At 72.1% G+C, this 55,606-nt stretch carries 54 protein-coding genes and 2 pseudogenes (2 of these 56 cut by a window edge); 28 read left to right on the forward strand and 28 right to left on the reverse strand.

The window, feature by feature from the left end; genetic code table 11:
- Positions 1-326 carry the 5' portion of a hypothetical protein gene (locus ACH4KB_RS00245; RefSeq protein WP_398062121.1) on the reverse strand. The gene continues 184 nt to the left of window position 1, outside the view, so 326 of the gene's 510 nt are visible here — the first part of the coding sequence; its start codon is at positions 324-326; the stop codon falls past the left edge of the window.
- A 116-nt stretch (positions 327-442) separates the two neighbouring features.
- On the reverse strand, positions 443-928 hold the full coding sequence (locus tag ACH4KB_RS00250) for a peroxiredoxin (RefSeq protein WP_398062122.1): 486 nt from the start codon (positions 926-928) through the stop codon (positions 443-445).
- A gap of 228 nt (positions 929-1,156) precedes the next feature.
- On the opposite strand from ACH4KB_RS00250, the gene ACH4KB_RS00255 reads away from it, so the two are divergent.
- From ACH4KB_RS00255 to ACH4KB_RS00280, 6 genes and pseudogenes are all read left to right on the forward strand, one after another.
- A complete protein-coding gene (locus ACH4KB_RS00255) occupies positions 1,157-1,906 on the forward strand; it encodes an alpha/beta fold hydrolase (protein WP_398062124.1) in 750 nt (249 codons plus the stop codon).
- Positions 1,907-2,075: 169 nt separating this feature from the next.
- A pseudogene (locus tag ACH4KB_RS00260) lies at positions 2,076-3,825 on the forward strand (SpoIIE family protein phosphatase).
- A gap of 342 nt (positions 3,826-4,167) precedes the next feature.
- A complete protein-coding gene (locus tag ACH4KB_RS00265) occupies positions 4,168-5,562 on the forward strand; it encodes a nucleotide sugar dehydrogenase (RefSeq protein WP_398062126.1) in 1,395 nt (464 codons plus the stop codon).
- On the forward strand, positions 5,559-7,034 hold the full coding sequence (locus tag ACH4KB_RS00270) for a glycosyltransferase (RefSeq protein WP_398062128.1): 1,476 nt from the start codon (positions 5,559-5,561) through the stop codon (positions 7,032-7,034). The genes ACH4KB_RS00265 and ACH4KB_RS00270 overlap by 4 nt, the downstream gene beginning before the upstream one ends.
- 100 nt (positions 7,035-7,134) lie before the next feature.
- Positions 7,135-8,775 (forward strand): polysaccharide deacetylase family protein, encoded by a 1,641-nt coding sequence (locus ACH4KB_RS00275; protein ID WP_398062130.1) that lies wholly within the window; start codon positions 7,135-7,137, stop codon positions 8,773-8,775.
- A complete protein-coding gene (locus ACH4KB_RS00280; RefSeq protein WP_398062132.1) occupies positions 8,772-9,755 on the forward strand; it encodes a hypothetical protein in 984 nt (327 codons plus the stop codon). The genes ACH4KB_RS00275 and ACH4KB_RS00280 overlap by 4 nt, the downstream gene beginning before the upstream one ends.
- Here the strand turns inward: ACH4KB_RS00280 and ACH4KB_RS00285 are convergent.
- Together ACH4KB_RS00285 and ACH4KB_RS00290 are read right to left on the reverse strand one after the other, a co-directional pair.
- Complete coding sequence (locus tag ACH4KB_RS00285; protein WP_398062134.1) at positions 9,742-9,894, reverse strand: hypothetical protein; 153 nt, start codon at positions 9,892-9,894, stop codon at positions 9,742-9,744. The genes ACH4KB_RS00280 and ACH4KB_RS00285 overlap by 14 nt on opposite strands.
- 100 nt (positions 9,895-9,994) lie before the next feature.
- Positions 9,995-10,240 (reverse strand): hypothetical protein, encoded by a 246-nt coding sequence (locus tag ACH4KB_RS00290; RefSeq protein WP_398062136.1) that lies wholly within the window; start codon positions 10,238-10,240, stop codon positions 9,995-9,997.
- A 263-nt stretch (positions 10,241-10,503) separates the two neighbouring features.
- Between ACH4KB_RS00290 and ACH4KB_RS00295 the strand changes: the two genes are divergently transcribed.
- On the forward strand, positions 10,504-11,976 hold the full coding sequence (locus tag ACH4KB_RS00295; RefSeq protein ID WP_398062138.1) for a ParB/Srx family N-terminal domain-containing protein: 1,473 nt from the start codon (positions 10,504-10,506) through the stop codon (positions 11,974-11,976).
- Between the two features lie 39 nt (positions 11,977-12,015).
- Here ACH4KB_RS00295 and ACH4KB_RS00300 read toward each other — a convergent pair whose 3' ends face one another.
- The 4 genes from ACH4KB_RS00300 to ACH4KB_RS00315 form a co-directional block, all read right to left on the reverse strand.
- Positions 12,016-12,633, reverse strand: coding sequence for a hypothetical protein (locus tag ACH4KB_RS00300; protein WP_398062139.1), 618 nt, complete (start codon positions 12,631-12,633; stop codon positions 12,016-12,018).
- A 13-nt stretch (positions 12,634-12,646) separates the two neighbouring features.
- A complete protein-coding gene (locus tag ACH4KB_RS00305) occupies positions 12,647-13,918 on the reverse strand; it encodes an MAB_1171c family putative transporter (RefSeq protein ID WP_398062141.1) in 1,272 nt (423 codons plus the stop codon).
- A gap of 67 nt (positions 13,919-13,985) precedes the next feature.
- On the reverse strand, positions 13,986-14,573 hold the full coding sequence (locus ACH4KB_RS00310) for a toxin (RefSeq protein WP_398062143.1): 588 nt from the start codon (positions 14,571-14,573) through the stop codon (positions 13,986-13,988).
- A 64-nt stretch (positions 14,574-14,637) separates the two neighbouring features.
- Positions 14,638-15,183 carry a hypothetical protein gene (locus tag ACH4KB_RS00315; protein ID WP_398062144.1) on the reverse strand — a complete coding sequence of 182 codons (546 nt, stop codon included), beginning with the start codon at positions 15,181-15,183 and terminating at the stop codon, positions 14,638-14,640.
- A gap of 393 nt (positions 15,184-15,576) precedes the next feature.
- On the opposite strand from ACH4KB_RS00315, the gene ACH4KB_RS00320 reads away from it, so the two are divergent.
- The 5 genes from ACH4KB_RS00320 (at position 15,577) to ACH4KB_RS00340 (ending at position 19,244) form a co-directional block, all read left to right on the forward strand.
- Entirely contained in the window at positions 15,577-15,924 is a 348-nt protein-coding gene (locus ACH4KB_RS00320; RefSeq protein ID WP_214297737.1) for a MerR family transcriptional regulator, read from the forward strand.
- A gap of 340 nt (positions 15,925-16,264) precedes the next feature.
- On the forward strand, positions 16,265-16,468 hold the full coding sequence (locus tag ACH4KB_RS00325; RefSeq protein WP_015609674.1) for a cold-shock protein: 204 nt from the start codon (positions 16,265-16,267) through the stop codon (positions 16,466-16,468).
- A gap of 245 nt (positions 16,469-16,713) precedes the next feature.
- Positions 16,714-18,294 carry a DEAD/DEAH box helicase gene (locus ACH4KB_RS00330; protein WP_398062146.1) on the forward strand — a complete coding sequence of 527 codons (1,581 nt, stop codon included), beginning with the start codon at positions 16,714-16,716 and terminating at the stop codon, positions 18,292-18,294.
- Between the two features lie 323 nt (positions 18,295-18,617).
- The gene (locus ACH4KB_RS00335) at positions 18,618-18,980 is read left to right on the forward strand and encodes an SCO5918 family protein (protein WP_056702005.1); all 363 of its coding nucleotides are present in this window, start codon (positions 18,618-18,620) and stop codon (positions 18,978-18,980) included.
- Between the two features lie 51 nt (positions 18,981-19,031).
- The gene (locus tag ACH4KB_RS00340) at positions 19,032-19,244 is read left to right on the forward strand and encodes a hypothetical protein (protein WP_398062148.1); all 213 of its coding nucleotides are present in this window, start codon (positions 19,032-19,034) and stop codon (positions 19,242-19,244) included.
- A 63-nt stretch (positions 19,245-19,307) separates the two neighbouring features.
- On the opposite strand, the gene ACH4KB_RS00345 is transcribed toward ACH4KB_RS00340, so the two are convergent.
- The gene (locus ACH4KB_RS00345; protein ID WP_398062150.1) at positions 19,308-20,396 is read right to left on the reverse strand and encodes an acyltransferase family protein; all 1,089 of its coding nucleotides are present in this window, start codon (positions 20,394-20,396) and stop codon (positions 19,308-19,310) included.
- Positions 20,397-20,551: 155 nt separating this feature from the next.
- Here ACH4KB_RS00345 and ACH4KB_RS00350 point away from each other — a divergent pair, with 155 nt between their 5' ends.
- A complete protein-coding gene (locus ACH4KB_RS00350; protein ID WP_398062152.1) occupies positions 20,552-21,778 on the forward strand; it encodes a cation:proton antiporter in 1,227 nt (408 codons plus the stop codon).
- A gap of 95 nt (positions 21,779-21,873) precedes the next feature.
- The gene (locus ACH4KB_RS00355; protein ID WP_398062154.1) at positions 21,874-22,644 is read left to right on the forward strand and encodes a peptidoglycan recognition protein; all 771 of its coding nucleotides are present in this window, start codon (positions 21,874-21,876) and stop codon (positions 22,642-22,644) included.
- Between the two features lie 99 nt (positions 22,645-22,743).
- Here the strand turns inward: ACH4KB_RS00355 and ACH4KB_RS00360 are convergent, their stop codons facing one another.
- The 5 genes from ACH4KB_RS00360 to ACH4KB_RS00380 all read right to left on the reverse strand — a co-directional run bounded on the left by ACH4KB_RS00360 (position 22,744) and on the right by ACH4KB_RS00380 (position 27,616).
- Positions 22,744-23,109 carry a PH domain-containing protein gene (locus ACH4KB_RS00360; protein WP_007447979.1) on the reverse strand — a complete coding sequence of 122 codons (366 nt, stop codon included), beginning with the start codon at positions 23,107-23,109 and terminating at the stop codon, positions 22,744-22,746.
- Positions 23,110-23,308: 199 nt separating this feature from the next.
- On the reverse strand, positions 23,309-25,270 hold the full coding sequence (locus ACH4KB_RS00365) for an ABC transporter permease (RefSeq protein ID WP_398062156.1): 1,962 nt from the start codon (positions 25,268-25,270) through the stop codon (positions 23,309-23,311).
- A gap of 81 nt (positions 25,271-25,351) precedes the next feature.
- Positions 25,352-26,176, reverse strand: a complete 825-nt coding sequence (gene modA / locus ACH4KB_RS00370) for a molybdate ABC transporter substrate-binding protein (RefSeq protein ID WP_398062158.1) — start codon at positions 26,174-26,176, stop codon at positions 25,352-25,354.
- Between the two features lie 38 nt (positions 26,177-26,214).
- Positions 26,215-26,610, reverse strand: a complete 396-nt coding sequence (locus tag ACH4KB_RS00375) for a molybdopterin-binding protein (RefSeq protein ID WP_398062160.1) — start codon at positions 26,608-26,610, stop codon at positions 26,215-26,217.
- Positions 26,611-26,815: 205 nt separating this feature from the next.
- Positions 26,816-27,616, reverse strand: coding sequence for a VOC family protein (locus tag ACH4KB_RS00380; RefSeq protein WP_398062161.1), 801 nt, complete (start codon positions 27,614-27,616; stop codon positions 26,816-26,818).
- A 179-nt stretch (positions 27,617-27,795) separates the two neighbouring features.
- Between ACH4KB_RS00380 and ACH4KB_RS00385 the strand changes: the two genes are divergently transcribed.
- Complete coding sequence (locus ACH4KB_RS00385; protein WP_398062163.1) at positions 27,796-28,389, forward strand: GNAT family N-acetyltransferase; 594 nt, start codon at positions 27,796-27,798, stop codon at positions 28,387-28,389.
- An 18-nt stretch (positions 28,390-28,407) separates the two neighbouring features.
- Here the strand turns inward: ACH4KB_RS00385 and ACH4KB_RS00390 are convergent, their stop codons facing one another.
- The 9 genes from ACH4KB_RS00390 to ACH4KB_RS00430 form a co-directional block, all read right to left on the reverse strand.
- Complete coding sequence (locus ACH4KB_RS00390; RefSeq protein ID WP_398062165.1) at positions 28,408-28,611, reverse strand: hypothetical protein; 204 nt, start codon at positions 28,609-28,611, stop codon at positions 28,408-28,410.
- An 88-nt stretch (positions 28,612-28,699) separates the two neighbouring features.
- Positions 28,700-29,692, reverse strand: coding sequence for a TerC family protein (locus tag ACH4KB_RS00395; RefSeq protein ID WP_398062167.1), 993 nt, complete (start codon positions 29,690-29,692; stop codon positions 28,700-28,702).
- A gap of 24 nt (positions 29,693-29,716) precedes the next feature.
- The gene (locus ACH4KB_RS00400) at positions 29,717-30,544 is read right to left on the reverse strand and encodes an enoyl-CoA hydratase/isomerase family protein (RefSeq protein ID WP_398062168.1); all 828 of its coding nucleotides are present in this window, start codon (positions 30,542-30,544) and stop codon (positions 29,717-29,719) included.
- Positions 30,541-31,668 carry a cytochrome P450 gene (locus ACH4KB_RS00405; protein WP_398063302.1) on the reverse strand — a complete coding sequence of 376 codons (1,128 nt, stop codon included), beginning with the start codon at positions 31,666-31,668 and terminating at the stop codon, positions 30,541-30,543. The genes ACH4KB_RS00400 and ACH4KB_RS00405 overlap by 4 nt, the downstream gene beginning before the upstream one ends.
- 270 nt (positions 31,669-31,938) lie before the next feature.
- Positions 31,939-33,348, reverse strand: coding sequence for a cytochrome P450 (locus ACH4KB_RS00410; protein ID WP_398062169.1), 1,410 nt, complete (start codon positions 33,346-33,348; stop codon positions 31,939-31,941).
- Positions 33,349-33,413: 65 nt separating this feature from the next.
- Complete coding sequence (locus ACH4KB_RS00415; protein ID WP_398062170.1) at positions 33,414-34,004, reverse strand: GTP-binding protein; 591 nt, start codon at positions 34,002-34,004, stop codon at positions 33,414-33,416.
- Positions 33,979-34,353, reverse strand: a complete 375-nt coding sequence (locus tag ACH4KB_RS00420) for a DUF742 domain-containing protein (RefSeq protein WP_398062171.1) — start codon at positions 34,351-34,353, stop codon at positions 33,979-33,981. The genes ACH4KB_RS00415 and ACH4KB_RS00420 overlap by 26 nt, the downstream gene beginning before the upstream one ends.
- Complete coding sequence (locus ACH4KB_RS00425) at positions 34,350-34,754, reverse strand: roadblock/LC7 domain-containing protein (protein WP_007452160.1); 405 nt, start codon at positions 34,752-34,754, stop codon at positions 34,350-34,352. Before ACH4KB_RS00425 ends, ACH4KB_RS00420 begins: the two co-directional genes overlap by 4 nt.
- Positions 34,751-36,010 (reverse strand): ATP-binding protein, encoded by a 1,260-nt coding sequence (locus ACH4KB_RS00430; RefSeq protein WP_398062173.1) that lies wholly within the window; start codon positions 36,008-36,010, stop codon positions 34,751-34,753. The genes ACH4KB_RS00425 and ACH4KB_RS00430 overlap by 4 nt, the downstream gene beginning before the upstream one ends.
- A gap of 477 nt (positions 36,011-36,487) precedes the next feature.
- On the opposite strand from ACH4KB_RS00430, the gene ACH4KB_RS00435 reads away from it, so the two are divergent.
- Genes ACH4KB_RS00435 through ACH4KB_RS00445 form a run of 3 tightly spaced genes read left to right on the forward strand, consistent with a single transcriptional unit; the run spans position 36,488 to position 39,575 of the window.
- Positions 36,488-36,916, forward strand: coding sequence for a hypothetical protein (locus ACH4KB_RS00435; protein WP_398062175.1), 429 nt, complete (start codon positions 36,488-36,490; stop codon positions 36,914-36,916).
- A complete protein-coding gene (locus tag ACH4KB_RS00440; RefSeq protein ID WP_398062176.1) occupies positions 36,916-39,036 on the forward strand; it encodes a hypothetical protein in 2,121 nt (706 codons plus the stop codon). The genes ACH4KB_RS00435 and ACH4KB_RS00440 overlap by 1 nt, the downstream gene beginning before the upstream one ends.
- Positions 39,036-39,575 carry a hypothetical protein gene (locus ACH4KB_RS00445; RefSeq protein WP_398062178.1) on the forward strand — a complete coding sequence of 180 codons (540 nt, stop codon included), beginning with the start codon at positions 39,036-39,038 and terminating at the stop codon, positions 39,573-39,575. The genes ACH4KB_RS00440 and ACH4KB_RS00445 overlap by 1 nt, the downstream gene beginning before the upstream one ends.
- Positions 39,576-39,612: 37 nt before the next feature.
- Here the strand turns inward: ACH4KB_RS00445 and ACH4KB_RS00450 are convergent, their stop codons facing one another.
- A complete protein-coding gene (locus ACH4KB_RS00450; RefSeq protein WP_398062180.1) occupies positions 39,613-40,644 on the reverse strand; it encodes a LacI family DNA-binding transcriptional regulator in 1,032 nt (343 codons plus the stop codon).
- 148 nt (positions 40,645-40,792) lie between these two features.
- Between ACH4KB_RS00450 and ACH4KB_RS00455 the strand changes: the two genes are divergently transcribed.
- From ACH4KB_RS00455 to ACH4KB_RS00480, 6 genes and pseudogenes are all read left to right on the forward strand, one after another.
- A complete protein-coding gene (locus ACH4KB_RS00455) occupies positions 40,793-41,749 on the forward strand; it encodes a carbon-nitrogen hydrolase (RefSeq protein ID WP_398062182.1) in 957 nt (318 codons plus the stop codon).
- A 23-nt stretch (positions 41,750-41,772) separates the two neighbouring features.
- Positions 41,773-41,955: pseudogene (locus ACH4KB_RS00460) on the forward strand (hypothetical protein); the annotation flags it as partial.
- A 513-nt stretch (positions 41,956-42,468) separates the two neighbouring features.
- On the forward strand, positions 42,469-43,362 hold the full coding sequence (locus ACH4KB_RS00465) for an endonuclease/exonuclease/phosphatase family protein (protein ID WP_398063304.1): 894 nt from the start codon (positions 42,469-42,471) through the stop codon (positions 43,360-43,362).
- A gap of 160 nt (positions 43,363-43,522) precedes the next feature.
- Positions 43,523-44,278, forward strand: coding sequence for a two-component system response regulator CseB (cseB, locus tag ACH4KB_RS00470; protein ID WP_398062184.1), 756 nt, complete (start codon positions 43,523-43,525; stop codon positions 44,276-44,278).
- 16 nt (positions 44,279-44,294) lie between these two features.
- On the forward strand, positions 44,295-45,551 hold the full coding sequence (locus ACH4KB_RS00475; protein ID WP_398062186.1) for an ATP-binding protein: 1,257 nt from the start codon (positions 44,295-44,297) through the stop codon (positions 45,549-45,551).
- Positions 45,552-45,712: 161 nt separating this feature from the next.
- Entirely contained in the window at positions 45,713-46,807 is a 1,095-nt protein-coding gene (locus ACH4KB_RS00480) for a D-alanyl-D-alanine carboxypeptidase family protein (RefSeq protein WP_398062188.1), read from the forward strand.
- Between the two features lie 78 nt (positions 46,808-46,885).
- On the opposite strand, the gene ACH4KB_RS00485 is transcribed toward ACH4KB_RS00480, so the two are convergent.
- Positions 46,886-48,013 carry an NADH:flavin oxidoreductase gene (locus tag ACH4KB_RS00485; RefSeq protein ID WP_398063306.1) on the reverse strand — a complete coding sequence of 376 codons (1,128 nt, stop codon included), beginning with the start codon at positions 48,011-48,013 and terminating at the stop codon, positions 46,886-46,888.
- Positions 48,014-48,398: 385 nt separating this feature from the next.
- Between ACH4KB_RS00485 and ACH4KB_RS00490 the strand changes: the two genes are divergently transcribed.
- Positions 48,399-48,611 (forward strand): DUF4287 domain-containing protein, encoded by a 213-nt coding sequence (locus ACH4KB_RS00490; protein WP_398062190.1) that lies wholly within the window; start codon positions 48,399-48,401, stop codon positions 48,609-48,611.
- A gap of 149 nt (positions 48,612-48,760) precedes the next feature.
- Positions 48,761-49,534 carry a polysaccharide deacetylase family protein gene (locus ACH4KB_RS00495; RefSeq protein ID WP_398062192.1) on the forward strand — a complete coding sequence of 258 codons (774 nt, stop codon included), beginning with the start codon at positions 48,761-48,763 and terminating at the stop codon, positions 49,532-49,534.
- Positions 49,535-49,589: 55 nt separating this feature from the next.
- On the opposite strand, the gene ACH4KB_RS00500 is transcribed toward ACH4KB_RS00495, so the two are convergent.
- Positions 49,590-50,246 carry a hypothetical protein gene (locus ACH4KB_RS00500; RefSeq protein ID WP_398062194.1) on the reverse strand — a complete coding sequence of 219 codons (657 nt, stop codon included), beginning with the start codon at positions 50,244-50,246 and terminating at the stop codon, positions 49,590-49,592.
- A 127-nt stretch (positions 50,247-50,373) separates the two neighbouring features.
- On the reverse strand, positions 50,374-53,571 hold the full coding sequence (locus tag ACH4KB_RS00505; protein ID WP_398062195.1) for an AfsR/SARP family transcriptional regulator: 3,198 nt from the start codon (positions 53,569-53,571) through the stop codon (positions 50,374-50,376).
- Between the two features lie 174 nt (positions 53,572-53,745).
- Between ACH4KB_RS00505 and ACH4KB_RS00510 the strand changes: the two genes are divergently transcribed.
- Both ACH4KB_RS00510 and ACH4KB_RS00515 read left to right on the forward strand, forming a co-directional pair.
- On the forward strand, positions 53,746-54,219 hold the full coding sequence (locus tag ACH4KB_RS00510) for a hypothetical protein (protein WP_398062197.1): 474 nt from the start codon (positions 53,746-53,748) through the stop codon (positions 54,217-54,219).
- Between the two features lie 167 nt (positions 54,220-54,386).
- On the forward strand, positions 54,387-55,046 hold the full coding sequence (locus ACH4KB_RS00515) for an SMI1/KNR4 family protein (protein ID WP_398062199.1): 660 nt from the start codon (positions 54,387-54,389) through the stop codon (positions 55,044-55,046).
- Between the two features lie 425 nt (positions 55,047-55,471).
- On the opposite strand, the gene ACH4KB_RS00520 is transcribed toward ACH4KB_RS00515, so the two are convergent.
- Positions 55,472-55,606, reverse strand: the end of a protein-coding gene (locus tag ACH4KB_RS00520) for an ArsR/SmtB family transcription factor (RefSeq protein ID WP_398062201.1). Its footprint extends 645 nt past the window's final position; 135 of the gene's 780 nt are visible here — the last part of the coding sequence; its start codon lies beyond the right edge, outside the window; the stop codon is at positions 55,472-55,474.

A 55,606-nucleotide genomic window follows, 5' to 3' on the forward strand; every position in this document is an offset into this window, starting at 1 on the left:
CCGATCAGGTCGGAGCCGCGCGGGGTGGCGGCCGTCTGGTCGCGCATCAGGGCCTTGCTGAGTTTCCAGGTGAGCCAGGCCGCGACCAGGCCGGCGACGACGCCGACGACCGTGGCCAGAAACGTCCCGGCGCCCGTCGAGCCGAGCACGATCGCTCCGCCGAAGCCGAGCATCGAGAGAAAGCCGGCGATCACCGGAAGCGACAGCAGCCCGTCGAAGAGGCCGTCGAGCACACCGTCGAAGAGCCCTTCGAGGATCCCGCCGAAGATCAGGGAGAGCGCGAGCAGCACGATTCCCGCAATGCCGAGACCGAGAAAGATGGTCACGCGATCACTCCCCTGTTCTTCCCGCTGCTGCCGACTTCCCCCGAACGTTTTCCGTCGATCTGGCTGGATGATCCCATACAGCACCTACTTCGGTCACTGCCGGATTCCGGCAATCTTTATGCGTCTTTGATGCCGGACAGACGGTCCGTGAGCGTGGTGAGCGACTGGAACGTCGCACCGAGCAGGGCCACGTGCTTCCAGCGCAGGACCCCGTCCGGGCCGATGAGGAAGACCGCCCGCCGCACCCCGATGCCCGGCGCGGAAACCCCGTACACCCTCGCGGTCTCCCGGCCCTCGTCGGCCAGCAGCGGCATGCGCAGCCCGAAGGAGCGGGCGAACGACTCGTGGCTGTCCACACCCTGTGGACTGATTCCCCAGACGTCGGCGTCGAGGCCCTCGAAGGCCTCCATGCCCGAGGAGTACGAGCACAACTGTTTCGTGCAGACGCTGGTGTTGTCCCCGGGGTAGAACGCCAGCACCACGGACCGGCCGCGGGCGGCCGACAGCCGGTAGTCGGCGCGCTCGAAGGCGTCGCCCGAAAGGACACCGCCCGGGAGGCTGAAGTCCGGTGCGGCGCTGCCGAGTTGAGGGCCTGATGCCATGGGAGGCTCCTTCGCTGTCGTATACGGGGATGGCGCCGAGGGCACGGATGGTTCCGCGATCGTGACCGTACAGTGGGGGGCGCCCCGGCCCCCGGGCGAGCCGGCGGCCCGCCGGCCCTCGACGGCGATCCCCCGATCCGGCGGTCCGCAGGCCCATCCGGAGCGGCCTCCGCGCCGAATACCGGGCGAGGGGGGCAGCACGCCCCGCACCCGCACCTGGAGGTACGCGTGGCCCAACGACCGCCGTCGGCAGCGGTTCTCGTTCTGCACGGGGGGCGCGAGAGCGGTACGGGCCCCCCGCCGTCGGGGCTGCTGAATCTCCCCGGTACCCGGATGCGCCCCTTCGTCCGTGCCGTCGCCCGGGCCGCCCGCGCGGCCGGTGACGACATCCTCGTGACGCGGGTGCGGTACGTCCACCGGGGCTGGAACGGCGCCCGCGCGGACCCCTTCCACGACGCCGTGGCCGCCCTCGACGCGCTGCGGGAGGAGGCGGGCGACGAGCTGCCGGTGGTGCTCCTGGGTCATTCCATGGGGGCGCGCGCCGCCCTCCGCGCCGCCGGACACCCCCTGGTGCGGGGTGTCGTCGGGCTCGCCCCCTGGTGTCCGCCCGGGGATCCGGTCACCCAGCTCGCGGGCCGCGACGTCGTCCTCGTCCACGGCAACCGGGACCGGGTGACCAGCCCCCAGGCCAGCCAGTCCTTCACCGCGCGGGCCCGACGCGCCGGAGCCCGAAGCTGCATGGTCACCGTCCGGGGCGGCGACCACGCCATGATCCGCCGGGCCGCCGCCTGGCACCGGCTCACCACCGCGCTGGTCACCGGACTGCTCGGTTCCGGCAGTCTGCCGGGCCCGGTGGGCGAGGCCCTCGCCCTGCCGCCCACCGCCGAGCCCACCGAGGGCACCCTCGACCTGGACGCCGATCTCGGCCCCGGCCCCGGCCCCGGCCCGTACCAGGACCGGGCGGGCGCGCCGCGCTGACCGGCCGCGCTGCGGATGCGGTACGGGAGCGGGCGACCGACGATGGAGGACCGGAAGCCGGGAACCGGGATCTGGAGCAGAGATGCGGGGTCCGGAGCAGCGATCCGGGGTCCGGAGCAGAGATGCGGGGTCCGGAGCAGAGGTCCGGGAGCCGACGATGGCGGGAGGCATGCTCTTGCAGGCCGACACGTGCGACGACGGGATGCCGTCGTCCTTCGACCCGGGGACCGTCGCGGCCCTGTTCGACGGGAACCCGGCCGCCGTCGCGGTCCTCGACCACGATCTCCGCTACACCTACGTCAACCCGGCCCTCGAACGGCTCAACGGCCTCCCCGCCGGCTCCCACCTCGGGCGGGTGTTCTCCCAGGTGCTGCCCGGGCTGCGCGGCCAGGCCTCCGCCCTGCGCGCGGTCCTGGCCGACGGAAAGCCCCGCGAGGAGACGCTGTACGGACGGGCCTGGGCAGCGGACGGAGCGGACGGAGCGGACGACGGGGACCAGCGGTTCTGGCGCGCCACGTACAGCCGACTGGACTCGGACGGGGCGGCCTGCGGTCTGATGGCGATCGTCGTCGAGATCACCGATCTCACCCGCCAGCGCGAGGAGCTGGAGGAGGCCCGCGGCCACATCACCCTCCTCAGCACCGCCGCCGTCCGGATCGGCACGACGCTCGACATGGACACCACCTGCCGTGAGCTGGTCGCGTTCGTGGTGCCCGACTTCGCCGACGTCGCGGCGGTCGACGTGTTCCCGGCCGAGGTGGGCCACTCCGTGCGCCGCCCGGAACCCGGCGTCGTACGGCTCCGGCGGGCCGCACTGCGGGGCGACGGCGAGCTCGACGAGCAGGTGCAGCGGTTCGGCCATCCCGGGGAGTACGTCGACTTCGCGGCGGACTCCGCGGTGACCCGCTGCCTCGCGGAGAACGAGCCGGTCCTCGACGACTGGGAGGACCACAGCAGCGGGCGCAGCGCCTTCACCGCGGACCGGATCACCGCCTCCCGGGCTCTCGGGCTGCGTGAGGCGCTGGTCGTCCCGCTCACCGCCCGCAGCCGGCCGCTCGGCACGCTCACCCTCGTCCGCGCGGAGGGATCGCCCCCCTTCAGCGACCAGGACGTGGCCGTCGCCCGTGAACTCGCCGTCCGGGCGGGCGTCGACCTCGACCACGCCCGCCGCTACGACCACGAGCACAGCATCGCCCGCGAACTCCAGCGCTCCCTGCTCTCCGAGCCCTGGGGCCCCCATCCGCACGTCGAGGTCGCCACCCGCTACCTCCCCGCCGACCGGGGCGTCCTGGTCGGCGGCGACTGGTTCGACGTCGTACCGCTCAAGGACGGCCGGCACCTCAAGGCGATGGGCGACGTGATGGGCCACGGGGTGGAGGCGGCCGTCGCCATGAGCCAGTACCGCTCGCTGCTGCGGCTGCTGGCTGGGGACGACCTGCACCCCCACCAGATCCTGGAGGAACTCGACGGCATGGTCGAGCGGTCGGGCCTGGACCGGGCGGCGACCTGTCTGCTCGCCGTCGTCGACCGGTTCGGCGGGATGTGCGAGGTGGCCAGCGCGGGCCATCTGCCCCCGGTCTTCATCGATCCGGGAGCCGCCGGGGCCCGGATCGTGCCGGTGCCGGTGGGGCCGCCGCTCGGCACCGGGTTCGGCGGGTACCAAACCGCGTCCGTGCCCTGCGGCCCGGGGACCGTGCTGTTCATGTACACCGACGGCCTGGTGGAGCGCCGGGGCGAGGACATCGACGTGTCCGTGGGGCGGCTGGCCTCGCTGACCCTCCCGCGCGGCGGGCATCTCGAGGACCTGCTGGACCAGGTGCTGGACCGGTTCGGTGACGACGCGGAGGACGACATCGCCGTCCTGGCCTCCCGGATCCGCGAGGACCCGCCCGGTGGTGCGGCCGACCCCTCCGGAGTGACGGAGTGACGGTCCGGCCTCCGGCGCCCGCCCCCCGTCGCCACAGCCGGGAGGGCCTCGGCGGTGATCGCGCACTGCGCACTTTCGCCGTCCTCTGCTCGTCCTGCTGAAGCATGAGGTCCCTCGCTGACCGGCTCGCTGCGCAGGTGTGGTTGCCACGGGTGGCCTCGCCATGGGCCATGCGGGCGAATCCGGTTCCGGAGCGTAGGCCGAAGGAGGACTCCGGCTCGCGTCACCGCCCGTTGTGCGGGGAGCTCGGAGCACGATCCCTCTCGTGCCCACGGACAGGAGCGCCGCGTGGACTTCCTGCCGTTCTCACACCTCGGGGATCACATTGGAACTTGTGCCTGCCCGCGAAGTGCCGGGCCGCACCACCGGTGCCGTCGTCACAGCACAGTCTTCACCGCAGACCGTCGTCATGCCTGCTCAGCAGGACGGTGCCGAAAAGCCGATCCCTCCGGTGCACCTGACGGCAGCCGGCCCCCGGGCCGTCCGCACCGTTGCGGTCGTCGGCCTCGGATACGTCGGTCTGCCCACCGCCCTTGCGCTCAGGGCGACCGGATCCCATGTCATCGGCATCGACATCAGTGCGGCCCGGCTGAGCGACATCCGTTCCCGCCGAGTGGATCTGCTACCGGACCAGTTGCGCCTGCTGGCGGAGGCGGGGGAGGACACCGGCTTCCGGCTGACGGACGACGTCGCGGCGATGGGAGCAGCGGACGCGGTCATCCTGTGCGTACCCACGCCGGTCGACCGCGACCAGGTCCCCGACCTCCGCATGCTGTCAGCGGCGTGTGCTGCGGCCGTACGGCACTCCGTCGCCGGACAGCTGCTCATCCTGACGTCCACCAGCTACGTCGGTACCACACGCGACTTGCTGATCGAGCCACTGAGGGCACGAGGACTGGACGCGGGCACCGAGGTGTTCGTGGCGTTCGCCCCGGAACGGATCGACCCCGGAAACGCGGCGCACGGACAGGAACGGACTCCCCGGGTCGTCGGCGGCGAGGGCCCGCTCAGCACCGAGCGGGCGGTGGCTCTGCTGTCCCGCACCGCTCCCTCCGTCCACTGCCTCGACAGTCCCGAGGCCGCCGAGATGACCAAGCTCTGGGAGAACACCTTCCGGGCCGTGAACATCGCACTGGCCAATGAACTCTCCGACAACTGCCGGGTGCTCGGGCTGGATCCGCGCCCGGTGATCGAGGCCGCCGCGACCAAGCCCTTCGGGTTCATGCCGTTCTACCCGGGCCCCGGAGTCGGTGGCCATTGCATCCCCTGCGATCCGCACTACCTGCTGTGGCAGCTGCGGGCCAGGAACGCCCGGTCGCCGCTTGTCGACGCGGCGATGCAAGCCATCGCGCAGCGCCCTCGCGTCGTGGTGCGCCAAGTCCTCGAGCGGCTCGCCACCGGCGGAGTCCCCTGCACGGGCGCGAAGATCCTCATCGTGGGCATCGCCTACAAGGAGGGCGTGGCGGACCTCAGGGGGAGCCCCGCTCTGGAGGTCCACGGACAACTGGCCTCGGCGGGAGCACGAGTGGGGTACCTGGACCCCCTGGTACCGGTCGCCCGGCTGGGCGGGACCCTGGTGGCGGGGGTGACCGATCCCGGGGCCGTCGACTGGGATCTAGTGGTCATCCACACCCTGCACCCGGGAACAGACCTCGGCTGGCTGCGCCCGGACACACCCGTCCTCGATGTCGGACACCGCAGGGCGACGATCACCGGGCCGGGGCGGTGAGAGCCGCGAACCGCACGGCCACCCGCCTCGAACCGGGCCCGGCAGCCGTCCCGTCCCCTCGGATCCGGCCACACGGCCGACCGGATGGCGGCGACCCGGCAGTCCGGCGCGGCCTGCGGCGGCTCCTCGTCGTGCTCTGCCTGTTCCCTCTGCTCCTGGTCCTCGCCCACGCTGCCCTGCGGCTCACCGAACCCAGTCTGCCGCTGGCCTACGGCTTCGTCGTGCTCGCGGGCACGATCGCCGTGTTCTACCTGGCCTACACCCGGTACGAGGACCCTTTCGAACACACCCTGCCCCTGCCTCGGCGGCCGGCCCGCGGCGGCGACTTCCCGCCGCTGCCCGCGGAGCCCGCCGTCACCTTCCTGCTCGCCGTCAAGGACGAGGTCGACGGCATCGAAGCCTGCGTGCGGTCCATGGTCTCCTCGGACTACGGCCGGCTCCGGGTGACCGTGGTGGACGACCGCTCCTCGGACGGCACGGCGGATGTGCTGCGGCGGCTGCGCGACGAACTCGGCATCACGGTCATCCACCTCGACCAGAACCTCGGCAAGAAGCACGCACTCGTGACGGCCTGCCGCGACGCCGACACCGAGATCATCGCCTTCACCGACTCCGACTGCGTACTCGCCCCCGACGCGCTGCGGCGTTGCGTGCAGGCACTCGTACGCAACCCGCCCCTGGGAGCCGTCAGCGGCCACTGCCGGGCGCTCAACACCCACACCGGTCTGCTCGCCCGGGTCCAGGACACCTGGTACGAAGGACAGTTCCGCGTGGCGAAGGCCGCGGAGGCGTCCTTCGGCTCGGTCTCCTGCGTCTCCGGGCCCCTGGCCGTGTTCCGCCGCGACGCCGTCTACAACTATCTGCCCGCCTGGGCCGACGACCGGTTCCTGGGAGCGCCCTTCCGGTTCGCCACGGACCGGCAGCTGACCGGTTACGTCCTGGGCCAGACGTGGAAAGGGCGGGCCCTCAAGGAGCGTTACGCGCACTCGCCCTTCGTCGCCGGACACGACTACCCCGAACGCCCGTGGCAGGTCGGCTACGTGCGCTCGGCCCGCGTGTGGACCGACGTACCGGCACGACTGGGGCCCCTGCTCCGCCAGCAGGTCCGCTGGAAGAAGAGCTTCATCCGCAACCTCTTCTTCACCGGCGGCTTCATGTGGCGGCGCGGCGCCGGTCCGGCCGCCCTCTTCTACGGACACGTGCTGTGGGTCCTCGCGGCCCCGGTCATGGCCTTCGTGCATCTGGTCCTGGCCCCGGCACAGGGCGCCTTCGCCCTCACCGCCCTGTACCTCCTCGGCGTCCTCCTCAAGGGCTGCGCCTGGGCCCTCGCCTACAAGATCGACCACCCAGACGACACCCGATGGCGCTACCGCCCGCTGATGAGCGTCTTCTCCGCCCTCGTCCTGGCCTGGCTGCTGCCCTGGGCGCTGTTCACGGTCCGCCGCGGGGTCTGGGCGAGGGGGACCTCGTGATCCGGGTGCTGCGCCGCCTTGCCGAGGCACTCACCGGCGTGCTGTTCCTTCTCGGCGTCACCCTCGTCTACGTCCTCGTGCTCTTCCGGGGGGAGTTCCCATGACCATGCTCCCGGCGTCCACGCACGGCCGGCCGAGCGGGCGGCGGGGCACGCGAACGCTTCTCGGGCTCCTCGCGCTGGTCCTCCTCGCCGTGCCCTTCTACGCGGTGTGGCGCTACGACACCTTCCGGGAAGCGGTCACCGCCCAGGAGGCCCCGCCCGGCCCGTCCGGCGCCCGCGGCGCGGCGCGCCCCGGTGCCTCCGCGGCGGCTCGCACCACTGCCCACGACGCCCCTGTCGTGCTGGCCTACCACGACATCGGGCGCGGTAGCCGCAGCCGGTACACCGTGACCCCGGAGGCCTTCGAGCAGCAAATCGCCTTTCTCGCGGCAGCCGGATACCGCAGCCTGAGCAGCGAGGAGTTCCTGGCTTTCCTGGAGAACGGCCGTACGCCCGCGCCGCGCTCGGTGTTCATCACCTTCGACGACGGCGCGCACGGTCTCTGGGTCCACGCCGACCGCATCCTGGCGAAGCACCGCATGAAGGCCGCGGCCTTCCTGATCACCCGGCTGGTCGGCAGCCACCGCCCGTACTACCTCTCCTGGGAGGAGATCGAGCGGATGGAGGCCACCGGCCGCTGGGACTTCGAGAACCACACCCGCGACCTGCACCACCGCGCCCCGGTGGACCGGCGGGGCCGCCTGGCGCCGGCGCTCAGCAACCGGCTGTGGCTGCCCGGCGAGGGGCGCCCGGAGACGGACGCCGAGTACCGCCGACGCATCGAGGCGGACCTGGACCGCTCGCTGCGGGACTTCCGGGCGCACGGACTTCCCCGGCCACGGATCTTCGCCCTCCCGTTCTCCGAGACGTCCACCGCTACGGCCGGCTCCGAAGACCCGTCCGCGACGGGAACGACCGTGGTGCAGGGGCCCGAGGCCGGCCAGCTCCTCACCGACATCCTGCGCAGCCGCTTCGCCGTCCGCATGACCAACAGTTCCAGCCGCCCGCTGCCCGCCGGGCGCAGGGCGGCGGCCGAGGGCCAGGTACAGCGACTGGAGGTGACCCGCCGGACCGATGTCGAGGAACTGCGGGCCGGTCTAGCGCGCTTCACGCCGGCGGACCCCGCTTCCCACCCGAAACCACTGGAGCGGCCCACCTCGTGGCGGCGGACCGACCGCACCGGTCACACCGGCCTGGGCGTGCTCACCGGACGCGGCCCCTTCCCCGGTCCCGTCGGCTACGCGTCGGCCGCCTACCTGCCCGTCGGTTCTGCCGACTGGAGCGGATACACGGTCCGCACCACCGTCGACCGGCTCAGCCAGGCCCGCAACAACATCGGCCTCGTCGTCCGCGACCGGAGCAAGGAGCCGGTCACCGTCGCCCTCAGCGGCAGGTTCGTGCGGGTCCTCGTCGGCATCGGCGACGACCGCAGGGAGATCGCCCGGCGCGCCTTGGACAGCGGCCCCGCGCACAGTGTGGAGGTCACCGTGGAACAGGACCGCACGGTCGTGGTCGTCGACGGCTCCGTCCGGATCGAACACAGGAACCCCGCGGTGAGAGGGGGCGACGCCACCGGGGGCATCGCTCTCAGCACCCACAACGGGGACGAGGCATCCCCCTACCCCCGCTTCACCTCGATGACTCTCGCTCCCGTGCCGGCCCGCGTCCAGGACAACCCGGCCCGGAAGAACGCGGAATGAGACCTTCCGAAGCCCCCCGCCCCACGCCCCGGCCCACCCGGCGGCTCATTCTCGGGGGCGGTCTGGCGGCCGCAGCGGCCACCGCTGCCGTGGTGGCACGCCCGGAGCGCCTCGCGCAGAAGGAACCGGCACCGCGGGCCGGTGCCACCATGGACGGCAAACCCGCGCACCCGCCACCACGCCCACCCCACCGCACGCGCCCTTTCCTCGCCGGGTTCTCCCGCAGGGGCCTGGTCACCAACGCATACGCTTTCCGGCATCCCGGAGCCGCCGACGCCACGACGCACCGCGACTGGACCGTCACCAGTGGCTCCCTCTTCGCCCGGTGGGGCAGTGGCTGGAGCGGAGTTCCCGACGGCCTGTCACCCGACCCCGCGTCCCGGCTGCGCACCGGCTCGGCCGTGCTGCGCGTGGTCAGCGCCCGGCATGACTTCCACGACGTCACGGTCGGTGCCCGGTTCCGCCTCCACCCGCCGGTGACGACCGGCCGGACACCTGCCGTCGACTGGGACGGAGGGCACCTCTGGCTCCGCTACCAGGGGCCGCAGGAGCTGTACGCCCTGAGCTTCTGCCGCCGGGACGGCGCCGTCACCCTCAAACGCAAAGCGCCGCCCCCCGGGGCGGCACAGGGCGCGGAAGGCGTCTACACCACACTCGCGCAGGCGATGCGCCCCCTGCGGTACGAGACGTGGCACCACATCGTGGCCCGGGCGACCACCACCGCGTCCGACACGGTCCAGCTGAGGCTCCGAGTCGACGGGCGCGAGGTTCTGCGGGCGGAGGACACCGCGCCGGGACGACTCGCGGGAGCCGGTGCGGTAGGGATCCGCGGGGACAACACGGAACTGCTCTTCCACGGCTTCACCGCCCTCGGGGCCGTCCGGCCGCTCGGCCGCCGTGGTGGCGGTGCGTCCCCTGCGGGGCCCGGACAGCGCGACGTCCGGGGACTCCGCACGGGAAGGGGCGTCAGCGCTCGATGAGGGCGAAGACTCCGCAGCCGAGGTACTCCCGCCTGTAGCGCGCCTGGCGTGCGGGCTCGGTGGTGAGTTCCTCCCGTGCCTCCGAACCACCAGCCAGGCCGCATGGGCCCTCGGCATCGGCGGCGTGGGACAGACCCACGGCCGCACCCTGTACGCCGCCCTCGGCCGCCACATCACCGCCACGGCCCGCACCACGATCCTCATCGCGCTCGGACGAGTGCGGGGCGCGCGGTCGCCGCTCAGGCCGCTTCCGGGTTTTCCCGGCGCCGGCCTCGCAGCTGACGCAGGACGAGGGCGGCCGAGGTGATCAGCGGCAGCAGCCCCGCCACCGCGTCGGCGGTGTTCAGCCTGTCGTGCGCGCCCTTGGCCCGGCCGACCTGCTTGGACGCCCTGATGACCGCGAGCGCGCTGCTGCCCAGGCTCAGCACGAGCCCGGCCTTGCTGCCGCGCAGGCCCCTGGCGGGTGCGGACCGGTTCTTCGCCATCGGAGGTACCTCCAGCCTGCGGGCCGTCCCGTTCGCGGACAGCCCTCCCCGTACACGTAACCGGGTGTCCGCCGCCCCCGCAAACGGGACGGTCCGCGCGGACGCCGCGCCGGCCCTGTCCCGCCGTGGCACCCCGGCGCCGTCCCTCGTTCACCCCACGTCCGCACGGGGGTCGTCGCGCCTTGCGATCGTCCCTGCGGAAGACCATCACGCGGGAGGGGACGTACATGAACGGATCCAGGGCGAGGGCACGGATGCCATGGATGCCACGGAGCGGGGCGCTGCTGCTGGCCGGGGCGCTGGCGGCGGGCACGGTCGTGGCCGGTGCGGGCACGGGAGCCGCTGCCGCGGACCCGTGCGCAGGGGGCGGGCCGCTGCCGCGCGTCTGCGCGCAGCCGGGGGAGCTGATCGACGTCCGGCTCGGCGAGCTGCACCCGACGCAGGCCGTACTCGGCTTCGACCAGGTCTTCTACAAGCTCGGCCGGTACGGCGGCGACCGCGACGAGGCGGCGGGCGGCGTCAACAAGCGGTTCGACGACTGGTGCGAGACCAACGGCCAGGAGGAGGCGGCCACGGCCGGCCCCGGCGCCCGGCTGGACGACCCGTCGAGCTTCACCTGCACCGTGCCGGTCGGGCAGGAGACGGCCGGGACGATCGAGGAGATGAAGACGGCCGTCGTCGGACCGGGCGGCAAGCTGTACCTCACCGACGGACACCACACGCTGACGTCCTTCCTGGAGGGCCCGGACGGCTCCGCCGACCTGCGCATCCGGCTCCGCGTCACCGACAACTTCAGCTCCCTGTCGACCCCGGCCTTCTGGCAGCGGATGACCGAGCGGAAGAAGGTGTGGCTGCGCGACGAGAACAACCGGCCGCTCGGCGTCGACCGGTTGCCGGACCGGCTCGGCATCACGCACTTCCGCGACGACCCGTACCGCAGCCTCGTCTACTTCACCCGGGACATCGGTTACGAGGTCCCGGACGGCGCCACGGAGTTCCTGGAGTTCTCCTGGGGGGCGTGGCTGCGCGGCGAGCACGACACGAGCGCGTACGACCTGGCGGCCCCGGGCCCGTACCTCGACCTGGTGAAGGGCGCCTCGAAGTCGATGGCCGCCCTGGCCGCCGACGCGGTCGTCGACGACGGGAAGACGGCCGCCCAGCTAGGCCGGATCGACGCGTGGAACGGCGGCAAGAAGGAGACCGGCGGGGAGTTCGCCAAGCTGGGCAGGCCGCTGAGCGACCCCAAGCCGGGCAAGCTCGCCGAGGCCCTCGACTACAAGGCCCGCGTCCTGCCCGCCCCCGCCTGCACCCGCACGGTCACCGGCCCCCGCAACGGCCCGCTGACCGTCGACAGCGGCGTCACCTGCCTGGACCGCGCCGCCCAGCGCGGCCCGGTCGTCGTCCGCCCCGGCGCGGCGCTCGTGGTCACCGGCTCCACGCTGGACGGCCCGCTCCACGCCGACCGGGCGGCGGCGGTCCACCTCTGCGGCTCGCGCGTCGAAGGCCCGGTCTCCGTGAGCCGCACCGCCGGTCCCGTACGGGTGGGGGGTCCGGGCTGCACCGCGAACACGGTCACCGGCCCCGTCGTGCTCACCGGCAACACCGGCGGCGTGCTGCTCGCCGCCAACACGGTCACCGGCCCGCTGGTGTGCTCCGGCAACCGGCCGGGCGTGGACGACACGGGCCGCGCCAATGAGGTGGGCGGACCGCGCACCGGGCAGTGCGCCGGGCTCTGACCGGGTGACGCCGGTCCGGGCGCCCTCGGACCTTCGGACTCAGACGAACACGTACGCCACCGTCGTCGCCGCACCCAGGCCCGCGCCCGCCACGGTCTGGGCGACGGTGTGATAGCCGAGGGCGACCCGGGACCAGCAGACCGCCGACGTCACCGTGTACGCGGCGATCCACCAGGGGGAGTGCACGACGGCGAGGAGGGAGACGGCCGCCGAGGCCACCGCCGAGTCGACCGAGATCTTCCACACCGTGTTGACGGCCAGCAGGCCGATCGTCATCACCCACAGCGCGAGCATCGCGACGAGGATGCCGGTGGGCGCGTTCCCCAGCACCATCACCACCGAGCCGGCGCCGATCGAGCCCAGGATCACGAAGAAGATCGGCGCCCGCTTGGTGCGGTCCACCACATGGCGGTCGCCCCAGGTGCCGCGCCCGCGCTCCCACTCGATGTACCCCGCCGGGATCAGCCCGGCGCAGAGCGCCCCGAGGAAGCCCCAGAGCAGCCCGGTCCAGTCGCCGCCCGCCGCCGCGAGGCCGATGGAGAGCATGCCCGCCAGCAGGACGTTGCGCGGCTGGAGGACGTCGGTGACGGTGCGCGCCACGGAGGCCGTGCGGGCGGAGGCGGTGGGGGCCCCCTCGCCGGTCGTGGTGCCGGTCATGCGTTCGTCTCCGTCATACGTTCGTCTCCGTCGTGCGGGTGGTTTCGGCCGTCGCGGCCGCGAGGACGGCGCGGGCACGCTCCTCGTCGACCGTCCGGTACGCGGCGGCGACCCGGACCAGCCGGGCCACCTCGCCGTCCTGGTCCGCCGCGTGCTGGGCGGCGACCGTCGCGGCCGCCCCGGCGGGCGCGCCGGAGTCCTTCGCGAGCAGGGCGGCCCGGATCCAGTAGGCGTCCGTGAGGGATTCGGTCCTGCGCGGGTCGTCCGTGTCGCGGGCGGCGGCCCTTCCGGCGGCGGCGAGCAGCCCGTCGGGCACGTAGTGGCGCAGCTTCTCGGCGGCGTCCGCGATGTCGGCGGCCCAGCGGTCCACCCGCAGGTCGGCCGGGGCGTTGAACCGGGTCAGCTCACGGGCCAGCGGGGCGGGCGGGTCGAACGGCTGGTCCGGGAACGCGGCCATCAGCTCGTACCAGAGGGCGTGCAGCCGGACCTGGGCCCGCCACAGCCGCGCCCGGCGGGCGCCGGCCGCGAAGGCGGGGACGGAAGCGCCGAGGGCGAAGAAGGCGAACAGCACCAGCTGCGCGGCCTCGGTGACCTGGTCGAACCGCAGGGCGAACGCCTCGCTCGGCTCGTCCACCACGCTGATCCACAGGAACAGGGTGCGGCTGACGGTGTAACCGACGCCGATGAACATCGCGAACGTCATCATCCCGAGCCCGATGCGCAGATGGCGGCGCCGGGTGTCGAGGGTGGCCAGCGCCCACTGGAAGGCGCACACGGCGGACGCGGCCCCGAGGTAGAGGTAGAAGACGCTCATGTAGAGCGTGGCGCCCCACTCCCCGGCGTGGTCGGAGACGAAGCGGTCCGAGGGCTCGGAGCGGTCGACGACGGTGAAGAAGAGGACGGTCAGCAGGATCAGCGTGGCGACGGAGGCCTTGGCCGCCAGCTTCTGGACGAGCCGCGCGAACCGTACGTGGCGGGGGACCGCGCCCGCTTCGGGGTAGCTGCCGTAGATGGCCACGATGTAGCTGAGGATGGCCAGAATTGCCACGGTGGCGGTGTAGTGCTTGATGAGGACGGCGAGGTCGGTGACGGCGCTGTTGTTCAGACCGATGCGCACCGCCTCGGTCTTCGTCCACAGGGCGATGGCGAATCCGGCGTAGCAGCCCCACAGGGCCCGCCGTCTGCGGTCCTCCTCGTCGCCCCACAGGGCAGCGGGCATACGCCACAGGGCAACGGCCGTCATCAGGCCGGCTATCAGGTAGCCGGCGAGATCGAGGGGGGTCACGGCGGTGTTCGTCCTCGGGTCGGGAGCGCGGGGCGGGGGGCCCGCGGGTGGGGGTCGGTGGCACGTGTCAGGCGTCGCCGGACCGTCTTCCGGGGAAGAGACCACGCCGTCGGTGGGCCACCGGGCGGGACAGGGAGTTGTCCAGCCGCCCCACCATGTCATCGGTGGTGAGATCCCGCGCCATCCGGGGGATCAGGGAGGCACCGAATTCGGCCATGCGTTCGTCATGGGTCGCGTACTGAGCGCGGGCCTGGACGGTGCCGCCGCCGGAGGCGAAGGACGCGGCGGCGGCCGGGGAGATCATCCGGGCGATCAGCGAGGTGTCGAAGACCGGGAGGAGCGTCCGGAGCTGTTCCGCGTCGAGCGTCGTCCCGTGGTCGAACCACTCGTGGCACAGCTCGTGCAGGATCACGTGCTGGGTCTGGTAGGCGGTCGGCCGGCGGCGGTAGAGGACGAGGCTGGTGCCGCCCGCCTTCAGGCGCAGTCCGCAGGCGGCGTTGACGCGGGCGAGGCGGTCCGGCATCTCGTGCAGCCGGATCGTGCGCCCGCTCGCCTCCTCCATGTTGGCGACGAGCTTGTCCACCGTGAAGGGAACCGGGATGGGCAGGTCGGCGAGCCCGGCCTCGCACTCTTTCCGCAGTTTCCGCAGGGACATGACCAAGACGCTACGCTGCCGGACCCGCCGGGCGGTGGTTCGAGGCGGAATCGTTGCCGCCGCTTTATCCCCGCCCCTCCGGTTGTCCCCGCCCCTCCGGCTCGTCCTTCTCCCGGACCGCGTCCTCCAGCAGGGACAGGGCGAACCGCAGCAGTTCCGGCGGGAGCCCGTCGTCGTCCAGGCCCCGGCCGGCCAGGCCGCTGATCTCCCCGGTGCGTCGCTTGGCCAGGAACTGGAGTCCGGCGACGACGTCGTCGACGACCTCGGACTCCTCCTTGAAGAAGCGCCAGTCCACGCCGAACCCCAGGCCGAGGGCCTTGAGGATGTCCTCGGACGGCTGGGTGACCTTGCCGGCCAGGATGTTGGAGAAGTAGCTGTGTGACAGCGCACCGCCGCGGTCGCGGACCAGCTCGGCGAAGACCCGGCCCGAGATCTTCTGGCCGGGGAAGGTCTTCTCGACCATGTACTCGACTTTTTCCCGCAGCGTGCCGAGGCGGGGAAGCTCGTCCGGACCGGGGGGTTCGACGGGTTCAGGACCGCGTTCGTCGCCGTCGTCCATGGCCATCCGGGCCTCCAGGATCACTTCGGAGTCGGAACTGAGCTTGCGCAAACACTCTACGTCACTGTTAACTCGAAAAAACACGGGCAGGGGACCACGAGGGGAGTCCCTTGCCCGTGAAGGATCCTGTGCCCCACGGCGCCCGGAGCGGGCTCCGGACAGGGGTGTAGCCCTTCACGACGGGGGATGCGTGAAGGGCTACGCGTGCATTATGGCCCCACGGTCCTCCCGGCGACAACTGACCGGTCGGTCAGCGATCCGTGGGGGTGGGTCCGCCGTGTCCTTCCCGGTGGTCCGAATCTGTTCCGGCCGCGATAGACATGGCCTTGCCGGGCGTTTAGGGTTTCTTGTGCAGTCACGTGAAACAGGTGTACGCAGCAGAGGCGCACCCCGCAGGCGTACGGCGCCCGGCTCCTCCGGTCGCGCGTGACGGAAGAGGTGCAGATGCCCCCGGAGACCCCCTCGCACGCCACCGACCGGCTCGACGACGACGATTACCCCGCCTACACGATGGGGCGAGCCGCGGAGATGATCGGTGCGACGCCGGGGTTCCTCCGGGCGATCGGCGAAGCCCGGCTGATCACCCCGCTGCGTTCCGAGGGCGGCCACCGCCGCTACTCCCGCTACCAGTTGCGCATCGCCGCCCGCGCCCGCGACCTGGTCGACGCCGGCACGCCCATCGAGGCCGCCTGCCGCATCGTCATCCTGGAGGACCAGCTGGAGGAGGCGCTGCGCCTCAACGAGGAGCTGCGCGGCCGGTCCGCCCGCTCCGGCGGTCCCGCCGGGCGCTGACGGGCGCCGCGCCGCGGGTCGCGCGGGGTGTCACGCGCCCCCGGGGGGATATCTGCATTCGTCAGCACAGAATTTCGCGCAATGCGCGATGAGGCTTTTCTCTTCACGGTCTGTTCCGACGCGGCCGGTGATATTAGGCACCCGCCTCTCCCGGCCTCATCGTGCTAGTGTTGATCTCAGTTGCAGTTGTGGTTCCCAAAAACTTCAAGTGTTCTTGCCGGTCGGATGTCGGCGGGCACACTTTTGTATTTCCGGTGTTCTTCCGGACGGGGTAATCATCGCGGCGACGTGGGGTCCGCACAGTGTGGGCCCGCGGGCTCTGCCCCTAAGGAGATATGACATGGCTACTGGCACCGTGAAGTGGTTCAACGCGGAAAAGGGCTTCGGCTTCATCGAGCAGGACGGCGGCGGCGCCGACGTCTTCGCTCACTACAGCAACATCGCCGCCTCCGGCTTCCGTGAGCTGCAGGAGGGCCAGAAGGTGAACTTCGACGTCACGCAGGGCCAGAAGGGCCCGCAGGCCGAGAACATCACCCCCGCCTGATCACTCAGGTAGTACTGCGCAGCTGGGGCCCGCACCTTGGGGTGCGGGCCCCGGCTCGTTGTCGTTTCCGGGGCCCGCTCTGCGCGCCCCTCGACGAAGCCGCGTCCGGTGCACTGTTTCCCGGCGGCCGGGCTTCGTTTTCTTTTGTCATTTCATCGGCTCGTTCTTGCGATTCTGGGTGCCGTTCACGGTCGCTTCCCGAAAAAGAATCCCTCGATACGTGCCCCATCGAGGAAAGGTTCTAGATGAACCGCGAACGCACACCCCGCTCGAACGACCGATTCTCCCGCACCCGCTCCGGCGGCGGTGCCCCCCGCTACTCCGGTGGCGGCGGCGAGCGCCGCGCCGCGGGCTTCGGCGGCGGACCCAAGCGCTCCGGCGGTTCCGGCGGCTCCGGCCGGTCCGGTGGCTACGGCCGCCGCTCCGCCTCCGGCGTCAAGGGCGAGTTCGCCCTGCCGGTGACCGTCACCCCGGCCCTCCCCGCCGCCGAGACCTTCGGCGAGCTGGAGATGCCCGCACCGCTGAAGGCGGCACTGGTCGCCGAGGGCATGACCGTGCCCTTCCCGATCCAGGCGGCCACCCTGCCGAACTCGCTGGCCGGCCGGGACGTCCTGGGCCGCGGCCGCACCGGCTCGGGCAAGACGCTCGCCTTCGGCCTCGCGCTGCTGGCCCGCACCGCCGGCCGCCGCGCCGACGCCAAGCGCCCGCTCGCCCTGGTCCTCGTTCCCACCCGGGAGCTGGCCCAGCAGGTCACCGACGCGCTCACCCCGTACGCCCGGTCGCTGAAGCTGCGCATCGCCACCGTGGTCGGCGGCATGTCCATCGGCCGCCAGGCCAGCGCGCTGCGCGGTGGCTCCGAGGTCGTCGTCGCGACGCCGGGCCGCCTCAAGGACCTGATCGAGCGCGGCGACTGCCGGCTGGACCGCGTCACCATCACCGTCCTCGACGAGGCCGACCAGATGGCCGACATGGGCTTCATGCCGCAGGTCACCGAGCTGCTCGACCAGGTGACCCCGGACGGGCAGCGGATGCTCTTCTCGGCCACCCTGGACCGCAACGTCGACCTGCTGGTGCGGACCTACCTGAAGGACCCGGTCGTGCACTCCGTCGACCCGTCCGCCGGTGCCGTCACGACGATGGAGCACCACGTCCTGTACGTCCAGGGCACGGACAAGTACGCCACCACGACCGAGATCGCGGCCCGCGACGGCCGGGTGATCATGTTCCTGGACACCAAGCACGCGGTGGACAAGCTCACCGACCACCTGCTGCACAGCGGGGTCCGGGCGGCGGCGCTGCACGGGGGCAAGTCCCAGCCGCAGCGCACCCGCACCCTGGAGCGCTTCAAGACCGGTCACGTCACGGTGCTGGTCGCCACCAACGTCGCGGCGCGCGGCATCCACGTCGACAACCTCGACCTGGTCGTCAACGTGGACCCGCCGAGCGACCACAAGGACTACCTGCACCGCGGCGGCCGTACCGCCCGCGCCGGGGAGTCCGGCAGCGTCGTCACGCTGGTGCTGCCGAACCAGCGCCGCGAGATGACCCGGCTGATGGCGGACGCCGGGATCACCCCGCAGATCGCCCAGGTCCGCTCCGGCGAGGCCGAGCTGAGCCGGATCACCGGTGCGCAGGCGCCCTCCGGCGTCCCGGTCGTCATCTCCGCCCCGGCCAAGGAGCGCGGCAGCAGCCGCGGCGGCGCGTTCATGGGCCGCGGCACCAAGCGCGGCGGCAGCGGGGCTCCGGCCCGGGGCCGTCGTCCCGGCGTGCCGACGCCCGAGGCCCGCGCGGCCGCGGCGCAGCGCCGGAACAACCGCGCCGCGTGATCCGTGCGGCCGGCGGTCCGCCGCCGGCCGCCCCGTACGCCCGGCGACCCCCCGCCGGCGCGTGCGCACCGGGCCCCTAGGGCGTGTCCGGCGGATCATGACCGGGGTCACGGCCCCTGGCACGGCGCCTCGCGGCGTTGCCGAAACGCCCGAATCGCTCCGCGATGAGGACGCTCCGGCGCCTTGCGATGCACCGCACCAGACGCCGCGCCCTTCCCGGCCCTGATCCACCGGGCACCCCCTAGGGCGTATCCGGGCTCCCTTACGTCCCCCCTCCGTGCACTCGACACGTCCCCCGTGCACTCGACCCCTGTTGAGGAACCATGCGCTGTGTCATCGCCCGCTTCCCCTTCGATCTGTTCAAGAACGAGGTGGAGGACTCGATGAAGGGCATCAAGCCCGAACCCGTCACCGGTGACGCGGTGGTCATCAGCCGCCGGGTCTACCCCGTCAAGCAGGTGGGTGAGGTCATCACCCGCCAGGACCGCCGGGACTTCAGCTCCGCCGAGGTGGTCCGGGCGCTGTCCAAGCTCGGCTTCACCTGCCGCACCGCCGAGTCGGCCGTGCCGGCCCCAGCCCCCGCCCGTACCCCGCTGGAGACGGCCTCCGCGCTCCTGGGGACTCCGGCCGAGGCGCGGAGCGAGGCTCCCGGAGCGGTGTCCGCACCCCGGGCCGACGGGGTCTGAGACCTGTACTCCCGCCCCGCGACGCCGACTTCGGGCGTCGCGGGGCGTGCGATGATCGCCGCCATGATGAGGAAGCTGACGGTGTTGGGCGTGACTGTGGTGGCGTTCCTGCTGCCCGCCACCGCCGCGTACGCCGACGAGACGCACACCAACGCGCACAACGGCCCGCAGGTGGCCCTGATCTCGACGGGCCAGATCGACGATCCGCTGGAGGACGTGCTGGAACACCTCGCGGTCCTCGGCCACAACATCATCGTGGACTGAACCTCCCCGGGACCTCCCCGGGGCCTCCCTCGGATCGTCCCCTGCTCCCGGCCGTTCGGTGTCTCAGGACGCGCGGGCGGCCGGTGGTCTCTGCCGGGCCCACGTCATGCGCGGCTCCAGCAGCGGACGCAGCAGCCACCGGACCGGGGGCGTGCAGAGCAGGGTCATGATGACGACCGCGCCCAGGGTGACGGCGACCGTGCCCATCGTGGTGTCGAAGAACGGGTCGTCGTAGAAGCCGCCGTACCGCAGCCCCCGGACGACGAAGCCGTGGAGCAGGTACCCGTACAGCGTGCAGGTGCCGAGCGTGGTCATCCAGCCGCGGCCCCTGGGCACCCAGGCGAGGAAGCACGCGCCCAGCACGATCGCGGCCACGAACAGCAGGAGCGTGGCGGTCGGGCCCGTCCACTCGGAGACGCTGAGTTCCTCGGTGCTGTTCTTCCGGAAGAACCACGAGGTCGACGTCCGCGGCACCAGCCAGTACGCCAGCAGCATCCCGGCCACGAACACCGGCACCGAGGCGACCCGCACCCAGGTGGAGCGGAGAGCCGTGAAGTGCTCCGAGCGCAGCCGCAGGCCGAGTACGTAGAACGGCAGGAACTGCAGGATGCGCTGGATCTGGAGGCTCCCGTCGGCGGCCGGTGACACCGTCGCCAGGGCGGCGATGGCGAGGGAGACCAGCACGGGGAAGCGCACGGTCTGCCAGAGCGGGGTGGACAGCCGCCAGAGGAACAGGGCGGGCAGGAACCACAGCAGCCAGTAGGGCTCCAGCAGCGAGAGGGCGAAGTCCGGGTCGCGGGTCGCCCGGTGGAAGAGCGTGTAGAGGACTTCGAGCAGGACGTAGGGCACCAGCAGGCTGGTGACCAGTTTCCACACCCGGTCCGGCCGCAGTTCGAAGTTCCGCGAGAAATAGCCCGCTATCAGGATGAACACCGGCATGTGGAACGTGTAGACGAAGGTGTACGCCGCTTCCACGAGGCGGCCGGGGGGCAGGGGCTCCCACGCGTGTCCGACCGCCACCAGGACGATCGCCAGGTACTTCGCGTTGTCGAAGAAGTGGTCGCGGCCGCCGTCGGGCGGCGGCGTTCCGGTCGCCGGGGCGCCGGCAGCGGCGGTGGGGCGCGGCTGCTCGGAGGTGAGGGGGGAAGGCATCCTGACACCCTAGAACGCGGAGGCGTTCCCTCCGGTCCCCGTGGCATGTGTCACTTCCGGTCGGCCGGCCCGGGACGTCCACTGCCCGGACCGAGCCAGGTCCGACAGGGTGTCATAACGGGTGATTCCGGGGTGTTCCTTGCTATACACGAGCGATGGAGCACCCCGGGACCCTCGTCCTGATCATGGCCCTGGCGGTTCTCGCCCCGCTGCTCGGTTACGCGACCGGGCGGTGGCTGCCGGTCCCCGTCGTCATCTTCGAGATCGTGCTCGGTGTCCTGGCCGGGCCGGACGTGCTCGGCTGGGCCCACCACGACCGGGTCATCGACACCCTGGCCGACCTCGGGCTCTCGATGCTGATCTTCCTCGCGGGTTACGAGATCCGGTTCGCGGAGGTCCGCGGCCCCACCCTGCGCCGGGCCGGTGGGGCGTGGTTCCTCTCGTTCGCCGCCGGGCTCGGCGTCGCGCTGCTGCTCAGCGGGGCGGACCTGGCGAAGAGCCTGGTCATCGGCACCGCGCTGACCAGTACGGCGCTGGGCGCGGTGCTGCCGATCCTGCGGGACTCGGGGCGGCTGGAGGGACGGTTCGGGTCGGTGGTGATGGCATTCGGGTCGGTCGGGGAGTTCGGTCCGATCATCGCGATGGCCCTGCTGTTCAGCGGCCGGAGCCCGGGTGCGGCGGGGGCGGTGCTGGCCGTGTTCGCGGTCGTCACGGCGGGCGCGGTGTTCTGGGCGATGCGGCCCCGGCCGCCGTGGTTCGCCCGGCTCATCGCCGTGACCCTGCACTCCAGCGGCCAGTTCGCGGTCCGCTTCGTGATGCTGATGCTCGCCGGGATGCTGGGTCTCGCCCACGTCTTCGGCCTGGACACCCTGCTCGGCGCGTTCGCCGCCGGGATGCTGACCCGGCTCGTCCTCCAAGGGGCGGTGCCCGAGCGCAGCGGGGAGATCCTGGGGCGGATCGAGGCGATCGGTTTCGGCTTCCTCGTGCCGTTCTTCTACATCGTCACGGGCATCGACTTCGACCTCGCGGCGCTCCTGGACGGCGGGCGCCCGCTGCTGCTCCTGCCGGTCTTCCTGCTGCTGTTCCTGCTGGTGCGCGGGGTTCCGGCGTATCTGCTGGCCCCGCGCGACCTGACGGGGCGTGCCTCGCGGTCCGCGCTCGGGCTGTTCGCGTCCACCTGTCTGCCGCTGGTGGTCGCGATCACCGCGATCGGCCTCGACGAGAAGGTGATCGGGGCGGGCGAGGCCGCCGCCCTGGTCGCCGCCGCGATGGTGTCGGTGCTGGTGTTCCCGCTGCTCGCGTTCCGGCTGCTGGGCCGGGAGGAGGGCGACGGGGGCCGGGCCGTGCCGGGCCGGGCGGCGGAGACCGGTGAGGCCTGGTGAGGTCTCGTTCCGGATGAAGCTCCCCGACCGGTGACCTGTCACCCGAACGGCCCGCTCCCCTGCGAAGCCGGAGGCCGGACCGCAGGGTGGAGTACATGTGGTCCCGCCGAATCGTCCTGGGCGTTCTGGTCGTGCCCCTGGCCCTCCTCGTGTTCGGGGACGGCCCGGCGTCCCGCGCGCCGGGGTCGGAGCTGGCCTCCGGGCCCCGCCCGCCGCGCGGACTGCCGCAGCCGGCCGTCGTCAGCCGCCGGGAATGGCACGCGGACGAGGAGCTGGTCCGGGAGGGGCCCCACTACACGGGCGCGGCGCGGGCGGTGTTCGTCCACCACACCGGCAACCCCAACGACTACGACTGCGCGGACGCGCCCCGCCTGATCCGGGCCGTCCAGGGCGACCACATCCGGCAGGACGGCTGGGACGACATCGGCTACAACTTCCTCGTCGACCGCTGCGGAACCATCTACGAGGGCCGCGCCGGCGGGGTCGGCCGCTCGGTGCTCGGCGCCCACACCAAGGGGTTCAACACCGACACGGTCGGCATCGCGGCGATCGGGAACTTCGGCGCGGGCGCCGAGGTCCCGAAGCCGATGATGGACGCGATCGTGAAGCTGGCCGCCTGGAAACTGCGGCCCGGGGCGGATCCGCTGGGCACGGTCGACCTGGTCTCGACGAACGACGAGAGCCGCTTCGACGAGGGTCAGGTGGCCCGGCTGCACGTCATCTCCGGGCACCGCGACAGCTTCGAGACCCGCTGCCCCGGCGACGCGCTCTACGGGCTGCTGCCCGAGCTGCGGGAGCGCGCGGCGAAGCTGCGCGCCGCCGCCCCCGGGCACTCGGCGTCGGCCCGGCTGCGCCCGTACGTCTGAGCCCGTACGTCTGAGCCCGTACGTCTGAGCCTGTACGTCTGCGCCTGTACGTCTGCGCCTGTACGTCTGCGCCCGTACGTCCGACCTCTGACGGCTCGGCTACCGGGCGACGAACTGGGTCAGTATGGCCTGCACCTCGTAGATGTCGACGCCCTTGGTGAACGTCTTCTGGAGCGGGGTCGCGCTGCCCGAGATCCAGATCTTCAGCTCCGCGTCGAGATCGAACGTCCCGGCCGTCTCCACGGAGAAGTGCGTGATGCTGCGGTACGGGACGGAGTGGTACTCCGTCTTCTTGCCGGTGATGCCCTGCTTGTCGACGAGGATCAGCCGCCGGTCCGTGAACAGGATCGTGTCGCGGATCAGCAGGAACGCGGCGTGCACCTGCTCGCCCTGTCCGAGCAGCCGCGCGTAGTCCTGCTGGGCGGTGGCCGGATTGATCGTGTGGGCGTTGCCGAACAGTGCCATGAGGTCCCCGTTTCTCCGTGTTCTCCGCCGCGTGTTTGTTCTCCGCCGCGTGTCTCCCTGATCGCGTGTTTTTCTGTCGCGTCGTACTGGAGTACGTGTGCGGCGGGGTTCTGGTTCCCGGACGGGACCGGCCGACACCTTCCGCCGACACCTTCCGCCGACGCCTTCCCGCCGACGCCTTCCCGCCGACGCCTTCCGCCTACAGCGGGACGATCGTCGCCTCGGTGGCCTTCACGCTGGTCCAGACGGTGCTCCCGTCGGCGATGCCGAGCTCGGCGGCGGCCCCCGGGGTGATCTCCGCGACCAGGTCCGGGGCCTCGGCGGAGGTGATCAGCAGCCGCAGCCGGCTGCCGCCCGAGGTGATCTCACGGACGGTGCCGGGCCAGACGTTGCGGGGGGAGCCGGTGGGGCGTTCCCGGTGTACGGAGACGGCTTCCGGCGCGATGACCGCGAGGGCGTCCGTGCCCGCCGGGAGGGGTTCGGCGACCACGAGGTGTCCGCCGCCCGCCAGGGCCAGGCCGTCGGCGGTCGCGGTGCCGGGCCAGGCGTTGCGGCCCAGCATCCGGGCCACCCACGGCGAGCGCGGGTGCCGGGTGACCTCGGTGGGCGGCTCGTCCTGGAGGACCCGGCCGTCCTCCAGCACCAGGACCCGGTCGGCCAGCGAGACCGCCTCGACCGGGTCGTGGGTGACGATCAGGCAGACCCCGCCGAAGTCCGCGAGGTGCCGGCGCAGGGTGTGCCGCACCCGGGCCCGGGTGGTCTGGTCGAGGGCGGCGAGCGGTTCGTCCAGGAGCAGGAGGCGGGGGCGGGCCGCCAGTGCGCGGGCCAGGGCGACCCGCTGGGCCTGCCCGCCGGAGAGCTGGGCGGGCCTCCGGTGGGCGAGGTGGCCCACCCCGAGGCGGTCCAGCCAGTCCTGGGCCTCGCGCCGGGCCGCGGAGCGGGGGACGCCGTGGGCGCGGAGCCCGTACGCCGTGTTGGCCAGGGCGCTCAGGTGCGGGAAGAGCGCCCCGTCCTGGGGGACCCAGGCGACGCCCCGGCGGTGCGGGGGGAGTGCGGTGACGTCGCTGTCGCCGAGGCGCAGGGCGGCGTGCGCGCGGGGCGTGAGGCCGAGGAGGGCCCGCAGGAGCGTCGTCTTGCCCGCGCCGTTGGGGCCGACCACCGCGATGGTGGTGGAGCCCGGGGCGTCCAGCGTGAGGTGCGTGAAGCCGGTGACGTCGGCGTGCAGCGGCCAGAGCTCCGGCGCGGTCTTCGCCGGCGGGTCGGCGGCGGGCTCGGGGAGCGGGTCCGGGACGGTGGCCGCCGGTTCGTCCGGGCGGGCCGCCGCCGTCCGGCTCGCGGGGTTCCGGCGGTCGCCCGGGGTGCCGGTCCAGCGGCCCCGGAGCGCGATCAGGACGATCATCGCGATGGCCAGGAGCAGCAGGGACACCGAGGTGGCGGCCTCCGGCGAGTCCTGGAGCAGCAGATAGACCTGGAGCGGCAGGGTCTGCGTGGTGCCGGGGAGGTTCCCCGCGAAGGTGATGGTCGCGCCGAACTCGCCGAGCGCCCGCGCCCAGGTCAGGGCGGCTCCGGCGATCAGCCCGGGGGCGACCATCGGCAGCGTCACGGTGAGGAACACCCGGACCGGCGAGGCCCCCAGCGAGGCCGCGGTCTCCTCGTACCGGGGGCGCAGCCCGCCGAGCGCGCCCTCCAGCGAGATGACCAGGAACGGCATCGCGACGAACGTCGCCGCCAGCACGGCCCCCGAGGTGTGGAAGGGGAGCGTGACGCCGAAGGTGTCCTCCAGCCAGGGGCCGAGCAGCCCGCGCCGCCCGAACGCCAGCAGGAGGGCGACGCCGCCGACCGTGGGCGGCAGGACCATCGGCAGCAGCACCAGCGAGCGGACGAACGCCTTGCCGGGGAACGGCACCCGGGCCAGCAGCCAGGCCAGCGGCACCCCGAGCAGGAGCGAGAGACCGAGGGACCAGAGCGAGACCAGCAGGGAGAGCCGCAGGGCCTCGGTGGTGGCCTCGGCGGTGAGGTGGGCGCCGAGCTCGCCCCAGGAGGTGCGGACCAGGATCCCGGCGAGCGGCAGCATCAGGAACGCCACGGCCAGCAGGGCGGGCACCGTCAGCAGCAGGGGTGCGCGGGCTCCTGCGGTGCGGCGGCGGCCGGGACGTCTCATCGGTGACCTCGTAGGGCTCGGAGTGCGGTGCCCAGCGGGCCCGCCTGTCGGACGGTGCGGGGCTGCCGGGCCCGGGTGCGGTCACGGCTGCTGGAAGCCCGCACCCCGGAGGATCGTCTGCGCGGCGGGCGTGGAGAGCCAGGCGACGAACGCGGCGGCGGCCTCGCTGTGCTGCGACGTCTTCAGCGTGGCGGCCGGGTAGGAGGCGATGGCGTTCTGCCCGTCCGGGATGTCGATCGCGTCGACCTTGTCGGTGGCGGTCGCGGCATCGGTCCTGTAGACGAGCCCGGCGTCGGCCTCGCCGAGCGAGACCTTGGACAGGACCGCGCGGACGTTGGGCTCCTGGGAGACCGGCTTCACCTCGATGTTCTGCGCGTCGAGGATCTGCGCGCCGTAGCGGCCCACCGGCACCTCGGGGGCTGCCAGGACGACCTTCAGCTTCGGGTCGGCGAGGTCCTCCAGGCTCCCGACCTCCGCCGGGTTGCCCTCGCCGGTGGCGATGACGAGCCTGTTCTTGGCGATGATGGTCGGCTTCCCGGTGTCGCCGGAGAGGCCGTCCATCGTCCTCGTGTCGGCGGTGACCAGAGCGTCGGCGGGGGCGCCCTGCTTGACCTGGGCGGACAGTTCCTGGGAGCCGGCGAAGGAGAACGTCACCTTCGTGCCCGGGTTCTCCTTCTCGTACGCCGCCCCCGCCGCCTTGAAGACGTCCGTCAGGGAGGAGGCGGCCAGCACGGTCAGGTCGGCCTTCGGGGCGCCCGTCGCGGCTGCCGAGCCGCTGCCCTCGCCCCTGGCCGATCCGGAGTCGTCACCGCAGGCGGCGAGCGGGATCAGGAGGGCGGTGGTCAGGACGGCGGCGGCCGCGCGGCGGGGGCTGACCACACGACGGTGGCCGATCAGCGGGGACATGAGGGTCGGGCTCCTTGGATTCTCGTCGTCGGCCGGTCTCAGACGCGGTCGATGTGCACGCTGGTCGACTTCACCCGGGCGGTCGCCCGCATGCCGACCTCAAGGCCCAGCTCCTCCACCGCCTCCCGGGTCAGGAGCGAGACGAGCCGGTGCGGACCGGCCTGGATCTCGACCTGGGCCGCGACGTCGCCGAGTTTCACCGCGGTGACGATGCCCGGGAACGCGTTGCGGGCCGAGGTGTACGCGGCCTCGTCCTCGCCGCCCGTGCCCTGGCCGACCTCGATCGAGAAGGCGGCCAGCGCGCGGCCGTCGATCAGACGGCGGCCGGCCTCGTCGCGATGGGTCGCGACCCGGCCGGCGTCCGCCCAGCGGCGTGCGGTGTCGGGGCTGACCCCGAGAAGTCGTGCTGCCTGGCCGATTGTGTAGGACTGCATGTGCGCCACGCTAGGCCATGTGAGCTGGCGTTTGCCATTCTCTGGACGATGTTCCACCGCAGGTGCGGGAGGGCTTGGAGGAACGTACGGCTGTGGGTGCGGGGAGCGCGTACCGGCGAGCCCGGGTGCGCGTCGACCCCGCCGGGTGCGCGTACGGGCCGCGCCGGTTCGCCGGTCGCGGCCCGTACGGGGTGACGGCCCCGGGTCAGGTCACCGGGCTCGTCGTCGGCATCTCGCCCTCGGTGGTGGTCACGTCGACCACGGTGAACCAGGCGCCCTGCGGGTCGCTGAGCGTCGCGAACCGGCCGAACGGGCTGTCCTCCGGCCCGGACCGCAGCACCCCGCCGCGCTCGGTCGCCTTCGACACGGCGGCGTCGCAGTCCGGCACGGCGAAGTAGACGTTCAGGTACGCGGGTGCCTCCGGCGGGAAGTCGTCGCCCATCGCCATCCGGCCCAGGACCGTCTCCCCCTGGACGTCGAACAGGGAGAAGTCCATCGACGCGTCGTCGAACTTCCGCACGGTGTAGGGGAAGACCGAGGGGTAGAACGCGTCCGCCTTCTCGGGGTCCCGGGTGAAGACCTCACCCCAGCAGTACCCGCCGGGCGCGCCCATCTCCGTCTCGAACCCCTCGTGGCTGCCGGCCTGCCAGATGCCGAAGACGGCTCCGCCGGGGTCGCGGGCCAGGGCCATCGTCCCGAAGTCGTCGACCCGCATCGGCTCCATCAGCACCTCGCCGCCGCCGGCGCGGACCTTCTCCGCGGTGGCCGCCGCGTCCGGCGACGCGAGGTACAGGCACCACGCCGAGTGGCCCTCCGCGCCCGGCATCGGCGGGACGACGGCTGCCGCGGCCTTTCCGTCCGCGTACGCCTGCGTGTAGTCGCCGAACTCCGACGCACTCTCGCCGAACGTCCAGCCGAGTACGTCACCGTAGAAGCTCTTGGCGCCCTCGACGTCGGCGAACATGGCGTCCGCCCAGCATGGAGTGCCCTCGGGTTGTACAGCCATGGTGCCGGTCCTTCCCTGGAGTCCCTGTCGTCGGCCCCACCCGTACGGGCCCCTGCCCGCACCGGCAACGCTAGTCAGCCGGGGGCCGGTCCGCGCGTCGGACGATCCGCACACCATCTATGCACTAGTGCATAGATGGTGTGCGCTAGTGCGAAGGTGCGGGAGGGTAGGATCGGTCCATGTCCGCACTTCCTCCTCGGCCCGTGACGCTGACCGGGCAGCACGTCGAACTGGTCCCGCTGACCTTCGGCCACCTCGACGACCTCTTCGCGGCGGGCGGTGGGGACGAGGAGGTGTGGCGCTGGCAGGGCGGCCCTGCGCCCCGGACCCGCGAGGAGCTGCGCGAGCGCATGGCGGGGGTGCTGGGCGACGCGGGGTACGTGCCGTTCGCCGTCGTCCACCGTCCGAGCGGGCGGGCCGTCGGCTGGACCACGTATCTGGACGTGGCGGTGGCGGACGAGCGCCTGGAGATCGGCTGGACCTGGTACGGCCGGGCGCACTGGCGCTCGGCCGTGAACACCGAGACGAAGCTCCTGCTGCTGACGCACGCCTTCGAGGAGCTGGGCATGGGGCGCGTCCAGCTGAAGACCGACCACCGCAACGAGCGCTCGCAGGCGGCCATCGCCCGGCTCGGGGCGCGGCGCGAAGGGGTGCTCCGGAGGCACCGGCGGCGGCCGGACGGGAGCTGGCGGGACAGCGTCTACTTCTCACTGCTGGCCGACGAGTGGCCGGCGGCGAAGGCGCGTCTCACCGAGCGTCTGTCCGTGGGCTGAGGAGGCCGGTGCTCCCGGTCAGGAGGAGCCGGTCCGGTGCCGGGCGGGCCGCTCCTGCGCGGCGTACTCCGCGCAGGAGGGGTTCTCGCAGGGACCCGCGCGCCAGACGGGGACGAAGATCCCGAGGGACTTGTGCCGGTGGATCTCGGAAGGGACGGGCTGCTTGCAGGCCGGGCACATGAAAGCGGCCCGCTGTCGGGTGTCACGCTCTTTGCTTGCCATTTACTCACGATAGGCGGCGCGGGGGATTTTGGGAAGTCTTTCCCTTTGCGTTGCCGGGGAATGGGGAATGGGGTTGCTTTCCGTGACCCTACTTGTCCGTATCGGCGTCGGAGGCGTCGGAGGCGTCGGACGTTTCCGTGCCGCCCGGATTCTCGGGCGAACGGCGCATGCTCAGAGTCACCGAAACGGCCAGAATGACGACGATCACCGCGAGGCTCACCGGCGACGGGATCTCCGGGATCGAGGTGCTGATCATCTTGTGGGACGCCTGGAGGATGAGCTTGACGGCGATGAAGGCGAGGATGACCGCCAGCCCGTGGCTCAGGTAGTGGAACCGGTCCAGCAGCCCCGCCAGCAGGAAGTACAGGGCCCGCAGCCCCAGGATCGCGAAGGCGTTGCTGGTGTAGACGATGAAGAGGTCGTCGCTGACCGCGAGCACCGCGGGCACGCTGTCGACCGCGAAGATCAGGTCGGCCGCCTCGATCGCGGCGACCACCGCGAGCAGCGGAGTGGCGACCCGCCGCCCCTCCTCGCGGACGACGAAGTGCGTCCCGGAATAGTGGTCCTGGACCGGCATCACTTTCCGCAGCAGCCGCACCGCGAAGCTTTTACCGGGGTCGAAATTCTCCTCCTGACCGCTGAGGATTTTATAGCTGCTGTAGAAAAGGATCGCGGCGAAGAGGAACAGGACGAAGGTGAAGCGGTTGACCACCGCGACGCCGAGGGTCAGGAACACCGCGCGGAACACCAGTGCGCCGATGACGCCGAAGAAGAGCACCCGGTGCTGATACTCCCGGGGAACCTTGAAATACGCGAAGATCAGCGCGAAGACGAAGAGGTTGTCGACCGAGAGGCTCTTCTCCAGCAGCCAGGCGGTCGTGTACTCCGTTCCGGCGGTCGTTCCGAGGGTCAGGAAGACGACCGCGCCGAAGAGCAGCGCGAGGCTCACCCACAGCGCGCTCCACAGCCCGGCCTCCTTGAAGCCGATGACATGCGCCTTGCGGTGTGCCAGGAGGTCGACTGCCAGCGAGACGACGACGGTCACGGCGAACACGATCCAGAGCCACACCGGTACGTCCACGCCGGAGACCTCCCACTCGGGTTTTTACGAGTGTGCCCCGTCCGCCCTGCCGCCGCCCGTCGGAGGGCGCCGGGTGGCCGCGGCGACCGAGGCCATCAGCTCCGCGTCGAGGAACGAGGGGTCGGCCAGCCGGGTGGCGGCGGCGTAGGAGTTCAGCAGCGCCTTGGTGACCCGCAGCGCGGCCTCCGGGCGGCGGACCACCGGCTTCGCCCAGGCGGCGACCGCGGCGTCCAGCTCCGCCTCCGGCACCACCCGCTGGAGCACCGACAGCTGGTAGGCCTCGGCCGCGTCGAAGGCCCGGCCGGTGAGGATCAGCTCGCGGACCCGGGCCGCGCCCACCTCGTGGATCAGCCGGGGCAGCAGCCCGCCCCAGGCGGTCGGCAGCCCGAGCGCCAGCTCCGGCAGCCGGAAGGCGGCGGTGTCCGCGCCGACCCGCAGATCGCAGGCGAGGGCCAGCGCGAACCCCGCGCCGACCGCCTTGCCCTGCACCCGGGCGATGGTCACCGCCCGGCCGCCGGAGATCGCCTCGCAGACCCGGCGGGCCTTCTCCCCGGCGACCCGGATGCCCCGGCCCGCGGGGTCCTCCTCCAGCCACTCGGCGAACTCGGTGCGGTCCCCGCCCAGGCAGAAGTCGTCCCCCGCGCCGCTGAGCACCAGCACCCGCACCTCGGGGTCCGGGGCGGCGACGACGTCCAGCAGCTCGTCGAGCATCGCCTCGGTCACCGCGTTGCCGGTGTCCGGCGCGTGCAGCTCCACGTACAGGACGGGTCCCTCGCGCCGGGTGCGTACCGTCGGCGAGCGGTCCTCGGAGCGGCCGGCCGGGGTGAGGAATTCGGGGAGCGAGAGCTTCACAGGGCCACGCCCAGGGAGGTGATCCGTCTGAAGACCATCCGGGGGGCGTATACCGGCCGCGAGACGGTGTGCAGGGTGGGGAAACGATCCAGCATCCGCGCCAGCAGCGTCCGCGCCTCCAGCTTGGCCAGCGCCGCGCCCAGGCAGTAGTGCACCCCGCCGCCGAACGTGAGGTGGCTGCCGCCGCGCAGGATGTCGAAGGCGCCCGGATCCGGGTTCCGCCGCGGATCGTGGTTGGCCGCGCCGTACAGGACGTGGATCATGCTGTCCTTCTTGATCGGGACCCCGGCCAGGACGGTGTCCTCGGCGGCGATCCGGGTGTTGATGTGGATGGGCGGGTCGTGGCGCAGCACCTCGTCGACGGCCGCGTCGATGTGCTCCGGGTACTTCCGCAGCCACGCCCACCGGCCGGGCTCGGTCAGCAGGGAGGTCATCGAGGTCAGCAGCGTCGCGGTGGTCTCCAGCGAGGCGATGGTGACGAACATGGTGAGCCGGTAGAGGATCTCGTCCGCCCGCTCCCGGTCCGGCTCCATCGCGTCCCAGGTGTGGATCCAGCCGGTCAGCACGTCGTGGCGGGGCTCCGCCCGGCGGCGGGCCACCAGACCCGTGAAGTAGGCCCGCAGCCGCATGGTCGCCTCCTCGGAGACGGCGAGCTGCGACTTGGTGGGGAGCAGTTCCTGGGCGAACACCTGGTTGTGGGTGATCTCCAGGATGTCCGGGTAGTCCTCGGGCGGTATCCCCAGCCAGGCGCCGACGGTCATGACCGGCAGCTGCTCGCTGACGGTGGAGACGAAGTCCGCCTCACCCCAGCGGAGCTTCTCCGCCAGCTCGTCCAGCAGCCGGTCGGCGTCGCGCTCGACGTCGGGGGTGAGGCGTTCGATGGTGGAACGGTCGAAGAGGTTGCCCAGGGAGCGGCGCTGGCAGGTGTGCTCGGGGGCGTTGAGCCGGGCGAGCGTGGTGGTCATCTCCCGGGTCGCTATCGCGTCCCACTGCTTGGAGTCGTCCTGCCGCTGCTGCCAGGCGAGATCCGGGGCGAGCCAGTTGCGGCCCCGGAGCACCTGGCTACAGGTGTCGAAGCCGGTGACGAAATACCCGTTCCACGGAGCGCGGACGACGTCACCCATCGCCCGGAGCTCCGCGAGTATTCCGTACGGCTCGGCCTGTCCTTCCGGGGAATTGAGTCTGCGGAGCAGACCGATGACCGCGCGCCGCCCGTCGGGCGTCCTGGTTGTACCGCCAGTGATGCTCACGCAGAGTTCCTCGACCTAGGCCCGTGGTTACCGCACTGAACCTACCCCTCCGCATATCGGCGCCAAGCATCGTTCTTTGTTGCCCCCGTCACATGCAATCGTCACTAAATGCCCGTTGTCATACGCGAATTGTCAGCCTGTGGGTCATACGCGGAACACGTCGAGGAACGAACTCCACCAGCCCTTCTGCTTCTTCGCCTGCTCCTGGGCGTGACGGGGCGTCACCGGCGTGCCGGAGGGCGCGTTCCGGAACGGGTCGGGCAGCTGGGCCGAGGTCGGGGCCGGGGGCTGCGCCCCGGTTCCCGCGCGCCGCGCGGCTGTCGGGGTGAACCGTACGGGCAGCGCGACCAGGGCCCGGTGGAACGGGCCGGGCCGCCAGGCCACACCCGAGGCGGGCACGGCCAGTGCGAGGTCCGGGACGGTGTTGAGGATCTTCTCGATCGCGGTCAGCGCGATCAGCGTCGCGGGGGACTTGGCCGGGCACACGTGCGGGCCCGCGCCCCAGGCCAGGTGGGCGCCCTTGCTCAGGGTCTGGCGGGCGTCGGTGAGCCCCGGGTCGCTGTTCGCGGCGGCGAAGCTGATCAGTACGGGGGTCTCCGCCTTGAGCACGACCCCGTCCAGCTCGATGTCCCGCACCGGGTAGTGCGTCGCGTAGTTGGCGATCGGCGGGTTGTTCCACAGGACGTCGTCCAGCGCGTCCTCGACGAGCAGCCCCGAACCGCGCCGCTCGGGCGTGCCCGGCTGATCGCCCGCGAGCATCAGCAGCAGGGCGTTGCCGATCAGATTGCGCTCCGGCTCCACGCCCGCGCCCATCAGCATCACCAGCTGGTCCTTCAACTCCTCGTCCCGCAGCCCCGCCGGGTGCTGGATCAGCCAGGAGGTGATGTCCTCGCCGGGCTGGCGGCGCTTGATCGCGACCAGCTCCATCAGGCACTCGGTCAGCTCGGTGTTGGCGCGGAGCACGTCCTCGCCGTCGAAGATGGCGGACATCGAGCGGGTCAGCCGGTCGCCGATGTCGCCGGGGCAGCCGAAGAGCTGGTTGAACAGCAGCAGCGGCAGGAGCTTGGCGTACTCGTTGAGCAGATCGGCGGTGCCGCGCTCGATGAACTGGTCGATCAGGTAGTCGGCGATCCGCTCGACGTCCCGGCTCAGCCTGGAGCTGTTGAGCCGGGACAGCGACTCGGTGACCGCCTTGCGCAGCCGCAGGTGCTCCGCGCCGTCGGTGAAGAGGCAGTTGGGCCGGTACACCATCATCGGCAGGACGGGGCTGTCCATGGGGACGGCGCCCTCGCGCAGCGCGGCCCAGCGCCGCGAGTCCCGGGCGAACAGCGCCGGGTTCTGAAGCACCCGCAGCGCCGCCTCGTGCTGCACGATCAGCGTGGCCTCCACCCCGGGGGCCAGCTCGATGGGCGCGGCGGGGCCGTGTGCCCGGGACGCGTCGTAGAAGCGGTGCGGATCGGCGGCGAACTCCGGTCCGTACAGCGACGTCTGCTGCTGGTGCATGGGGCACCCGGCGGGCGCGCTGTACGGGGTGGCTCCCGGCTGCGGGTCCATGTCGGCTTCCTCGGTGTGATCGCGGGGCCCGGTCGGCCCCGGCTCGGGATACGTGTGGGGGTGGGTCAGGCCGCGTGCGCGAGCAGGTGGCGGACGAGGGTGATCAGGGCCTGCGCGGAGGAGTTCTGGTCCCGGGCGTCGCAGAAGACGACCGGGGTGTCCGGCAGCAGGTCGAGCGCCTCGCGCAGTTCGTTCTCGGCGTGCCGCGAGTACGGGTCGAAGCTGTTGACGGCGACCGCGTACTCCAGCCCGTACGTCTCGACCAGGTCGATGACGGGGAACGTGTCGGCGAGCCGGGCCGGGTCGACCAGGAGCAGCGCGCCCAGCGAGCCGCGCGCCATGTCCTCCCACAGCTCCACGAACCGCTGCTGGCCCGGCGTGCCGAACAGGTACAGCACCAGCTCGTCGCTGAGCGTCAGCCGCCCGAAGTCCAGGGCGACCGTCGTCGTCTTCTTGTCGGGGGCGCCGCGCAGATCGTCGACCTGGGCCGCGGCCTGGGTCATCCGCTCCTCGGTGCGCAGCGGAGTGATCTCGGACAGTGTGCCGATCAGCGTCGTCTTGCCCACGGCGAAGTGCCCGACGACGAGGATCTTCGCCGCGCGCTGCACCGCGTCCGGCACGTAGATGCTCTCAGCCGAACCGGACTTGGAGTCCATGCAACACCTCTTCGAGGATCTTCCTGTCAACGAGCTGGGCAGGCGGCGGCGCCTTCCGGCGCAGCAGATGTCCCTGCTGGTTTAAATCCTGGAGCAGGAGACGGGCCACCCCGACCGGCAGGCCGAGGTGGCCGGCGACCTCGGCCACCGACAGATAGCCGCCGGAGCACAGCTCCCAGATCGCCCTGACCTCGGGGCTCGGGTTCGGCGGCGGCTGGCGGTCGGGCGCGAGGGTGACCAGGGTGACCAGGGAGAGGTCGTCCGCGTCGGGCAGCCCCCGTCCGCCGGTGATGACGTAGGACCGGACGAACCCGCTGCTGACCTGCTGCTCCTCGCCCGGCGCCGTCATATTTCGCTGCTCGCGTTCTGGCGGGGCGGCGTGGTCATCGCCTTCCCCAGTGCGGTGACCTGCTGCTGCATCCGGAAGGACATCGCCTCCATGTCCACGTCGGCGGCGGCGGTGGCGGCCAGGTACGCGCCGGTGCCGGCGGCGATCAGGAAGATCCAGCCGTCCTCGTACTCCAGGAGCGTCTGCCGCCAGCGGCCCGGCTCACGGGTTCCGATGAAGGGAGCGACGGCCCGGCTGAGGGACTGCATGGAGCTCATCGCCGCGGCGACGGTCTCCGCGTCGTCCCGGCCGATCTCGCTGGAGTTGGCGAGCAGGAGGCCGTCGGCGGACACCAGGATCGCGTGCCGGGCGCCGGGTACCTGGAGCAGGTCGTTGAGCACCCAGGACAGATCGGGGTTCACTGGAACTCGGGTCCTTCCGTCGTCGTCGTGTCGCGTCCGGACCGGGTGCCGCGCTGGAACGCGCCGAGTCGGGAGGCGGTCTCCTCGTTGCTGCGCACGGGCTCCGGTTCCGCTGACGGCACCGCGGAGACCGGGCTCTTACGACGACGCTTCGGCAGCCCCCCGGCGGTGGTGGTGATCTGGGCCAGCGGCTGGGTGGCGGTGTCGGGCTGCTGCGGGGCGGGCGGGAAGAGCGGGGTGGGTGCCGGAGCCGGGGCCTGCCACTGGTCGGCCTGGAGCACCCGCTGCTCCTGCGGCGCGTGGGGAGGGGCCGCCGCTTCGGGTGCTTCGACGGGCGCCGCGGCCGGCGGCGCCTCGGTGGTGAGCAGTTCGTCGGGGATGAGGACCACCGCGCGTACGCCTCCATAGGGGGAAACGGAGTCCACCGAGACCCGGAAGCCGTAGCGGGCGGCGAGCATCCCGGAGACGGCGAAACCGAACTGCGGCGGGATGCCCAGGCTGGAGACGCTGATCGCGGCCTGGGGGGAGAGGAGGGCCGCCGCGCGGTCCTTCTCCTCCTGGCCCATGCCGAGGCCGGCGTCGTCGACGATGAGGCAGACGCCCGTCGGCACGGCCTGGATGTTGATCTCGACCGGGGTGCCGGGGGCGGAGTAGTTCGTGGCGTTGGCGAGCAGCTCGGCGAGGACCACGGCGACCGGTTCGACGGCCCGGCTGACGACGGAGAAGTTCACCTGGCCGTTGACGCGGACCCGGTCGAAGTGCCGGATACGGCCCTGGGCGCTGCGGGCCACGTCGAAGACGGAGGCCACGGTCTCGCGCCGGCCGAGCCAGCCGCCGCAGAGCACGGCGATGCCCTGGGCGCGCCGGCCGAACTGGCTGTTGGCGTGATCCATGGCCATCAGGTCGGCGAGGATCCCGGGGTCGTCGCCGTACTTGCGCTGGGCCTTCTCGATCACGACCTGCTGTTCGTCCGCGAGACCCTGGAGGGTGCGGACGGCGGCCTTGAGGACGGCCTTGGTCTCCTCCTCGGCGTCCTTGCGGACCTCGGCCAGCTCGGTGGACTGACGCTGAAGCAGACCGTTGTGGACGACGTGGAGTTCGTCGCGTTGGTGCAGGAGCGCGTCGCGCTCCTGGCGCAGCTCCGCATGGTGTCTGCGGAGCTTGACGTTGGTCGCGCGAGCCCGCAGAACGGCACCCACGGCGACCAGTGCTACGACAACCAGCGCCCAGATGACGGGGCCCTGTGGAAATGTCATGAGACTCACTTCAAGTGCCATGGCGGAAACGGCTTGACACCCCGTCATGCGGCACGCAGCCAGGGCTCTTTCGCCACGACCGTGCGCCGCTTCGGGAGGTGCCCCTCCGAAGGTGGGGCCGAGGAGTCCATCCCTCCCGGAATGCCCCCATACGCCATCAGCCCACTGGAAGTAAGATGATCTTATCACCGGCCGCGCGGTGAAATGTCAAGGCCGCCACGCCAGTTGCCAGTCGACTCACAACGTTCACATTGCGGAGACGCGGAGGACGGCGATCGGTCGCCGTTGCTGGGGGCCTCGCGGGCCCCGCTGCCGGCCCCGGCCACAGGTGTCCCGGTCGCGGTGAGGGCCCCTGTCCGGCCTCGCTCGATGAGGTGGTGTCGTACCTCTGCGGCCGTCCCTCGTGGCCGATCGGGCGCCATTGGTACGTTGAGACGGTCGCTCCACGGGGGGGCGTCGCCGACGGGGAGGCGTTTGATGGCGTGGGATGAGTGGGAGCAGCTGAAGAGCGATGCGGCGATGCGGCTCAACCGTGTGCCGGACGAGGGTGGCGGCGCCGAGCCAGGAGGCGATCTCAACGTCAACCAGAAGGATCTGGCGGCCGTGGGTGACAGCGCCTTCAAGCTCTTCGAGCGACTGGGCAAGGAGGGGCGTGACGCATGGTCCGCCAGTCAGGGCGCGGCCAGGGACCTGACCACGCAGGGGTTCGCGCTCGGCGGCGGGCTCGACCACGTACAGGAGCGGTGGGAGAAGCAGCTCACCTCGCTGCTCGACGCCTGCGCGCACATCTCCAACCACATGGACTTCACCAAGAAGGCCCACGCGGGGGACGAGTACTACATCTACTCCACTGTCAGCAGCATCTCCACTCTGGACGAGGGCTTCACCGAGAGGACCCAGCGCTGATGGATCTCGAAGCCCTGCGCGATGGGAACTTCTCCCGACTCAATGAGGCCATCACCGCCTGGAAGGGTGTGGTGGACAAGCTCAAGGTGCTGGAGGGCGACGCCCGCGACGACCTGAAGGCAAAGGCGGACAAGGCGAGCTGGGCCGGTGTGAACGCCACCGTGTCCCGTGAGTTCATCACGAAGACGGCGGGCGAGTTCGCCGACGCCCACACGCAGGCGACGACGATCCACCACGTGCTCAAGGACACCCGCGACGAGCTCGTGGAGTACAAGAGCGAGTTGGACCAGGTGCTGGAGCGGGGCCGGAAGAAGAACATCACGGTGGTGCCCACCGGCAACGGCGGCTTCACCGTCACGATGCTCATCCACCCCGACCGGGCGGCCAGGGGCACCGAGGTCGCGGATCATTCGCAGCAGGACGTGGACCACCTGAGGGACGACGTACAGCGGATCCTGAGCAGAGCGACCGAGAGCGACACGAGTGCCGCAAAGGTGCTGAAGGCCATCGCCGACCAGGCCGAACTGGGATTCTCCGGGGCGCAGTACAAGGACCGCGACTCTGCGGCCGACGCGCTGAAGAAGGCGGAAGAGGCGGCGAAGGTCATCAAGGAGAAGGGTGACGAGATGTCGCCCGCGGAGTTCCAGAAGCTCAACGCGACCCTCGGGGCGTACAAGAACGACCCCTTGTTCCAGGAGAAGTTCGCAACCACGCTCGGCGCGAAGGGGACGCTGGACTTCTGGGCCGACCTCACCGACGTCTCGACCACGAACGACCTGGCCCGCACCCAGTTGAACCAGCTCGGTGACTTCCAGAAGAACCTCGGCCTCACACTCGCCGGCGCCACCCAGTCGGACAGCCCCGCGATGCGCGCGTGGGAGAACGACATGGTGAAGTCCGCGGGCGAGCGCTACCAGACCCGCGGTTCGCAGGTGTGGGGGTACCAGCTGATGGGCAACCTGATGCGGGTCGGGGACTACGACGACCAGTTCCTGAACAAGTACGGCAACTCGCTGGTCGAGACCGAGAAGAAGATGAAGGTCCCGGGCAACTACTGGTCCGGCGCGACCGGTGGGCCGAACATGCCCAAGATGAACTTCATGGGTGACGAGGAGTTCGGCCGCGATCCGATGACCGGGTTCATGACGGCGCTCTCCAACAGCCCCGACGCGTCGACCGCGTTCTTCAACGCCAAGGAACCTCAGGACAATGCGGAGTGGGTGCTCAAGGAACGCGCATCCTTTGACGACACGCCGCTGGACGATGGTCCCAATCCGGCGCTGGAGGCGACCGGCAAGGCCATGTTCGCGGCGGTCTCGGGCGTCAGCGACCCTGACGCCGACAATGTGAGGTTCGGGGAGCACACCCCGGAGCAGACCGAAGCGATGAAGCGCTCGCTGCAGTTCCTCGCACAGACCGAGAACGACTTCCCGGCCGAGATGCGTGACGACATGGCCAGGGCCATGGGCAATCACGGAGAGGCCGTGCACAAGTCGATGAGCGACCCCTTGGGGTCCAAGGGTCTCGATTCCGGTCAGCTCATGGAAGTGAGCAAGCAGATCTCCCGCAACAAGGACACGTACGGACTGCTCACGGAGCAGATGAACATCGCCATCCTCGGTGACATCCACACGGAGGCGGCCAAGACCGACCCTACGGAGAACAACCCCGAGGACAGCCTGGACAAGGCCGGCCGCACCGTTGGGTTCCTGGAGGAGGCCAGGTACCAGGCGACCAACGACAAGAAGGACGGCGACCTCACCGACGCCTCGTGGCAGAAGGCGTGGACCTACCACCTCGTGGGCGGTGTCCTCACCCCGCTCGGCGGCGGGACGCTGGGCGACCCACTGCAGCGAGGAGTCGACCTGATCACCACGGCCTGGCTCCAGGACAAGTCCAACGAGATCAACGCCACCGCCACGGGTGAGCATCAGGACACCTATGAGAAGCGGAGCGGGCAGCTACGAGCCATTGCCGATGAGTGGTACAAGGTGAACGAGGACTGGGCCAAGGATCCGAGCCATGAGGGGTACTCGAAAGAACACGGCGTCTACAGCTCCATCGGAGCGTCCGCCAACGACGGGAACGACAAGGCCGAAGGGGTCGTGGGGGACCAGTGATGAGGGAATCTCTCCGGCTGCGCACCGCAGTGGCGTTTGTCGGGCTGGCGCTGTTCGTATCAGGGTGCGGATCGTCGCGTGAGTACGCGATACCGAAAGAGGCGTGTGGAGTCCCGATGGGGGAAAAGGAGCTGACGCCTCTTCTGCCTCATGGTGAGAAGCTCGACGTGGTCGGCGACTCCGTCGTGAAAAAAGTCGGAAGTTACTGCAGCATCAACGTGGATAATTACCGGGCGGTCTCTTTCTCGGTCGAGCAGGTTGACAAGTTCTACGATCCGATGGGCGAGCTGGACTCCTTCCGGTTCACGAACCGGAAGAAGATGGCGCCCCTGCCGTTCGACGGCTCCGGTGCGATGGGCGACCGGAACGTCATGATCAGCACCCCGTGCGGCCTGCCGCAGGCCGATCACCTGGTGGTGTTCCTCATCGCGGGTGAAAAGGCCACGAAGGACGTGAACGAGCGGCGGAGCGACATGGAGGCCTTCATGCTCGACTTCGTTCCCCGGGTCAAGAAGACCATGGCCTGTCCGGCGGCCTGACGTGATGTCCTGATCGGCCGGTCCGGGTCGCGGCAGGTCAGGCCCGCGACCCCGTGGAGGCGCGGACCTCCAGTGACCACGCGTGGCGGCGGACCGTGTCGGGGGCCGCGCGGTCCGCGAGGATGTCGCAGAGCAGCTCGGCGCAGGCGCGCCCGTACGCGGCGGGGCGCAGGTCGACCGCGGTGACGGGCGGTTCCGCTCCCCGGGCCGCGGGGCCGTCCACGCAGGAGGCGACGAGGACGGCGACGCCTGTGCGCAGGTCCGCCTCCCCGGCCCTGCCGACCTCCCGGCTGAGCGCCGCCGCCGCGCGCAGGACGCCCGGGGCGGAGCCGTCCGGGGCGCAGATCACGGCGTCCACGGCGGGGTCGGCGGCGAGCAGGGCCCGGGTGGCGGCCTCGGTCTCGGCCGGGGTGGCCGCGAACGGCACGGTGCGCAGGGTCACCTCCACCCCGTGGGACCGCCCCCAGGCGTCGGCGGTCGCGCGCAGGGCGGTCGCCCAGGCGGAGGAGCCGGACGGGGCCAGGAGCGCGGGGCGGCGGGAGCCGCGCTCGGTGACATGGTCGAGGAGGGCGGTCAGGGAGGCGGCGTTGTCGCAGACCACGGCACCGCTGGGGCCGGCGGCCGGGCCGAGGTAGCGCTCGCCGGTCACCACCGGGACGCCCGCGTCGAGCAGCCCCGGCACCGCGCTGTCGCCGGCCTCCGGGTCGATCACCAGCAGGCCGTCGACCCGCGAGGCGATCCGCCCGCCCGCCGCCCCCGAGGGGGCGAGCAGCACCATGTCGAGCCCGTCCTCCTGGGCGCGCTCGACCGCCCCGAAGGCGAGGTTCATGTAGTAGTCCAGCCGGGTCGCCGTCGCGGGCAGATGCAGTCCGACGGCTCCGGTGCTGGCGCGGCGCAGCCGCCGGGCGGCGCTGTTGGGGCGGTAGCCGAGGTCGTCCGCGACCGCGCGGACCCGGTCCCGGGTGGCTTCCGCGACCCGCCCCGAGCCCTGGAGCGCGTCGGAGACGGTGCTCTTGGAGACCCCGGCGGCGCGGGCGACATCGAGCAGGGTCACGGTCCGGGAGGTCACGGGGGTGAAGTCTAGACGTTCGCGGACGGGCGGGGCAGAGGGTTGCCGGAACGTTCCGGCAGAGTTAGGTTCTGGAGTGCCGGAACGTTCCGGCATCGCTGTTCGCGGCCCCCTGCCGCCCGTCGCCCTCCCTCCCCAGGAATCCGCCATGCGTCTGATCACCGCGTACGACCCGCCCGCTTCCCCGACCCGGACCCGCCCCGCCGAGCGCGCACCCCTGCGCGTCGCGGCGGTCCAGCAGCGCTGGCACCGGGACCCCGCCGAGCACCGGGCCGCCCTGCTGGACGGCATCCGGATCGCCGCGGCCGAGGGCGCCCGCGTGGTCTGCCTCCAGGAGCTGACGCTGTCGCCGTACTTCGCCGTCGCGCGCCGGGCCGACCACCCCGAGCCCGCCGGCCCGGAGGAGCTGCTGACCGGCCCCACCTTCACCTTCGCGGCCGAGGCCGCCCGCGAGCACGGCGTGTACGTGCACGCCTCGCTGTACGAGAAGGCCCCGGCGCCCGGTGGCGAGGACGACGGCCTCGGCTACAACACCGCGATCCTCGTCGCCCCCGACGGCACCCTCGCCCAGCGCACCCGTAAGACCCACATCCCGGTCACCGAGGGGTATTACGAGGACGACTGGTTCCGTCCCGGCCCGGCGGGCGACGACGCCTTCCCGCTGGTCACGGTCGACGAGGCCCGTTTCGGCCTGCCGACCTGCTGGGACCAGTGGTTCCCGGAGCTGGCGCGCGCCTACTCGCTCGCCGGGGCCGACGTCCTCGTCTACCCGACCGCCATCGGCTCCGAGCCCGGCTTCCCCGGCTTCGACTCCCAGCCGCTCTGGCAGAAGGTGATCACCGGGAACGCCATCGCCAACGCCACCTTCATGATCGTGCCGAACCGCATCGGCGCGGAGAACGGCCTCACCTTCTACGGCAGCTCCTTCGTCGTGGACCCGTACGGCCGCGTCCTGGCCCAGGCCCCGCGCGACGAGGCCGCCGTGCTGGTCGCCGATCTCGATCTCGACGCCCGCCGCGACTGGCTGGAGCTGTTCCCGTTCCTGACCACCCGCCGGCCGGACGCGTACGGCCCGCTCACGGAGACGCACCGCCGCAGGGGGTGACCGGCCTCCCCGACGGCAGCCGTGCGCACCGGCGGCGGGCGGGGGCACCGCTGCCACCCGCCGAGCGCGCCGACGTCGACCGCGTCGCCGCCGGGGCCCGGGCCACGCTGGGAGCCGACGCGTTCACGGAGGCGTACGGGAGGGGGGCGCGGATGGACCCGGAGGAGGCGGTGCACCAGGCCGGCGGAGTCCTCCCGGGACGCTGACCGATACGTAACCGAAACGGACCCGCAAGGTCCCCGAAGCAGCGCTCTGACCGGCCGGAAGTACGGCTCGCGGACGCTGGGGGCGTACCCGATCCCCGGTGTACGTGACGTTGGGAGACCCGTGCCGTGCTGAGCACCCGGAGAGGCGGCCTGGACCCACGCGAGGAGATGGGCGCCGGTGGGCCGGTGAACCCCCACCCCCACGAGGCCGTGCGCGGTGGCGAGGCCGTTGGGAGTGGCGAGGGCCTCGACACGGTCCGGGGCCCCGGCTCCTGCGAGGCCGCCGGCAGTGGCGAGGGCCTAGGCACCTCCAAGTGCTCCGGCGCCCACGAGGGCTCCGTACCCGCCCCGGCGTCAGCCGCGCGCGTACCCCCGGGCGCCTCTGTGCCCCCGGGCACCCACGTGCCCCCGGGCGCCTCCGTGCCCCCGGGCACCCACGTGCCCCCGGCCGCCTCCGTACCCCCAGGCACCCGGGCGGCGGCCGAGGCAAGCGGTTCCCGCCGGCCGGGCCGGCTGCTCGCCGCCGTCGCCGTGCTGTGGGCCGTGCCGATGGCGCTGCACGCGTGGGTCCCGAACGCGGGGGTCAACGCGGGCAGTCTCTTCCAGACGCTGCTGCCCTGGACCGGTCTCGGCGTGCCCCTCCTCCTCGTCCTCGCCGCCGTACGCCGGTCCCGGGCCGCCGCCGTGGCGGTGCTCGCGCCCGCCGTCGTCTGGGGCACGCTCTTCGGCGGCGCGCTCACCGACAAGCGCTCGGGCGGCGGCGGCCTGACGGTGGTCAGCCACAACGTGAACGAGGGGAACACCGACCCGGCCGGCACCGCGCGCGCACTCGTCGGGGCGGGCGCGGACGTCCTGGCGCTCGAAGAGCTGTCCGACGCGTCGGTGACGGTCTACTCCCGCGAACTGGCCGCCGCTTACCCGCACCACGCGGTGATCGGCGGGGTCGGCATCTGGAGCAGGTACCCGCTGGCGGACGTGAAGGCGGTGCCGATCATGCCGTGGACCCGCGCGCTGCGTGCCACGGCCCGGACCCCGGACGGGCCCGTCGCCGTGTACGCGGCCCACCTGGCATCGGTACGGGTCTCGGCGGCCGGCTTCACGACCGGCCGGCGCAACGAGGCGGCCCGCGAGCTGGCCGCCGCGCTCCGGGCGGAGCCCGCGCCCCGGGTCGTGGTGCTGGGCGACTTCAACGGGACGTATCTGGACGGTGCCCTGGCCCCGGTGACCTCGCAGCTGCGTTCCGCGCAACGGGAGGCGGGCGACGGCCTCGGGTTCACCTGGCCCGCCGCGTTCCCGGTGGTCCGCATCGACGACGTGCTGGTGCGGGGGATGACCCCGCGCGCCGCGTGGACCCTGCCCGCCACCGGCAGCGACCACCTTCCGGTGGCGGCCACACTGGGCCGGTGACCTCCGCGCGACGGCCCGCGCGACGGCCCGCGCGACGGGCCCGGGTGGCGGCCCGCGCGACGGCCCGGGTGACGGCCCGCGCGACGGCCCGGGTGACGGCCGGGTGGCGGCCCGGATGCCCCGGACCGAAGCCCTTCCCCGACTACGATGCGAGCGACCGATGACCTCGAACGCCCAGGTAGGCAGCGTGTCCGAAGCCCGGCGGCCGCCCCCGGCCCCCGTCAGCGTGCTCGTGGTCGAGGACGACGCCACCATCCGCCGCGCCGTCCAACTGGCCCTGGAACGCTACGGCTACCGGGTCGACGTGGCCGCCGACGGGCTCAGCGGCCTGGAGGCCTTCCGGGCCGGCGCGTACAACCTGCTGATCCTCGATGTGATGCTGCCCGAGCTGGACGGCATCGGCCTGTGCCACCGGATCCGTGAGGAGAGCCCCGTCCCGGTCCTGATGATGTCCGCGCGCGGTGACGCCCTCGACGTGGTCGCCGGCCTGGAGGCGGGGGCCGACGACTACGTGATCAAGCCCGTCGACACCGCCGTCATGGTCGCCCGGATCCGCGCTCTGCTGCGCCGCGCCACCTTCCGCCCGGAGACGGAGGGCCCCGCGGCCGGGCAGCCCGGCCGGGCCGACCACATCCTGGTCTTCGGCGACCTCAGCGTGGACACCCTCGGCATGGAGGTGCGCCGGGCCGGCGAGACCCTGTCGCTGACGCCGACCGAGCTCCGCCTGCTGCTGGAGTTCGCCGCCGCGCCCGGCTCGGTGCTCGACCGCCGCCGGCTGCTGCGCGATGTGTGGGACTACGGCTGGGAGGGCGACACCCGGGTCGTCGACCTGTGCGTACTGCGGCTGCGCAAGAAGATCGGCAGCGGGCGGATCGAGACCGTCCGCGGTTTCGGCTACAAGCTCGTCCGCGGCTGAGGGGCCGGCGGACGCCGTGGACTTCCTCAACCCCCGCGCCCTGCGCTGGAAGATCGCCGCCCTCGCCGCCGCCGCGTGCTGCGCGGTCGCGGCCGTCGTCGGCTTCCTGGTGCACGACGCGACCCGGGAGCGCGGGCTGCGCGTCGGTCAGGACCGGACCCTCACCCGGCTGATCGCGGCCGAGCGGGAGTACGACCGCACGGGGAGGGCCCCGGCCGACATCGACGTACGGACCAGGGCCGAGCTGCCCGAGCCGCTGGCGCGCGACCTCGCCGAGCGCAATCCCGCCACCGACGGCGGGTACGCCATCTGGTACGACGTCGATCCGCCCGACTGGTACTGGATGTGGGGCGCCGTGGCCGTCGGCGACGATCGGATCCTCGTCGTCCGGGACGACATGAGCATCGAGGTCCGCAGCCTCCAGCTGCTGGACCGCAGCATCGTGAAATCCGTTCTCGCCGCCCTCGTCTTCGTCGTCCCGCTCGCCGCCCTCGTCACCGAGCCGATCAACCGGCGGCTGCGCCACGGAGCCCGTACCGCCCGCCGTATCGCCGACGGCGACCTGGACGCCCGCATCGGCCCCGGCGGACGGGCCCGCGACGAGATCACCGAGATGTCGGCGGCCGTCGACGACATGGCCGGCGCCCTCCAGCGCAAGCTGGAGACCGAGCGCCGCTTCACCGCCGACGTCGCGCACGAACTGCGCACCCCGCTCATGGGCCTGGTCACCGCCGCCGGGCTGCTGCCCGACGACGAGGAGGCGACCGGTCTCGTACGGGACCGGCTGCGGGCGCTCAACGCGCTGGTCGAGGACCTGCTGGAGATCTCCCGCCTCGACGCGGGCGCCGAGCGGGCCCGCCTCGACCCGGTGCCGCTGGGCGAGCTGGTCGCCGACGTGGTGCGGCGTACGGGCACGGACACCCGGGTCGACGTCGGGGCCGCCGAGGTGGTGGAGACGGATCCGCGCCGGGTCGAGCGGATCGTGGTCAACCTCGTCACCAACGCCCACCGGCACGGCTCGGCCCCCGTCGCGGTGACCGTGACCGGGGCGCGGATCGCCGTACGCGACCACGGACCCGGTTTCCCGCCCGACCTGCTGGAGCGGGGACCGCAGCGATTCCGCACCGGCGCGAGCGAACGCGGCCGGGGGCACGGTCTCGGACTGACGGTCGCCCAGGGCCAGTCCGAGGTGCTCGGAGCCCGGCTGACCTTCGCGAACGCCCCGGGCGGCGGAGCGCTCGCGACGCTCGACCTGGCCCCGCGTCAGGCCTGATAGGCCTGATGGGCCTGATGGGCCTGATAGGCCCGATGGGCGTGATACGGAACCGATACGCACTCTCGCGGGGGCGGAAACGGAGCCGTACGGGTGCGGAAGAACGACTCCTCGAAGGTGACGGACGTACGGGAAACCGCACCGGTCACCAGGAGGAGCCCATGCCCGACACCCCCGCCGTTCCCGGCAGCCCCGCCGTTCCCGGCACCCCCGCCGTTCCCGCCCCCGCTCCCGACCCCGTCCCGGCCGCCGGGAGCGGCTTCCGCGGCGGCCTCCGCGTCCGCTTCCGCTCCCGCTTGCGACTCCGCCGCTCGGTCCTCGTACCGCTGACCGCCGCCGTGGTGCTCGTGGCCGGTACCGGCGGGTGGTACGCGGCCGGCGGCGGCAGGTCCACGGTCGGGCCGGCCCCCGCCGATGGTCCGGGGGAGAGGGTGGCGCCGCTCGCCAGGTCGCTGCACCTGCCCTGGCCGCGCGAGGGCCAGGCGAGCGTGGCGGTCGAAGGGATCGGCAGCCTCGGTACCCGGGGCGAGCAGGAGCCGGTCCCGATCGCCAGCGTCACCAAGGTCATGACGGCCTACGTGATCCTGAAGGGCCACCCGATGCGGGCGGACGCCCCCGGGGAGACCGTGGTCGCCGACCGGCAGGCGGCCGACGAGTCGTACTCCTCCGTCGAGACGACCGCCCCTGTGCTCGCCGGCCGGGAGTACACCCAACGACGGCTGCTGGAGCTGATGATGGTGCCGTCGGGCAACAACGTGGCCCGTCTGCTCGCCCGTTGGGACGCGGGCGGCGAGAAGGAGTTCGTCGCGAAGATGAACCGGGCCGCCGCCGGACTCGGCATGCACGCCACCACGTACACCGGGGTGAGCGGCATGGAGACGACCACGAGGAGCACGGCGGACGACCAACTGCGGTTGGCCCGCGCCGCCATGAAGGATCCGGCCTTCCGGCGGATCGTGGCGACCGCCTCCGTCACGGCCCCGGGAGCCGGGGTGACCTTCCGCAACACCAACAAACTGCTCGGGCGTGACGGGGTCATCGGCCTCAAGACCGGTTCCTCCACTCCGGCGGGCGGCAACCTCGTCTGGGCCACCACGCAGGAGGTCGCCGGAGTCCCCCGCCTGGTCCTCGGGGTCGTCCTGCATCAGCGCGCCGGCACCACCCCCGCCGAGGGGAGCGCCGCGGCCCACGAGGTCAGCCACGCCCTGATCACCGCCATCCGCGCGGACCTCCCGGCGGCGGCGAAGAGGGCATAGCGGCGAACAGGGCAGAGCGGCGAACGAACAGGGCATAGCGGCGAACAGGGCAGAGGCGCCGGGGCGAGGCCTCGCGGGTCAGCGCAGCGTCTTCAGCATCTCCGCCGTGAACGGGGTGATGTCCGAGGCGCGTCCGTGCAGGGTCTTCGCCGCCCACTCGGGATCGGCGATCAGTGCCCTGCCGACGGCGACCATGTCGAACTCGTCGCGCTCCATCCGGTCCAGCAGCTGCTCGATGCCGGTGACCTTGGAGTCGTCGCCCTGAAACGCGCTGAAGAAGTCGTCGTCCAGGCCGACCGAGCCGACGGTGAGGGTCGGCCTGCCGCTGATCTTCTTCACCCATCCGGCCAGGTTCAGGTCGCTGCCCTCGAACTCCGGCAGCCAGTAGCGGCGGGTGGACGCGTGGAAGACGTCGACACCGGCCTCGGCCAGCGGCGTGAGCAGGGCGTCCAGCTCCTCCGGTGTCGCGGCGAGTTCGGCGTCGTAGGCGTCCGCCTTCCACTGCGACATCCGGAAGAAGAGAGGGAAGGCGTCGGAGACGGCGGCGCGGCAGGCCGCCACGATCTCGGCCGCGAAACGGGTCCGGGAGACCAGGTCGCCACCGTAGGCGTCGGTACGCCGGTTGCTTCCGGACCACAGAAACTGGTCGATCAAGTAGCCGTGGGCGCCGTGCAGTTCGACGCCGTCGAAGCCGAGGCGCTCGGCGGCCGCCGCCGCGTCGGCGAAGGCCGCGATGACGTCGTCGAGGTCCTGCTGCGTCATGGCACGCCCCTTGGGCTCGCCGCTCAGGGACAGGCCCGAGGGGCCGACCGGCTCGGCGTCCGGTACGGGCCCGGCGCCTTCGGTGCGGGTGACGCCCACGTGCCACAGCTGGGGAATGATCGCGCCGCCCTCGCGGTGCACGGAGGCCGCCACCTCTCCCCAGCCCGCGAGCGCCGCCTCGCCGTGGAAGCGCGGGACCCGGTCGCTGGTGCCTGCGGATGCGTGGTCGACGTAGGTGCCCTCGGTGATGATCAGCCCGACGTCGCCGGCGGCCCGCCGGGTGTAATAGTCCACCACGTCCTGCCCCGGCACGCCGTCCGGGGAGAACTGCCGGGTCATGGGCGCCATGGCGATCCGGTTCCGGCTGGTGAGCCCGCGGACGGTGAACGGGCGGGAGAGGGTGTCCGCCGCGCGGGCCGCAGTGCCTGTCCCGCCGGGCGTCACGCCGGGCGTCGCGCCGGCGGTTCCGTCGGGCGCGACGTTGGTCGGAGGGTGTGCCGTCACGTCTGTCACGTCGGTTTCCTGTCGATAGCCGGGGGTGTCCACCCGGCGCCAACACGCTCCCGCCGCGTGGGCATCCCGGCACCGGCCCTGATCCGGGTAAAGCTCGGGCAAAGAACGGAGTCTGCCTCCGGTGGTCGTCCGGTGGTCGTGCGGTGGTCGGCGCGTCGCCGCGACGCGGGTCACAGTCCCGCGGGGCGGCGACGCGGCGCAGCGACGCGGGACTGTGACCTGAACCACAGCCGAACGCCGATGACATCACCGCCCACCCCCGGTCATACCTCCGACGCCTTCCCCGACGGGGAAGGCACGACAGACGGGACACCCCATGACCGACGCCGTGAAGGGCCCTGCCAGCTACTTCCCCTCGATCGAGAAGAAGTACGGCCGCCCGGTCTCCGAGTGGAAGGCCCTCATCCGCGCCTCGCCGCTGACCAAGCACATGGAGCTGGTCGCCTGGCTCAAGTCCGACCACGGACTGGGCCACGGGCACGCAGGCGCCCTGGTCGCGCACACCCTCGCCGAAAGCAGCCGCACCTGAGGGCTGCCCCGACAGCCCTGAGTCCCTCGTTTGTCGCCGACTCCCTGCAGCTGTGTCCGCGATCGGTAACCGAGGCATCCCACCGGGACGTTCGCCCGTCTGGATGGGTGCACGGCATCGGTGGAGACAGAAAAAAGGGGCGGGCGGACATGGGCAAGCACAAGGGAAAGGCATGGCACAGCCGACTCCTCGCGGCGGCGCTCGGCGTGACGGCGCTGGCCGCCGCCACCTCGGTGTGGACCGCACAGGCCGACACCACCGGGGGCCGGCCGTCGGGAAGTGTCGCCTCGCCGGACCAGCGGGACCGGCCGGTGGCCAAGGTGGCGGCGGACATCGCGCACGCCTCGGACGGCGGGGACCGGGGCGTCAACATCACCATCGACGACGGACCGGACCCGGTCTGGACGCCGCAGGTGCTGCGCCTGCTGAAGGACGAAGGCGTGAAGGCCACGTTCTGCATGGTGGGCACCCAGGCCCGGGCGTACCCGGACCTGGTCAAGCAGGTCGTGGCGGACGGCCACCGGCTGTGCAACCACACCGTCTCGCACGACACCACCATGGACACCAAGTCCGAGGCCTACCAGTCACAGCAGATCCTGGACGCCGAACGCATGATCATCAAGGCGTCCGGTGGCGTCCGGTCGCAGTACTACCGGGCCCCGGGCGGCGCCTTCACCCCGTACAGCCGGCAGCTCGCCGCGTCCCACGGGATGCGGCCGCTGGGCTGGAACGTCGACACCAAGGACTTCGAGCACCCCGGCGCGGACACCATGGTCGCCACCGTCAAGCGCGAGATCACCAACGGGCCGACCGTCCTCTTCCACGACGCGGGCGGGGAACGCTCCCAGACGCTGGCCGCTCTGCGTCAGGTTCTGCCCTGGCTGGCGGAGCAGGGCTACTCCTTCGGATTCCCCGTGCGTTGACCGACGCCCGCTCGCCCCGCCCCCGTCAAGGCCTTTTGACAGTCGATACAGGGCCTTAGTTGGCCCAGACGACCGGACTGTCGCTGTACGTGTCACCCTCGTCGAACTGAGCGGCCGTGACCGGTGCGCCCTTCGTGGCGGTGAGCGAGCAGGTCTCGTACGAGGCGCCCTTGGTGGTGAACTCGCGGGGCGCGCTCTCCCTGTCGCACTTGCCGGGGATGTCGCCGATCAGCACGATGCCCGTGCCCGCGCCCCCTTCGAGCACACCGTCCAGCTTCAGCGACGCGTACGACAGGTCGGTGCCGCCGACGTTCTCCACCTTCATCTTGATGAAGTAGGGCGTCATTCCCTTCGCCTTGTCACCGAAGGCGGCCATATCGGCCTCGGCGCCCTTCTCGATCGCCGTGACGGTCACGGCGATGGTGCCCTTCTTGTCACTCGTGTACGCGAAGGGCAGGACGGCCCTGTCGCCGACCTTGAGCTCGGTGCCCGGGGCGGCGACATCTCCCTCGCCCCCGGCCGGAGCGTCGCCGTCACCGCTGTCGGCGTCGGGGCTCTCGCTGCCGGCCTCGCTGTCCGGCTCGGACGGGGCCGGGGCCGACGCCGCCGGTGACTCCTTCGCCGCGGGCTCCCCGTCCTCGTCGCTACAGGCCGAGAGCCCGAGGCCCAGGGCGACCACGGCGGCCGCGGACACGATACGTCGCTTGTGCACTACTACTACCTCACTGATCACGAGAACTGTTCCGTCGTTGACGCGCAGGGTGCCACAGCACGGAATACGGCTGGTACACGCCCGGGGTGACGCCGGAAAGAGCACGCGCGGTTCCGCGCCATGCGGTTCAGCGGATCCGGCCCCGCACGACGGCCGCCTCGTCGGCCAGGCGCCGCGCGGTGGTGTCATCGCCCGCCGCGTCCCGCAGCCCGGCGAGCTTCTCCAGTACGGCCGCGAGCAGGTACGGGTAGTCGATTCCGCGGGCCACCTCGACCGCGCGCTCCCCCCGGCCGATCGCGGCCGACCACTCACGGGGGCCGTACAGGCGAGCGTCGAGCAGGTCGATGAGGACCCGGGTCTCGAACATGGGGTCGTGGAGTGCGTGCGCGATCTCGGCGCCTTCGAGGAGACGGCGGCGCGCCTCGGCGTACTCGCCCCGGGCCAGGTGGAGGCAGCCCCAGGCATGGGCGGTGTAGAACGTGCCGGACGAGCCGATGTTCCGCGCGCACGCGGCAAGTTCGGTGAACGACACCTCGGCCTCCGCGGTCCGGCCGAGTGCCAGCTGTGCCTGGCCGAGCCAGTAGGTGTCCCGCGCGATCAGGGCCCGGATGCCCTGCTTCCGCGCCCCGTCGACGATCTCCGTGAGGACCGCCGCCGCGCGCTCCGGCCGGCCCGCCTGCAGATGAGCGAGGCCGACCTGGGAGTACGCGTGCAGGGCCGCGGCCGGCTGCCCGCCCGCGTCGAGCCGCTCGAAGGCCTCGCGGCCTGCGGTGATCGCCTCGGTCAGCCGGCCGTTGGGCACGAGGAAGAACGGCGCGTTGCTCAGCGCCTCCAGATAGCCCCGCTGATCCCCTATCCGTTCGAAGAGTTCCATGGCCTCGGTGTTGGACTCCTCGGCCGGACCGTAGCGGCGCCGGGTGTAGAGCAGTCCGGCCATCGAGATGAGCAGTCTTGCCCGGCCGCGCAGATTGCCCGCGGCCCTGGCCAGGCCCATCGCCGTCTCGTAGCACTCCTGCCAGTCGTCGAAGTACCGCTCCGTCTCGAACAGCGCGTGCCCGCCCACGGCTAGTTCCCAGCAGAGCTCGTCCCTGCCCAGCTCGGCGGCCTGCCGCACCCCCGCCACCAGGGGGACCCGTTCCGCGTCCAGCAACTGCATCGGCGGCACGGAGGGCGGCAGGCTCGCCTCCACCAGTGCCGGCTGCCACCGGACGGCGTCCCGCTGGAACATGTTCTGTCCCATGTGGTCGCGGTCGGCGATGTCCGTGAAGGCCAGGAGCGCGCTGAGGACGCGGACGACGGCCCCGTCCCGGGCCTCACCCGGCTCCTCCGCCTCCGCGCGTTCCCGGGCGTACGCGCGGATCAGGTCGTGGAACCCGTAACGCGCCAGGCCGTTGGGCGTTCCGGTGACGTCGAGGAGGTGGACGTCGACCAGTTCGTCGAGGAGTTCCTGGGCTGCCCGCAGGCCGGTGTCGAGCGCGGCGGCCGCCGCCCAGAGCGGAAAATCGGGCGCCTCCAGCAAGCCGAGGAGCCGGAACAGCCGCCGCGCTCCGGGCCGGATCCCCTCGTAGCTCAGCCCGAAACTGGCCCGTACCTCAAGATCCCGATAGCGCAGGGCGTCCAGCCGGTGCTGTTCGTCCGCCAGCCGTGCCACGAGATCCGCCGGGCGCCAGTGCGGCCGGGACACCAGGAGCGCCCCGGCGATGCGCAGGGCCAGCGGCAGCCGCGCGCACAGCCGAACCAGGTCGGACAGCTCCGCCGGGGTGGCCGAGGCCAGCCGTCCGCCCGTGGCGCGCAGCATGGCCAGGCTGTCGGCCTCGGACATCTCACGGAGCTCGACCCGGTGCGCGCCCCCCAGGCCGGCCAGCCGCACCCGACCGGTGGCGATCACGCCGCAGGTGCCGCTCGTCGGCAGCAGGGGCGCCAACTGCTCCTCGTCGAACGCGTCGTCGAGCACCACCAGGATCCGCCGCTCGGCCAGCATGCCCCGATAGAGGTCCGTGCGCTCCTCCGGATCGTCCGGCACCGCCGTGGCGGGCACTCCCAGCGCCCGCAGGAAGCGGCCGAGCACCGTGGCGGGGGAGACCCGTTGCGTACGTGCGCCGTCCAGCGCCGCGAACAGCTGACCATCGGGGTACGCGGACCTCAGCCGATGCGAGGCCTGCACCGCGAGGGCGGTCTTGCCGACCCCGCCGGGGCCCGAGATCGTCACCGTGGCGGCCGGTTCGTCCGCGGCGCGGTGCGCGCGGAGCCGGGCATCGATCTCCGCCAACTCCGCCCGCTGCCCGCTGAAGTCGCCGAGCGCCGGAGGCAGCATCCGGGCACCGGTGACGATGCGCCGGTCCGGTTTCTGGTCCTGTTCCTGGTCCGGCCCCTGGTGGTCCTGTTCCCGGTCCGGTCCCTGGCCCTGTTCCCGGTCCGGTTCCTGGTCCTGTTCCCGGTCCGGTTCCTGGTCCTGTTCCCAGTCCGGCCCCTGGTCCTGTTCCCGGTCCGGTTCCTGGTCCTGTTCCCAGTCCGGTCCCTGGCCCTGTTCCCGGTCCGGTTTCGCGCCCTGTCTCGCGTCCGGTTTCGCGTCCGGAACCGGCCGGTCCAGTGCGGGGTCCTCGCCGAGGACGGCCCGGTGCAGGTCCCGCAACCTGTGCCCGGGCTCCAGGCCGGTCTCCTCGGCCAGGACCTCACGGACCTGGAGGTAGGCCTGAAGCGCCTCCGCCCGCCGGCCGCAGCGGTACAGCGCGAGCATGAGCTGGGCCCACATCCGCTCGCGGAACGGGTGCTCCATCGTCAGCGCCGTCAGCTCGCCGAGAAGCCCGCTGTGCCGGCCGAGCCGCAGATCGACGTCGATCCGCTCCTCGACCACGCCGAGCCGGAGTTCATCGAGGCGTGTGGCCTCCGGGCCCAGCGCCGGCAGGTCGGCGACCCCGGCGAACGCGGGGCCCCGCCAGAGCCCCAGGGCCCCCGCGAAGAGCCGCCGCGACCGCTCGCGTTCACCCGCCGCCAGCGCGGTCCGGGCCGCGTCCGCCAGGTCCTCGAAGCGTGCCGCGTCCACCTCGGCACGGTCGGCCCGCAGCACGTAGCCCCCGCCCTCGCGGGCGATGCGTCCCGGGTCGCCCAAGCGGTGCCGGAGCCGGTGGACGTAGGTCTGCACGTTCTTGGCGGCGCTCTTCGGCTGTTCCGCGCCCCAGACCGCTTCCACCAGCGCGTCATCGGAGACCGGCCGGCCCTGTCGGCTCATCAGGACCGCCAGGAGGATCCGCCCTTTCGGCGTGCCCAGTTCCAGCGGTACGCCGGCCCGCCACACGGTCAGCGGACCCAGTACCCCGAAGTCCACAGCTGCTGCCCCCCGCCTTCGACCGCCACTGTAACGGCCACCGTCCGCAACCGGCCCGAAGCAGCCGCCGGACGGTGCGGGCCGGGCCGCTCCGGGGTGGGGCTGATGCTTACGGGTCCGCATCCGCCAGTAGAGTTCGATGCTTGTTCGATTCGATGCGAGCTGGGGGGACGGATGGTGGGCACACAACTGAGAGACACCGCGCAGGAGTTGGCGGCGGTGTTGTGGCGGGAGCACACCGTGTACCGGGAGCGGTCCGGGGGGATGGTCATTCGGGGCGAACACGTACGGCGGTGGATCAGCCTCGCTCCGGCGGGCGGCCGGGACGAGATTCTCGTACGCGCGGGCCGCATCCTGGACGGCGGCACCACCGCTCCGGCGCGTTCGGAGGCCGTGGTGCCCCTCTCCGCCGGTACGGGGGTGCTCGCCGCGACCTGCCGGCGCCTGCTGGCCGACGCGGCGGCCGACGCGGCGCGGCCCGCTCCGGACCGGGCGGAGACGGGGCGGGCCCGAGGGTCCCGCCGGTCCCGCAGGTCCGCGCGGCGCAACGGCAGGGGAAGGCACACCGGGTTCAGTTCATGGGTGATCCTCGTGTGCGTGGCCGGCGTGATCGCCCTGTTCGCGTACACCTCCGCGATGCACGGCTGACGGCGTACGGACGTACGGACGTACGGACGTGGGGTCCGCGCGGGGCCGTCGGCCAGGACCGACATGCGCCACGCGCCACGCGCCACGCGGCGGCAGGGTGGTGGTGGCGGCGGTCGAACCCGGGCCGCACCGGTGTTTGTCAGTACCGGGTGGCAGGATCCCGTGCCATGACCGCACCGATCAGTGAGTCGTGGGCACGTATCGAGAACTGGCTCGCCGAGCACGCGCCGACGACCTACGCGGCGCTGGCGCAGCCCGCGGATCCGGCGGACATCGCCGCGACCGAACGGGACATCGGCTACCCGCTCCCGAGGCCCCTGGTGAAGTCGTTGCTGCGGCACGACGGCCTCCGCGTCCAGGGAGGGTCACTGCTGCCCGGGTTCTACAGGCCGATCGGCGCACGCCGGATCGCGGATGAGTGGCGGCTCTTCACCAGCTTCTACGACAGGCTCACGGCGGAGGAGAAGGGGGACGAGGTGGACTTCGACTTCATGGACATGGGGTTCAGTGGCGTCCTCTACGGACACCCGCGGTTGATCCCCATCGCACGGGACGTGGGCGGGGGCTATCTCGTGCTGGACCAGCGCCCGGAGACCGATCGGGGGCGTGTCCATCAAGCCGAGGCCGTGGAGGGTGTCATGCGTGGATCCCATGAGGCGTGGGCGTCCCTGCCGGTGCTCATGGAGACCGTGGCTACGTCGCTGGAGACCGGCGGGCCCATCGAACACTTCAAGCCCGAGGTGGACGAGGAACAGCGGTTGCAGTGGGACGTCGTGCCGCTGTGCGACGACCGGACCGTGGAGAAGCGTGCTGCGCGTCACCGATGACGAGGTCGCCCACGGCCGGCCGGCCCCGGTGTGCGTCACGTACCCGTCACAGCCGGCGCGTGCGAACCGCGGGGCTGTCCGCCCCGCGTACGAACCGCGGGGCTGTCCGCCCCCTGCTCCGGGGACTCACAGCGGCGAGCCAGTCCGGAACACCGTCGACCGGGAGGTTCTCCTGCTCGAAATCCGCGGTGCGGCCCAGCACCGGGGCTGAGAGCACCGATCGCAGGCGCCGTCGGTACGCCGCCTCGCTCCCGGAGACGTCAACGGCGAAGAGGGCGAGAACGGGCGGCGCGACACAGGCACTCGGGCGGTCCCGCAGGCGCTGGCTCTGGACCTGCGGCGCCGGGGCGGCGGGGAAATGGGGAGCCGTGACGGACGGGCGTACGTACGTACGTACGTACGAGCATGAGGTGGGACGACGACCTTCAGGAGTCCTGTGCCCGCACCAGCCCGTCGCCGACAGGGGTGCGGTAGTAGAGCACGGACCGTCCCGAACGGCGTCGGCCGACCAGTCCGGTATCCAGGAGCACCTTGAAGTGGCGGCCCACCGGACCCAGACC

The organism is Streptomyces sp. NPDC017520 (assembly GCF_044329855.1).
In the GTDB taxonomy this organism is placed as follows: Bacteria; Actinomycetota; Actinomycetes; order Streptomycetales; family Streptomycetaceae; genus Streptomyces.

Coding starts and splice junctions, on each gene's coding strand:
- ACH4KB_RS00455 (WP_398062182.1), top strand. CDS start 40,793: ATGCGTCTGATCACCGCGTACGACCCGCCCGCTTCCCCGACCCGGACC.
- ACH4KB_RS00250 (WP_398062122.1), bottom strand. CDS start 928: ATGGCATCAGGCCCTCAACTCGGCAGCGCCGCACCGGACTTCAGCCTC.
- ACH4KB_RS00410 (WP_398062169.1), bottom strand. CDS start 33,348: ATGGACCCGCAGCCGGGAGCCACCCCGTACAGCGCGCCCGCCGGGTGC.
- ACH4KB_RS00420 (WP_398062171.1), bottom strand. CDS start 34,353: ATGACGGCGCCGGGCGAGGAGCAGCAGGTCAGCAGCGGGTTCGTCCGG.
- ACH4KB_RS00360 (WP_007447979.1), bottom strand. CDS start 23,109: ATGGCACTGTTCGGCAACGCCCACACGATCAATCCGGCCACCGCCCAG.
- modA (WP_398062158.1), bottom strand. CDS start 26,176: ATGTCCCCGCTGATCGGCCACCGTCGTGTGGTCAGCCCCCGCCGCGCG.
- ACH4KB_RS00320 (WP_214297737.1), top strand. CDS start 15,577: ATGCCCCCGGAGACCCCCTCGCACGCCACCGACCGGCTCGACGACGAC.
- ACH4KB_RS00380 (WP_398062161.1), bottom strand. CDS start 27,616: ATGGCTGTACAACCCGAGGGCACTCCATGCTGGGCGGACGCCATGTTC.
- ACH4KB_RS00325 (WP_015609674.1), top strand. CDS start 16,265: ATGGCTACTGGCACCGTGAAGTGGTTCAACGCGGAAAAGGGCTTCGGC.
- ACH4KB_RS00490 (WP_398062190.1), top strand. CDS start 48,399: ATGACCGACGCCGTGAAGGGCCCTGCCAGCTACTTCCCCTCGATCGAG.
- ACH4KB_RS00405 (WP_398063302.1), bottom strand. CDS start 31,668: ATGGGTGACGTCGTCCGCGCTCCGTGGAACGGGTATTTCGTCACCGGC.
- ACH4KB_RS00440 (WP_398062176.1), top strand. CDS start 36,916: ATGGATCTCGAAGCCCTGCGCGATGGGAACTTCTCCCGACTCAATGAG.
- ACH4KB_RS00385 (WP_398062163.1), top strand. CDS start 27,796: ATGTCCGCACTTCCTCCTCGGCCCGTGACGCTGACCGGGCAGCACGTC.
- ACH4KB_RS00355 (WP_398062154.1), top strand. CDS start 21,874: ATGTGGTCCCGCCGAATCGTCCTGGGCGTTCTGGTCGTGCCCCTGGCC.
- ACH4KB_RS00350 (WP_398062152.1), top strand. CDS start 20,552: ATGGAGCACCCCGGGACCCTCGTCCTGATCATGGCCCTGGCGGTTCTC.
- ACH4KB_RS00275 (WP_398062130.1), top strand. CDS start 7,135: ATGACCATGCTCCCGGCGTCCACGCACGGCCGGCCGAGCGGGCGGCGG.
- cseB (WP_398062184.1), top strand. CDS start 43,523: ATGACCTCGAACGCCCAGGTAGGCAGCGTGTCCGAAGCCCGGCGGCCG.
- ACH4KB_RS00290 (WP_398062136.1), bottom strand. CDS start 10,240: ATGGCGAAGAACCGGTCCGCACCCGCCAGGGGCCTGCGCGGCAGCAAG.
- ACH4KB_RS00415 (WP_398062170.1), bottom strand. CDS start 34,004: ATGGACTCCAAGTCCGGTTCGGCTGAGAGCATCTACGTGCCGGACGCG.
- ACH4KB_RS00515 (WP_398062199.1), top strand. CDS start 54,387: ATGACCGCACCGATCAGTGAGTCGTGGGCACGTATCGAGAACTGGCTC.
- ACH4KB_RS00295 (WP_398062138.1), top strand. CDS start 10,504: ATGCCACGGAGCGGGGCGCTGCTGCTGGCCGGGGCGCTGGCGGCGGGC.
- ACH4KB_RS00340 (WP_398062148.1), top strand. CDS start 19,032: ATGATCGCCGCCATGATGAGGAAGCTGACGGTGTTGGGCGTGACTGTG.
- ACH4KB_RS00435 (WP_398062175.1), top strand. CDS start 36,488: ATGGCGTGGGATGAGTGGGAGCAGCTGAAGAGCGATGCGGCGATGCGG.
- ACH4KB_RS00390 (WP_398062165.1), bottom strand. CDS start 28,611: ATGGCAAGCAAAGAGCGTGACACCCGACAGCGGGCCGCTTTCATGTGC.
- ACH4KB_RS00375 (WP_398062160.1), bottom strand. CDS start 26,610: ATGCAGTCCTACACAATCGGCCAGGCAGCACGACTTCTCGGGGTCAGC.
- ACH4KB_RS00495 (WP_398062192.1), top strand. CDS start 48,761: ATGGGCAAGCACAAGGGAAAGGCATGGCACAGCCGACTCCTCGCGGCG.
- ACH4KB_RS00330 (WP_398062146.1), top strand. CDS start 16,714: ATGAACCGCGAACGCACACCCCGCTCGAACGACCGATTCTCCCGCACC.
- ACH4KB_RS00300 (WP_398062139.1), bottom strand. CDS start 12,633: ATGACCGGCACCACGACCGGCGAGGGGGCCCCCACCGCCTCCGCCCGC.
- ACH4KB_RS00445 (WP_398062178.1), top strand. CDS start 39,036: ATGAGGGAATCTCTCCGGCTGCGCACCGCAGTGGCGTTTGTCGGGCTG.
- ACH4KB_RS00335 (WP_056702005.1), top strand. CDS start 18,618: ATGCGCTGTGTCATCGCCCGCTTCCCCTTCGATCTGTTCAAGAACGAG.
- ACH4KB_RS00430 (WP_398062173.1), bottom strand. CDS start 36,010: ATGACATTTCCACAGGGCCCCGTCATCTGGGCGCTGGTTGTCGTAGCA.
- ACH4KB_RS00365 (WP_398062156.1), bottom strand. CDS start 25,270: ATGAGACGTCCCGGCCGCCGCCGCACCGCAGGAGCCCGCGCACCCCTG.
- ACH4KB_RS00345 (WP_398062150.1), bottom strand. CDS start 20,396: ATGCCTTCCCCCCTCACCTCCGAGCAGCCGCGCCCCACCGCCGCTGCC.
- ACH4KB_RS00480 (WP_398062188.1), top strand. CDS start 45,713: ATGCCCGACACCCCCGCCGTTCCCGGCAGCCCCGCCGTTCCCGGCACC.
- ACH4KB_RS00510 (WP_398062197.1), top strand. CDS start 53,746: ATGGTGGGCACACAACTGAGAGACACCGCGCAGGAGTTGGCGGCGGTG.
- ACH4KB_RS00310 (WP_398062143.1), bottom strand. CDS start 14,573: ATGTCCCTGCGGAAACTGCGGAAAGAGTGCGAGGCCGGGCTCGCCGAC.
- ACH4KB_RS00280 (WP_398062132.1), top strand. CDS start 8,772: ATGAGACCTTCCGAAGCCCCCCGCCCCACGCCCCGGCCCACCCGGCGG.